The sequence below is a fragment of the Stenotrophomonas maltophilia group sp. Smal13 genome, assembly GCF_030236855.1.
GTDB lineage: Bacteria > Pseudomonadota > Gammaproteobacteria > Xanthomonadales > Xanthomonadaceae > Stenotrophomonas > Stenotrophomonas maltophilia_A.
Window position 1 is genome coordinate 1 of the sequence record NZ_JASJSQ010000040.1, and the last position, 43,244, is coordinate 43,244.

Annotated in this window: 47 protein-coding genes and 3 tRNA genes; 26 read left to right on the plus strand and 24 right to left on the minus strand. The window is 65.0% G+C overall.

Translation table 11 applies throughout. The annotated features are described in order from the left end of the window. Positions 1-38: 38 nt before the first annotated feature. Positions 39-707, minus strand: coding sequence for a response regulator (locus tag QRO95_RS14100; RefSeq protein ID WP_003149815.1), 669 nt, complete (start codon positions 705-707; stop codon positions 39-41). 168 nt (positions 708-875) lie between these two features. Here QRO95_RS14100 and ccmA point away from each other — a divergent pair, with 168 nt between their 5' ends. The 16 genes from ccmA (at position 876) to QRO95_RS14180 (ending at position 14,513) form a co-directional block, all read left to right on the plus strand. After that, positions 876-1,499: a cytochrome c biogenesis heme-transporting ATPase CcmA gene (ccmA, locus tag QRO95_RS14105; protein ID WP_003149817.1), complete on the plus strand. Its 624-nt coding sequence runs from the start codon at positions 876-878 to the stop codon at positions 1,497-1,499. Then, positions 1,496-2,182 carry a heme exporter protein CcmB gene (gene ccmB / locus QRO95_RS14110; RefSeq protein WP_003149819.1) on the plus strand — a complete coding sequence of 229 codons (687 nt, stop codon included), beginning with the start codon at positions 1,496-1,498 and terminating at the stop codon, positions 2,180-2,182. Before ccmA ends, ccmB begins: the two co-directional genes overlap by 4 nt. 12 nt (positions 2,183-2,194) lie before the next feature. Next, on the plus strand, positions 2,195-2,932 hold the full coding sequence (gene ccmC / locus QRO95_RS14115) for a heme ABC transporter permease CcmC (protein ID WP_003149822.1): 738 nt from the start codon (positions 2,195-2,197) through the stop codon (positions 2,930-2,932). A gap of 29 nt (positions 2,933-2,961) precedes the next feature. Further along, the gene (gene ccmD, locus QRO95_RS14120; RefSeq protein ID WP_231138511.1) at positions 2,962-3,120 is read left to right on the plus strand and encodes a heme exporter protein CcmD; all 159 of its coding nucleotides are present in this window, start codon (positions 2,962-2,964) and stop codon (positions 3,118-3,120) included. Further along, positions 3,104-3,550 (plus strand): cytochrome c maturation protein CcmE, encoded by a 447-nt coding sequence (gene ccmE, locus QRO95_RS14125; protein ID WP_003149827.1) that lies wholly within the window; start codon positions 3,104-3,106, stop codon positions 3,548-3,550. Before ccmD ends, ccmE begins: the two co-directional genes overlap by 17 nt. Positions 3,551-3,553: 3 nt before the next feature. After that, positions 3,554-5,515 (plus strand): heme lyase CcmF/NrfE family subunit, encoded by a 1,962-nt coding sequence (locus QRO95_RS14130; protein ID WP_285302833.1) that lies wholly within the window; start codon positions 3,554-3,556, stop codon positions 5,513-5,515. After that, entirely contained in the window at positions 5,512-6,036 is a 525-nt protein-coding gene (locus QRO95_RS14135) for a DsbE family thiol:disulfide interchange protein (protein ID WP_003149830.1), read from the plus strand. The genes QRO95_RS14130 and QRO95_RS14135 overlap by 4 nt, the downstream gene beginning before the upstream one ends. Beyond that, complete coding sequence (locus QRO95_RS14140; protein ID WP_003149833.1) at positions 6,033-6,488, plus strand: cytochrome c-type biogenesis protein; 456 nt, start codon at positions 6,033-6,035, stop codon at positions 6,486-6,488. Before QRO95_RS14135 ends, QRO95_RS14140 begins: the two co-directional genes overlap by 4 nt. After that, a complete protein-coding gene (gene ccmI, locus QRO95_RS14145) occupies positions 6,485-7,366 on the plus strand; it encodes a c-type cytochrome biogenesis protein CcmI (RefSeq protein WP_003149835.1) in 882 nt (293 codons plus the stop codon). The genes QRO95_RS14140 and ccmI overlap by 4 nt, the downstream gene beginning before the upstream one ends. Before the next feature lie 82 nt (positions 7,367-7,448). After that, positions 7,449-9,302 carry a protein-disulfide reductase DsbD gene (gene dsbD, locus QRO95_RS14150; protein ID WP_004350664.1) on the plus strand — a complete coding sequence of 618 codons (1,854 nt, stop codon included), beginning with the start codon at positions 7,449-7,451 and terminating at the stop codon, positions 9,300-9,302. After that, positions 9,302-10,138, plus strand: a complete 837-nt coding sequence (locus QRO95_RS14155) for a TlpA disulfide reductase family protein (RefSeq protein ID WP_004350666.1) — start codon at positions 9,302-9,304, stop codon at positions 10,136-10,138. Before dsbD ends, QRO95_RS14155 begins: the two co-directional genes overlap by 1 nt. 2 nt (positions 10,139-10,140) lie before the next feature. Beyond that, positions 10,141-10,914, plus strand: coding sequence for a thiol:disulfide interchange protein DsbG (gene dsbG, locus QRO95_RS14160; protein ID WP_003149839.1), 774 nt, complete (start codon positions 10,141-10,143; stop codon positions 10,912-10,914). A gap of 90 nt (positions 10,915-11,004) precedes the next feature. Next, positions 11,005-11,811 carry a sulfite exporter TauE/SafE family protein gene (locus tag QRO95_RS14165; RefSeq protein ID WP_004350669.1) on the plus strand — a complete coding sequence of 269 codons (807 nt, stop codon included), beginning with the start codon at positions 11,005-11,007 and terminating at the stop codon, positions 11,809-11,811. Positions 11,812-11,853: 42 nt separating this feature from the next. Beyond that, complete coding sequence (locus QRO95_RS14170; protein WP_004350672.1) at positions 11,854-13,230, plus strand: dihydrolipoyl dehydrogenase; 1,377 nt, start codon at positions 11,854-11,856, stop codon at positions 13,228-13,230. Between the two features lie 31 nt (positions 13,231-13,261). Continuing rightward, positions 13,262-13,585, plus strand: a complete 324-nt coding sequence (locus QRO95_RS14175; protein ID WP_003149844.1) for a hypothetical protein — start codon at positions 13,262-13,264, stop codon at positions 13,583-13,585. A 37-nt stretch (positions 13,586-13,622) separates the two neighbouring features. Continuing rightward, a complete protein-coding gene (locus QRO95_RS14180; RefSeq protein WP_004350675.1) occupies positions 13,623-14,513 on the plus strand; it encodes a LysR family transcriptional regulator in 891 nt (296 codons plus the stop codon). A gap of 21 nt (positions 14,514-14,534) precedes the next feature. Here QRO95_RS14180 and QRO95_RS14185 read toward each other — a convergent pair whose 3' ends face one another. After that, on the minus strand, positions 14,535-14,828 hold the full coding sequence (locus tag QRO95_RS14185; RefSeq protein WP_003149846.1) for a helix-turn-helix domain-containing protein: 294 nt from the start codon (positions 14,826-14,828) through the stop codon (positions 14,535-14,537). A 119-nt stretch (positions 14,829-14,947) separates the two neighbouring features. Here QRO95_RS14185 and QRO95_RS14190 point away from each other — a divergent pair, with 119 nt between their 5' ends. Beyond that, positions 14,948-15,604 (plus strand): substrate-binding domain-containing protein, encoded by a 657-nt coding sequence (locus QRO95_RS14190; protein ID WP_003149848.1) that lies wholly within the window; start codon positions 14,948-14,950, stop codon positions 15,602-15,604. A gap of 199 nt (positions 15,605-15,803) precedes the next feature. Here the strand turns inward: QRO95_RS14190 and QRO95_RS14195 are convergent, their stop codons facing one another. Together QRO95_RS14195 and QRO95_RS14200 are read right to left on the minus strand one after the other, a co-directional pair. Further along, positions 15,804-17,735 carry an integrase arm-type DNA-binding domain-containing protein gene (locus QRO95_RS14195; RefSeq protein ID WP_004350679.1) on the minus strand — a complete coding sequence of 644 codons (1,932 nt, stop codon included), beginning with the start codon at positions 17,733-17,735 and terminating at the stop codon, positions 15,804-15,806. Positions 17,736-17,963: 228 nt separating this feature from the next. Beyond that, positions 17,964-18,039: transfer RNA gene (locus tag QRO95_RS14200), tRNA-Gly, on the minus strand. A gap of 130 nt (positions 18,040-18,169) precedes the next feature. On the opposite strand from QRO95_RS14200, the gene QRO95_RS14205 reads away from it, so the two are divergent. The 3 genes from QRO95_RS14205 to QRO95_RS14215 all read left to right on the plus strand — a co-directional run bounded on the left by QRO95_RS14205 (position 18,170) and on the right by QRO95_RS14215 (position 19,555). Further along, positions 18,170-18,571, plus strand: coding sequence for a hypothetical protein (locus QRO95_RS14205; protein ID WP_285302834.1), 402 nt, complete (start codon positions 18,170-18,172; stop codon positions 18,569-18,571). Then, positions 18,564-19,007: a hypothetical protein gene (locus QRO95_RS14210; RefSeq protein ID WP_071228368.1), complete on the plus strand. Its 444-nt coding sequence runs from the start codon at positions 18,564-18,566 to the stop codon at positions 19,005-19,007. The genes QRO95_RS14205 and QRO95_RS14210 overlap by 8 nt, the downstream gene beginning before the upstream one ends. A gap of 107 nt (positions 19,008-19,114) precedes the next feature. Continuing rightward, entirely contained in the window at positions 19,115-19,555 is a 441-nt protein-coding gene (locus QRO95_RS14215; RefSeq protein ID WP_285302835.1) for a hypothetical protein, read from the plus strand. A gap of 10 nt (positions 19,556-19,565) precedes the next feature. Here QRO95_RS14215 and QRO95_RS14220 read toward each other — a convergent pair whose 3' ends face one another. Genes QRO95_RS14220 through QRO95_RS14235 form a run of 4 tightly spaced genes read right to left on the minus strand, consistent with a single transcriptional unit; the run spans position 19,566 to position 23,815 of the window. Beyond that, positions 19,566-20,480, minus strand: a complete 915-nt coding sequence (locus tag QRO95_RS14220) for an HlyD family secretion protein (protein ID WP_285302836.1) — start codon at positions 20,478-20,480, stop codon at positions 19,566-19,568. Then, positions 20,477-21,205, minus strand: coding sequence for an ABC transporter ATP-binding protein (locus tag QRO95_RS14225; protein WP_285302837.1), 729 nt, complete (start codon positions 21,203-21,205; stop codon positions 20,477-20,479). Before QRO95_RS14225 ends, QRO95_RS14220 begins: the two co-directional genes overlap by 4 nt. Before the next feature lie 10 nt (positions 21,206-21,215). Next, positions 21,216-22,355 carry an ABC transporter permease gene (locus QRO95_RS14230; RefSeq protein WP_285302838.1) on the minus strand — a complete coding sequence of 380 codons (1,140 nt, stop codon included), beginning with the start codon at positions 22,353-22,355 and terminating at the stop codon, positions 21,216-21,218. Beyond that, positions 22,352-23,815 (minus strand): efflux transporter outer membrane subunit, encoded by a 1,464-nt coding sequence (locus QRO95_RS14235; protein WP_285302839.1) that lies wholly within the window; start codon positions 23,813-23,815, stop codon positions 22,352-22,354. The genes QRO95_RS14230 and QRO95_RS14235 overlap by 4 nt, the downstream gene beginning before the upstream one ends. Positions 23,816-24,005: 190 nt before the next feature. Here QRO95_RS14235 and QRO95_RS14240 point away from each other — a divergent pair, with 190 nt between their 5' ends. Further along, positions 24,006-24,353, plus strand: a complete 348-nt coding sequence (locus tag QRO95_RS14240) for a hypothetical protein (RefSeq protein WP_050509834.1) — start codon at positions 24,006-24,008, stop codon at positions 24,351-24,353. Between the two features lie 67 nt (positions 24,354-24,420). Here QRO95_RS14240 and QRO95_RS14245 read toward each other — a convergent pair. Next, positions 24,421-24,496, minus strand: a tRNA-Gly gene (locus tag QRO95_RS14245). 115 nt (positions 24,497-24,611) lie between these two features. Beyond that, positions 24,612-25,718, minus strand: coding sequence for an NAD(P)/FAD-dependent oxidoreductase (locus tag QRO95_RS14250; RefSeq protein WP_285302840.1), 1,107 nt, complete (start codon positions 25,716-25,718; stop codon positions 24,612-24,614). Between the two features lie 515 nt (positions 25,719-26,233). Between QRO95_RS14250 and QRO95_RS14255 the strand changes: the two genes are divergently transcribed. After that, positions 26,234-26,938 carry a hypothetical protein gene (locus QRO95_RS14255; RefSeq protein ID WP_132809762.1) on the plus strand — a complete coding sequence of 235 codons (705 nt, stop codon included), beginning with the start codon at positions 26,234-26,236 and terminating at the stop codon, positions 26,936-26,938. A 137-nt stretch (positions 26,939-27,075) separates the two neighbouring features. On the opposite strand, the gene QRO95_RS14260 is transcribed toward QRO95_RS14255, so the two are convergent. Then, positions 27,076-27,151, minus strand: a tRNA-Gly gene (locus QRO95_RS14260). A gap of 110 nt (positions 27,152-27,261) precedes the next feature. On the opposite strand from QRO95_RS14260, the gene QRO95_RS14265 reads away from it, so the two are divergent. Further along, on the plus strand, positions 27,262-27,549 hold the full coding sequence (locus tag QRO95_RS14265) for a hypothetical protein (RefSeq protein ID WP_285302841.1): 288 nt from the start codon (positions 27,262-27,264) through the stop codon (positions 27,547-27,549). Positions 27,550-27,624: 75 nt separating this feature from the next. Here QRO95_RS14265 and pgsA read toward each other — a convergent pair whose 3' ends face one another. The 12 genes from pgsA to QRO95_RS14325 form a co-directional block, all read right to left on the minus strand. Then, positions 27,625-28,251 carry a CDP-diacylglycerol--glycerol-3-phosphate 3-phosphatidyltransferase gene (pgsA, locus tag QRO95_RS14270; RefSeq protein ID WP_012510614.1) on the minus strand — a complete coding sequence of 209 codons (627 nt, stop codon included), beginning with the start codon at positions 28,249-28,251 and terminating at the stop codon, positions 27,625-27,627. 18 nt (positions 28,252-28,269) lie between these two features. After that, the gene (gene uvrC, locus QRO95_RS14275; protein WP_285302842.1) at positions 28,270-30,114 is read right to left on the minus strand and encodes an excinuclease ABC subunit UvrC; all 1,845 of its coding nucleotides are present in this window, start codon (positions 30,112-30,114) and stop codon (positions 28,270-28,272) included. After that, positions 30,111-31,523 carry a hypothetical protein gene (locus QRO95_RS14280; protein WP_285302843.1) on the minus strand — a complete coding sequence of 471 codons (1,413 nt, stop codon included), beginning with the start codon at positions 31,521-31,523 and terminating at the stop codon, positions 30,111-30,113. The genes uvrC and QRO95_RS14280 overlap by 4 nt, the downstream gene beginning before the upstream one ends. Continuing rightward, positions 31,520-32,008 (minus strand): low molecular weight protein-tyrosine-phosphatase, encoded by a 489-nt coding sequence (locus QRO95_RS14285; RefSeq protein ID WP_285302844.1) that lies wholly within the window; start codon positions 32,006-32,008, stop codon positions 31,520-31,522. Before QRO95_RS14285 ends, QRO95_RS14280 begins: the two co-directional genes overlap by 4 nt. Next, complete coding sequence (gene kdsB / locus QRO95_RS14290) at positions 32,005-32,778, minus strand: 3-deoxy-manno-octulosonate cytidylyltransferase (protein WP_032128906.1); 774 nt, start codon at positions 32,776-32,778, stop codon at positions 32,005-32,007. The genes QRO95_RS14285 and kdsB overlap by 4 nt, the downstream gene beginning before the upstream one ends. A 74-nt stretch (positions 32,779-32,852) precedes the next feature. Then, a complete protein-coding gene (gene lpxK, locus QRO95_RS14295; RefSeq protein WP_285302845.1) occupies positions 32,853-33,872 on the minus strand; it encodes a tetraacyldisaccharide 4'-kinase in 1,020 nt (339 codons plus the stop codon). Continuing rightward, positions 33,872-35,620 carry a lipid A export permease/ATP-binding protein MsbA gene (msbA, locus tag QRO95_RS14300; RefSeq protein WP_032128904.1) on the minus strand — a complete coding sequence of 583 codons (1,749 nt, stop codon included), beginning with the start codon at positions 35,618-35,620 and terminating at the stop codon, positions 33,872-33,874. The genes lpxK and msbA overlap by 1 nt, the downstream gene beginning before the upstream one ends. Beyond that, positions 35,617-36,039 carry a biopolymer transporter ExbD gene (locus tag QRO95_RS14305; RefSeq protein ID WP_032128903.1) on the minus strand — a complete coding sequence of 141 codons (423 nt, stop codon included), beginning with the start codon at positions 36,037-36,039 and terminating at the stop codon, positions 35,617-35,619. Before QRO95_RS14305 ends, msbA begins: the two co-directional genes overlap by 4 nt. A gap of 3 nt (positions 36,040-36,042) precedes the next feature. After that, on the minus strand, positions 36,043-36,705 hold the full coding sequence (locus QRO95_RS14310; protein ID WP_019337175.1) for a MotA/TolQ/ExbB proton channel family protein: 663 nt from the start codon (positions 36,703-36,705) through the stop codon (positions 36,043-36,045). 3 nt (positions 36,706-36,708) lie between these two features. Continuing rightward, positions 36,709-39,108 carry a DNA internalization-related competence protein ComEC/Rec2 gene (locus QRO95_RS14315; RefSeq protein WP_285302846.1) on the minus strand — a complete coding sequence of 800 codons (2,400 nt, stop codon included), beginning with the start codon at positions 39,106-39,108 and terminating at the stop codon, positions 36,709-36,711. Between the two features lie 58 nt (positions 39,109-39,166). Next, complete coding sequence (locus tag QRO95_RS14320) at positions 39,167-40,519, minus strand: HAMP domain-containing sensor histidine kinase (RefSeq protein WP_285302847.1); 1,353 nt, start codon at positions 40,517-40,519, stop codon at positions 39,167-39,169. A gap of 1 nt (position 40,520) precedes the next feature. Then, positions 40,521-41,192, minus strand: coding sequence for a response regulator transcription factor (locus QRO95_RS14325; RefSeq protein ID WP_032128900.1), 672 nt, complete (start codon positions 41,190-41,192; stop codon positions 40,521-40,523). A 145-nt stretch (positions 41,193-41,337) separates the two neighbouring features. Here QRO95_RS14325 and QRO95_RS14330 point away from each other — a divergent pair, with 145 nt between their 5' ends. Then, positions 41,338-42,105, plus strand: a complete 768-nt coding sequence (locus tag QRO95_RS14330) for a MipA/OmpV family protein (protein ID WP_285302848.1) — start codon at positions 41,338-41,340, stop codon at positions 42,103-42,105. Positions 42,106-42,135: 30 nt separating this feature from the next. Beyond that, positions 42,136-42,420, plus strand: a complete 285-nt coding sequence (locus tag QRO95_RS14335) for a hypothetical protein (RefSeq protein ID WP_032128898.1) — start codon at positions 42,136-42,138, stop codon at positions 42,418-42,420. A 32-nt stretch (positions 42,421-42,452) separates the two neighbouring features. Here the strand turns inward: QRO95_RS14335 and QRO95_RS14340 are convergent, their stop codons facing one another. Continuing rightward, positions 42,453-42,593 (minus strand): hypothetical protein, encoded by a 141-nt coding sequence (locus QRO95_RS14340; protein WP_165929929.1) that lies wholly within the window; start codon positions 42,591-42,593, stop codon positions 42,453-42,455. Between the two features lie 182 nt (positions 42,594-42,775). Between QRO95_RS14340 and QRO95_RS14345 the strand changes: the two genes are divergently transcribed. Then, positions 42,776-43,108 carry a hypothetical protein gene (locus QRO95_RS14345; RefSeq protein WP_285302849.1) on the plus strand — a complete coding sequence of 111 codons (333 nt, stop codon included), beginning with the start codon at positions 42,776-42,778 and terminating at the stop codon, positions 43,106-43,108. Positions 43,109-43,244: the final 136 nt, after the last annotated feature.

Here is a 43,244-nt window from a genome sequence, read left to right on the forward strand (position 1 = left end):
CGAAATGCCGGCGATCAGAACGGCGCGCAGCCGCAGGCTCATGATGCAAGCCTCCAGCCCAGCCGATAGCCGAGCCCACGGACCGTCTCGATGGCTTCGGCGCCGAGCTTGCGGCGGATGTTGTGGATATGCACATTCAGCGCGTTGCTGCCGATCTCTTCCCCGAGGCCGTACAAGCGCTCGTTGAGCATGTCGGGCGGGACCCACCGGCCATCGGCGTTGGCGAGATGGGCCAGCAGATCGACCTCGCGGCGCGACAAGGAGACGGGCTCGCCCTGGAACCAGGCCAGCCCGCTCTCCGGCTCCAGCCGCAGGGGACCGGCCGAGATGACCTGGGCCGCACGGCCTTGCGTGCGTCTGACCAGCGCATGCAACCGGGCTGCGAGTTCACGCAGGTCGAACGGTTTGATCATGTAGTCGTCGGCACCTTCATGCAGCCCTTTGAGCCTGTGTTCGATGGCGTCCCGCGCCGTGAGGATCAGGACGGGCAATTGAGGTTCGACGGCCCGCATGCTGGCCAGCAACTCCATGCCGTCCCGGTCAGGCAGCCCGAGATCGAGCACCAGGGCATGGAAGGTGTCTTCCGCATGCGTGGCTTCGGCTTCTTCTGCGGTGCCGACGTGATGCACCGCGATGCCGTGCTTGTGCAGACCGGCCACGATCCCCCGTCCGATCAGTTTGTCGTCTTCCACCAACAGTATTCGCATGGCGCCTACCAACCTGAATTTGCTTGTTTGACACGCTCATGTTAGGCCAGAAATGACAGCAAGGTAGGACGCAAGTTCCCGCTAATTCTCAGTTAATCGGGAGAAGACATGATTTTGAAGATTGCCCCTTGAGGGCGCACCTTCCAGGGATGCCCATGTGCATGAACTATGACCCGGCCCATGCTTGAAGCTCTCGATCTCGCGGGCGTTCGCGGGGAGCGCCGCCTGTTTGACCATTTGACTTTCCGGATCGTGCCGGGCGAGTGCCTGTCGGTGCACGGCGAGAACGGCAGCGGGAAGACCACGCTATTGCGAACGCTTGCAGGGTTCGCTACGCCTGCTGCTGGCAGAGTCTTGTGGAAAGGAAAGCCGCTGCGCAACCAGTGGAGTGAATACCAACGCGAACTGGTTTACAACGGCCATGGCATTGGACTCAAAGAAGACCTGAATGCCTTGGACAACCTGCTTGCCGCGGCCGCCATCGCTGGTGAGCCGGTCACCACGGAATGCGTGGAATCAGCGTTGGACGAAGTTGGCTTGGCCGAGCACAGGCACTTGCCGTTCCGGATGTTGTCACAAGGCCAAAAGCGTCGTGCAAGCCTGGCTCGATTGCTCCTCTACAGGAGGAAGTTGTGGATTCTCGATGAGCCCTCCACAGCGCTGGACCAATTCGGTGCGCGATGGCTTGGTGAACTGATCCATCGGCACCAGTCACGCGGCGGCATGGTCGTTCTGACGAGTCACCAGGAGCTGGCCTTGAAAACTTCTCAGACCGTCCGGATGGGGGCATGAGCCGGCCCCTCGTTGCCAATCCGGTATTTGTCGTGATGCGCCGGGACTTGAAGCTCGCCTTGCTCCGAAGGTCAGACGCGCTGATACCTCTTTGCTTCTTTGTCGTGGTCGTCAGTCTGTTTCCATTGGGTATCGGCCCCGAGCGCGAAATGCTCCGACGGATCGCTCCGGGCGTCCTGTGGGTATCGGCGTTGCTGGCCAGCATGCTTTCGCTCAATCGCCTGTTCGAGCAGGATCACGCCGATGGCACGCTGGAGCAGATGATGCTGTCGCCAGCGCCGTTGGCCATGTTGGTCGTCGGCAAGATCGCGGCGCATTGGCTGTTGTCCGGTTTGCCCTTGGCCTTGCTTGCGCCCGCGCTGGCATTGCAGTTCGACCTGCCTGCCTTGTCCCTCTGGATTTTGACCGCATCGCTCGTTATCGGTACGCCGGTGCTCAGCCTCATCGGCGCCGTCGGCGCGGGGCTGACGCTGGGCGTACGCGCAGGGGGTGTCCTCGTTGCTGTGCTGGTGCTGCCGCTCTACATCCCGGTGCTGATCTTCGGTGCCGGCGCGGTCGATGCGTCGATCATCGGTCAGGGAGCGTCGGCCAACCTCTCTTTGCTCGCCGCCGTGTTCGTCTTGGCGGCGTTCTTCACGCCATTCGCAGCGAGTGCATCGCTGCGCATCGCACTGGAGTACTGAGGAGCGAAGCGTATGGTCAACTGGTTCAAGTTTTCATCTCCCAAGGCGTTCTACCCACTCGCGGGGAAGCTCGTCCCTTGGCTCGGCGTGACCGCCGCGGCGCTGTCGCTCGCGGGCGTCTATGTGGGGTTCTTCTTGGCACCCACCGACGCCCAGCAGGGAGAGGGGTATCGCATCATCTTCCTGCACGTGCCGGTTTCATGGATGTCCATGGTCATCTATCTGGCGATGGCGTTCTGGGCCGGCATTGGCCTGGTGTTCAACAGCCGCCTGTCGGCAATGATGGCCTCGGCGCTGGCCCCCACGGGTGCACTGTTCACCTTCCTTTCTCTGTGGACCGGCGCCTTGTGGGGAAAGCCGATGTGGGGAACCTGGTGGGTCTGGGATGCGCGGCTGACCTCTGAACTAGTCCTGCTGTTTCTGTACATCGGTTTCATCGCACTCCAGTCGGCGATCGAAGATCGTCGCCGTGCCGACCGGGCAGGCGCCGTGCTGGCACTGGTCGGCGTGGTGAACATCCCTGTGATCTATTTCTCCGTGCAGTGGTGGAACACCTTGCACCAGGGCGCCTCGGTATCGCTGACTCGTTCGCCCTCCATGGCGACGGTCATGTTGTTGGGCATGCTGATCATGGTTCTTGCGGCCTGGGCTTACACGGCTGCGGCGGCGCTGGCGCGTGTGCGCTGCATCATCCTGGAACGCGAACATCACGCCGGCTGGCTGCAGGACATCGAGGAGGTGAAGCGATGAACTGGGCCAGTGTGGGTGAGTTCCTGGCGATGGGCGGATATGGCGTGTACGTTTGGGGATCCGTCCTGACGACGGTGGTGTTGCTCTGGACTGAATGCCGAATGCTCCGGCGCCGGCGCCGAGCAGCGCTATGGCGCATCCAGTCGGAATTGCTGGGCAAGGAGGCGCGGCGTGAAGCCACGAAATAGACGCATCGCACTCATCGTCGCCGGGCTATCCGCCCTCGGCATCGCCACCGCGCTGGTGCTCAATGCCTTTCAGAGCAACCTTGTGTTCTTCTTCACGCCCTCGCAGGTCAGTGCCGGGGAGGCACCACTGGAGCGCACCTTTCGAGTCGGCGGCATGGTGGAACGAGGTAGTCTGAAGCGCCAGCGTGGTGAGCTTGCCGTGCAGTTCGTCATCACCGATACGGTCAAAGCAATCCCGGTCACGTATTCGGGCATCTTGCCTGACCTGTTCAGTGAAGGAAAAGGGGTGGTTGTTCAAGGACGGCTGGACAGTGCCGGCCTCTTTCGCGCCGAGGAGGTGCTGGCCAAGCACGACGAGAACTACATGCCGCCCGAGGCCCAGCATGCGCTGGACGAAGTCCAGAAGAAGCCGGCTTCAAGGAAGCCTTGACCCATGATTCCAGAAATCGGCCACCTCGCCCTCATCGCTGCCTTGTTCGTGGCACTCGCTCAAGGTGTTCTTGCCCTGGCCGGCGCGGCGCGAGCCAACCTCACCTGGATCGCGTTCGCCCGCCCCGCTGCACGCGCTCAATTCCTGTTGGTGATGGTCGGTTTTGCCGCGCTCACCTGGGCCTTTGTCGCGAAGGACTACTCGGTCGCCTACGTCGCTCAAAACTCCAATTCTCAGCTCCCGCTGGGCTACAGAATGGCCGCGGTCTGGGGCGGACATGAGGGTTCGCTCCTGCTCTGGCTGCTGATGCAGACCGGCTGGGCCTATGCGGTCAGCCGGTTGTCGAAACAGCTTCCGGATGCCATGGTGGCGCGCGTTCTGGGCGTGCTCGGCCTGGTGACGGCCGGCTTCCTGCTGTTCGTCCTGTTGACCTCCAATCCCTTCGAGCGACTTTTCCCGGTACCGCAAGATGGATGGGATCTGAATCCGCTCCTGCAGGATATCGGCTTGATCTTTCATCCACCGCTGCTTTACATGGGGTACGTCGGATTTTCGGTGGCCTTCGCATTCGCGATTGCTGCATTGCTTGCCGGACAACTGGACTCGACGTGGGCACGCTGGTCTCGTCCCTGGGCCACCGCAGCCTGGGCAAATCTGACGGTCGGAATCGCCTTGGGGAGTTGGTGGGCCTTCTACGAGTTGGGCTGGGGGGGCTGGTGGTTTTGGGACCCGGTCGAGAACTCGTCGTTCATCCCCTGGCTGGTGGGCACCGCCTTGATCCACTCTTTGGCGGTGACGGAAAAGCGGGCCAGTTTCAAGAACTGGACGGTGCTGCTCTCGATCGGCGCATTTTCTTGCTCGCTTTTGGGTGCCTTTCTGGTGCGCTCGGGCGTACTGACTTCTGTGCATGCATTTGCCACCGATCCGCGACGCGGGTTATTCATTCTGATTCTGCTGACGGTCATTGTGGGCACGTCGCTCGCTTTGTTCGCATGGCGAGCCCCTAAGGTCGGCATGGGAGGACGGTTCGACATGGTCTCCAGGGAGTCCTTGCTGCTGGTCAACAATGTGCTGTTGGTCGTCACTGCCGGCGCTGTCGCGCTCGGTACGCTGTACCCACTGCTCGTCGATGCGCTGGGCCTGGGCAAGCTCTCCGTGGGGCCGCCATACTTCAATGCGGTGTTCGTGCCATTGATGATCCCCGCGTTGCTTCTGATTGCGGTAGGACCCGCCGCCAATTGGAAGGCCGCCCAGTTCGGTGCCATCTTCAGGCAGTTGCGCGTGCCGATGATTGCTGCACCCCTGGTGGGCCTGACCGCCCCGTTCGTGCTGGGGCACTGGTCAGCTTCTGCGGCGTTGGGCTTGATGCTCGCCACGTGGATTGCGGTGTCGGTGGTGACGGGCATCTTCGGCCGAATGCGCGCCACCCGCGGCGGGTTGCGTGCCCAGCCACGCAGTTGGCTTGGGATGCATATGGCGCATCTGGGCATCGCGGTATTCGTGACTGGCGTGACCATCGTCAGTGGGTATGAGACCGAGCGAGACGTTCGATTGGCCCAGGGCGAGTCCGTCAGCATCGGCGGCTACGACCTCACTTTGATCGGCGTCAGAAGCACGCGGGGGCCCAACTACGTGGCGCAGATAGGCGATATCGAACTGTCGCGCGACGGCAAGGTCTTGCGTCGGCTGCATCCGGAAAAGCGCAATTACCCGGCCTCGCAGATGCCGATGACCGAGGTGGCGATCGATGCAAACGGACTGCGCCACGTCTACGCGGCGCTCGGCGAACCGCTCGGCGACGGTGTTTGGAGCGTTCGTGTCTACCACAAGCCATTCGTTGACTGGATCTGGATCGGCTGCATCCTGATGGCGCTTGGCGGTGGCTTGGCCATCAGCGATCGTCGATACCGTCTGAAGCCTCGCCGTCAACACGTCGCTCCGCCATTGCCCGAGGCCGCATCATGAACCGTTTCCTATGGCCGCTGCTCGGATTCCTTGTCTTGGTGTCGTTCCTCGCAGTGGGCCTGACGCTCAAGCCCAGCGAGGTGCCATCGCCCTTGATCAACAAGCCCGCGCCGCGCTTCAGCCTTCCGCAACTGCAAGCTCCGGACCTGACCTTCTCATCCGAGAGCATGATCGGGAAAGTTTGGGTACTGAACGTGTGGGCTTCCTGGTGCGCGCCCTGTCTTGAGGAGCATCCTGTCATCACCGAATTGGCCAGCAGGCATGCTGTTTCGGTGGTCGGCATGAACTACAAGGACACGCCCCAGAACGCCATCGCCTGGCTACGGCGCAATGGCAATGCCTTTGAAACGACGGTCTCCGATGCGCATGGGGCGGTCGGCATCGACTTCGGGGTGTACGGCGTGCCGGAAACCTATGTGATCGATAAGGCAGGCATCATTCGCTACAAGCACACCGGGGCGATTGACGCGGGGGAAATGCGCGGCGAGCTGCTGCCGCTGGTGCGGGAGCTTGAGAAATGATTCTCTGGCGGGTGGCATTGTTTTTCTTTCTGTTCACGGCTCCGGTCTGGGCCAGCGACCAAGCGGCCGAGGACCGAATGCTGGGCATTGCATCCGAGTTACGTTGCCTGGTTTGCCAGAATGAATCGATTGCAGCTTCGCAGGCCGATCTTGCCGCTGACTTGCGCCAACAGATCCGCGAGCAGATCCGTGCCGGCAAGAGCGATGACGACATCCGGACTTATATGGTCGAGCGATACGGCGATTTCGTGCTCTATCGCCCGCCCTTGAAGCCGACAACGATGTTGCTTTGGTTTGGCCCGTTCGTGGTGCTTGCCTTGGGCATTGTGGTCTTGGTCATGAATCTGCGCAGCCGAAACCGCAAGCCGAAGCATGCTGCACTCAATGAAGAGGAGCGCAGACACGCGGACGCGCTGCTGGCTCCGCCACACAATGTACTGGACGAAACATGAGCATCGTTTTCCTGACTCTGGCGTCGGTGCTCGTGGGAGGCGTCTCGATATGGCTTTCTTTCGTTCTCTGGCGAGGGGGACATGGTGCGAGCGACCAAGTTGCCCCTGAAAGCGTGAACGTCGCGGTACTGCGCGATCAATGGGCGGAGTTGGAGAGAGACCACATCAATGGCACGTTGTCGGCCAATGAATTGGCCGATGCAAGATCTGATCTTCAGCGGCGAGCGCTGAATGAAACTGCTGCTCCTCCGTTGAAATTGGGGCCGCCTGCTGGAAGCAAGCGGGCAGCGATCACTGTCGCCATTCTGCTGCCGATCGCGACAGCGCTCACCTATTCGTACCTGGGAAATCCGGCCGCCACGGACCCGTCACAGGTTCGCAGCGCGAGCATGACGACGCAAACCGATGTGCAAGCAATGGTGGCCTCTCTTCAGGCACGGCTGGCCCAGCACCCCGATGATCCTGGAGGCTGGCTCATGCTGGCGCGTTCCTACCGTTACTTCGGCGATCATGAGCAAGCCGTCAATGCCTTCACCCACGCCAATGAGCTGGTCCAGAACGATCCACAGGCGTTGGCGGAGTACGCGGAGTCGCTGTCCAGAATCCGTGGCTCCGGTTTTGAGGGAGAGCCCACTCGTCTGCTTGAGCGCGCCTTGTCGCTCGATCCCAATGCAGCCCTGCCTCTGACTCTGGCCGGCGCTGCTGCGGTGCAGCGCCGGGACTATCAAACGGCCATCGCGCACTGGGAGAAGCTGCTCGGGATGATGCCCCCCGATTCCGAGGCGGCGAAAGTCGTCGCGGCCGGGATTGAACGGGCCCGGACGGAGCAGGCGGAACTCGCCCATGGTCGATCACCAGAGCCAAGCGCAAAGCCTTGATGGCATCCCCGTCCCCCACGGGCCATTGGGGGGACCTTTAGTTTCGCTTAATCGGGTCATCGCATGATCCAGGCAGCTTTGCTTGGAGGACTCGGATTTGGCTTTTTATCGGCGCATCGTAGCGATCTTTCTCCTGTGTGGTTGTGCGGTCGGCAGTGCGTGGGCGGACGGCCTTTTTCCCTCCTGGGGCCGCAGCGAGCGGCAATTTCTGGACGTTGCCGAAGTTCTCAAGCTGGACGCTGTGCAGCAGCAGGGCGATTCGTTCTCGGCCGCTGGACACGTTGCCGATGGCTACTACGTTTATCGCCATGCCATCAAGTTGGTCGATGCGCAGGGCCATGAAGTCAGCCTGACGCTTCCGGCAGGAACAGCCAAACACGACGAATTCTTTGGCGATACGGAAATCTATACGGGCGATGCCCTCAATCTGCGCTTTCCCGCCACCGCCCCCGGCCCGCTGACACTGCATTGGCAAGGGTGCGCGGAGGCAGGTATCTGCTATCCGCCGCAGACCATGAATGTGGCATTGCCGGCAGTGGTGGCCGGCACATCCCCGACCGGCAATGACTCCGTACAGCGGAGTTCGGCTTTGACCTCCACCAACACAGTCAGCTTGGGCGGAGCTACCGAGGTGGCAGAGGATCAAGCGGCAGCGCAGCGCCTAGCAGCATTGGGCCCCGTGTGGGGAACACTGCTGTTTTTTGGCTTCGGCTTGCTGCTCGCTTTCACACCATGCTCGCTCCCGATGATCCCCATCGTCTCCACCATGGTCGTCGGCAGCCAGGCCAAGCCGCGGCGGGCTTTCTTCCTCTCTCTGTCCTATGTCCTGGCGATGGCGGGCACCTACGCCGCGGTGGGCGTGGCCGCTGGCTTGGCCGGGGCCAACCTGCAAGCCACACTGCAATCGCCTTGGCTGCTCGGAGCGTTTGCAGCCTTGTTCCTGGTCCTGGCGAGTTCACTGTTCGGCCTGTTCGAGCTGCAGATGCCCTCGGCGCTGATCAATCGGGTCGAATCCGCCGGTAGAGATCGCTCGGGCGGGAGCATCTCCGGCGCGGCGGCGCTGGGCTTCCTCTCGGCGCTTCTGGTCGGGCCTTGCATGACCGCTCCATTGGCAGGCGCATTGCTGTACATCGGGCAGACCGGCAGCGCGGTCTACGGTGGCATGGCCTTGTTCGCGCTGGGTTTGGGCATGGGACTGCCCCTGCTGGCCATCGCCGTGTTCGGTGCCCGGGTCCTGCCACGGCCTGGCGCGTGGATGGACCGCGTGCGCGTGGCATTCGGCTACGTCATGGTGGGCATGGCCGTGATGATGCTGACGCGCTTCCTGCCCGGCACGGTCAGCCTGGTTCTGTGGGGCGCATGGGTCTTGTCGGTGGCGATTGGCCTGATCGCGTGGGGCCAGGCCGTGGCAGCGAAGCATCGGCTGGCATGGTCGCTGCGGTCCGGCGCCGTCTTCGCCGGCTTGTGGTCCATCCTGATGCTGGTCGGCGCGGCCTCTGGCGGCGAATCGGCATTGCAGCCGCTGGCCCACCTGCGCGGTGGTTCGACTTCGCCAGCACCGGCGGCGGGCGGCGTCGCTTACCTGCAGGCGAAATCGGTCGAGGACGTGGATGCGCATTTGGCACAGGCCGCTTCGCGCGGCCAATGGACCCTGATCGACTTCTACGCCGACTGGTGCGTCAGTTGCCATGTGATCGAACGCAACGTATTCGGCGACCCCGCCGTCGCGTCCCGCCTGGCCCGGATGCAGGTCGTGCGACCAGATGTGACGCGCAATGATGCGACCGATCAGGCCTTGCTCAAGCATTGGGGTGTCATGGGGCCGCCCACGCTCATTCTGGTTGGCCCGGACGGTACGGAACGCCGGGACCTGCGCGTCGTCGGTGAGATCGATGCCCGCGCCTTCCTGGTGCGCTTGGACAAGGCAGGTTCCTGATGATCAGCGTAGGTCCGTTCTCCGTCCAAGTCGTTGCCGTCTTCCTGGCCGTCCTGCTGGCCTGGGCGGTGGCGCGCATGGTTGCCAAGCGGTTGCCCGACTCTCCGTACAAGGCGGCCGGCGGAATGTTGCTGGACGCCGCTTTTGTGGGGTTTGTGGCGGCTCGCCTCGGCTACATCGCGCAATGGTGGGAAGAGTACGCGCAGTCGCCGATGTCCATGATTTCCATTGGCGACCAAGGCTTTTCGTGGTGGGTCGGTGTCCTGGCAGCGCTGGCGCTCATCTGGTGGCGCACCCGTGCGGTTCGGGCATTGCGCCGGCCTGTATTGGCGGGAGTTGCGGTCGGACTCGCAGCCTGGTTTGCTACCGGGGGCGTACTGGCTCTGCTGCAGCGCTCGGCACCGCCGTTGCCAGCGTTGACGCTCGCAACGCTCGATGAACAGCCAGTCGTCCTGAATTCCTATGCTGGGCGGCCCGTCGTGCTCAACCTCTGGGCGTCGTGGTGTCCACCATGCCGTCGCGAGATGCCGGTGTTCGAGCAGGCACAAGCGCAGTATCCCGATATCGCTTTTGTCATGGTCAACCAGGGAGAGAGCGCCCAGCAAGCCCGCGCCTTTCTTGAGAGCGAACGCCTGCATCTCAAGGATGTGCTGCTCGACCCCGCTTCCCAGACCATGCAGGCCGTCGCATCGCGAGGCCTGCCCACCACCTTGTTCTTCGATGAGCAAGGACGCCTGGTGGATACCCATCTGGGCGAACTCACGATGGCCAGCCTCAAACACACGGTGTCGCGCCGATTCGCGCCAGCCCAACAGATCAAGACAGACAAGGAGTAACCATGTTTGCACAACGCTCGCACATTTCGTTCCTGCTGGCCGCCAGCTTCATGGTGGTCACCGGCTGCAGCAAGGCAGAGACGGCTGACAAGCCGGCCGTCCTCAAGGCGCTGGAAGGTCAGGGCCTGACCGTCACGCAGGAATTCAAGGTCGGCGGCGGTCTGCGCGCCTTCGCTGCCGTCGCGGGTGACCGGCCCATTGCCGTGTACATCACGAGCGATGGCAATGCCATCGTGGGAACTCGCCTGAACGCCAAGGGCGAGCCAATGGACGAAGCGGACCTGGAAAAGCTGGCCGCCAAGCCGGTCAGCGACAAGGAATGGTCGCAGCTGCAGTCGTCCACCTGGGTGCTGGACGGCAAGGCAGATGCGCCGCGCGTCATCTACACCTTCAGCGATGCCAACTGCCCCTATTGCAACGCCTTCTGGGAAGCTGCACGCCCCTGGGTGGATTCCGGCAAGGTCCAGTTGCGGCACATTCTGGTAGGCATCATCAAGGATGACAGCCCGGCCAAAGCCGCGGCCATTCTTGGCGCGCCTGACCGGAGTGCGGCGTTGTTGACGAACGAGCGGCAGTTTGGCCAGGGCGGGATTACGCCAGCCAAGAGCGTGCCTGCCGATGTGCGCAAGATCCTCGATGACAACCTGGCACTCATGGCGAGCACCGGCTTCCGGGGGACGCCCGGCATCGTTGTACGCGGCCCCAATGGGATCCTCAAGAAGTACAACGGCATGCCGCGAGGGGCGCAATTGGGTGAAGTGCTGGGGCCGCGCTGAACCAGCCGCCCAGGCGCCGAACCTGATGGCCGCTTCTCTCAGCCCGCATCTCAGGCTGCTCAACGGAAATTGCACAAAGGATCATTCACTATGCTCTCGCTGACGGGTGGAGTGCTGGGCCTCATCATCGGAGCCGTGCTGGGATTGACTGGCGCCGGCGGCGGCATCTTCGCGGTGCCGGCGCTGGTGTTCGGCCTGGGCATGGACATCCGTCAGGCCGCGCCCGTGGCGCTGCTCGCCGTGGGAGCAGCGGCGACCCTGGGCGCTTTGCAGGGCTTGCGCCAGGGGGTAGTTCGGTACAAGGCAGCGATGATGTTGGCGGCTGCCGGCGCCGTGACGGCTCCGCTGGGCGTGCAGTTTGCCCACTGGCTTTCGCCTCGATGGCTGAACCTGATCTTCGTCGCCATCATGCTCGTGGTGGCCTACCGGATGTTCATGTCATCTCGCGGCAGCCAGACGCAGGACGATCTGGCTGACGAGCCAGCCCGGGTCTGCAAGATCTCCAAGGACACCGGCCGCTTCGTCTGGAACGTGCGAACAGCGACCACGCTGGGGAGCATCGGCATCGTCTCCGGTTTGGCCACGGGCATGTTGGGGGTGGGCGGCGGATTCATCATCGTCCCGGCTCTGGCGCATTTCAGCGAGCTGCGCATGCACAGCATCGTCGCGACCTCGCTCATGGTGATCGCGCTGCTGTCCGCTGTAACCGTGTTCATCGCGTGGAGTCATGGCATGACGCTCACCGCGCCCGCCTGGACATTCGTTCTCACGGCGCTCGTGGGCATGTCGCTCGGCCGTGTTCTGGCACGCAGGATTCCCTCAAAGATGCTCCAGCGGGTGTTTTCGATCACCTGCGTGGCCGTGGCGGCCCTCATGCTCATGCGCAATGTTGGCTAGAGGTCCGATGTTCGATTAATTGATTGTGGACGGGAAAATTCAATGCAGACAAGGAAAGTAGATGTCGCCATCATTGGCGCGGGAACCGCTGGCAGCACCGCATTCCATGCGCTGAAAGCGACAGGCAAACAGGTGGTTCTGATCGATCGGGGGCCATTGGGGACGACCTGCGCGCGCGTCGGATGCATGCCCTCGAAGGCGGCCCTGCATGCCGGCATGCACTGGAAGGTCGCCAAGGCACTGGCAGCGAGCGCCACGCCATCGACCCAAGGGCCGCAGGCCTTATGGTCCCACGCCCGCCAGACCAGGGATGCGCTGGCCGGCGCCGCCGCGGAGCGCACGCGCAAGGCGGCTGGCGAGAGCCTGATCATGGCCGAAGCGCGCTTCGTCGCGCCGGGCATCTTGCAGGCAGGTGAACAACGGATCGAGGCCAGCGCCTTCATCGTGGCGACGGGCTCTCGCCCGGTGGTCCCCAAAGCGCTCGACGGCGTTGCCTCCCGCATCCTGACCACCGATACCCTGTTCGACCTGGGCGTCCTGCCCGCACGGATGGGAATCCTGGGACTGGGCGCCATCGGGCTGGAACTCGGCCTGGCCCTGTCTCGCTTGGATGTGCAGGTGGTCGCGGCAGACCAGAAAGACGCCATCGGCGGCATCCAGGACCCCGATGTCCTGGAGCGGGCGATCGCCAGGTTCGAGACCGAGTTGCCGATGTGGTTGGGCGCCGCCGTCGAAGTCAGCCTTGAAGGCGACCAGGTGCGCATGCGCGCCGGCGAGCGCGACGCGCTCGTGGATCGGCTTCTCGTCGTGACGGGACGACAACCCAATACCGAGGCGCTCGATCTCGCCGCGGCCGGCATCTCCTTGGATCAGGCTGGCCGACCGAGCATCGACCCCGCGACCATGCAGGCCTGCGGGCCGTCCCAGGTGCCGATTTTCTTCGCAGGCGATGTGCAGCCGGATCGCCCTCTGATGCACGAGGCCGCGGACGAGGGTCAGATGGCAGCGCAAGCCGCACTGGCGAGCTTGCGCGGCGAAAGTTGGCCGGGCGCATCCCGGCGCGTGCCGATCACGATCCTGTTCACCGACCCGGATGCGTGCGCAGTCGGCATGACCTACGAGGCGGCGGTGCAGGAAGGCGCGGTCGTCGGCACCGCGGAAGGCAGCGGCAACGGGCGCTCCAAGATTCTTGGTGCTCCGGAAAACCTGCTGCACATCTATGCCGACCCCGGCTCAGGCGCCTTGCTCGGTGCCAGCATGCTCCTGACGCAAGGCGAGCACCTGGCGCACCTGATCGCTTGGGCGATCCAGGCGAAGCAGACCGTCAACGATCTGCTGGCCATGCCGTACTACCACCCCTCCATCGAGGAGATGCTGCAAAGCGCCTTGAAATCCGCATCCCAGCAGATGCGCCCGTGAACAACCCTTCTGACTGCACCACCGACCGACCATGACCCAAGACACCCAGCGCCCCACATTGAAAGTGATCCTCCACGCACCGACGGCAGAAGCCTTTGAGCGTGCGCGAAGCAATGCAACCAATCTCAAGCGCGCGGCGCCCGATGCCGATGTGCGCATCGTTGCGAACGCGCAAGCCGTCGCCGCCGCCCTGGACACGGCACCTTCCGACCTCGACGCGCTCACCTGGGTATGCCCGAACACACTTTCGCGGATCGGCAGGGACAACAGAGAGCCGCTCGAAGTACTGGACGGGCCTGCTGTTATCGAGATGGCGCGCATGCAGCAAGCGGGATGGATCTACATACGGGCGTAGCACGCGACTGCCGGTTCGGCATGGGGGGGCTGAGACCATGGAATTACGACATCTGCGCTATTTCATGGCCCTGGCTGAAGAGTTGCATTTCACGCGCGCCGCCGAGCGCCTGCACATCGAACAGCCCCCCTTGTCCCGTGCCATCAAAGAACTGGAGGACGAGCTAGGGGTCGTGCTGTTCGACCGGAACCGCCGTGGAACCGTGCTGACGTCGGCGGGTGTTGTCTTTCTTCAAGATATCCGCAGATTGTTCACCGTGCTCGAACAGGCACGCGAAAACGCCCAGGCCGTGGCAGCAGGTTTGCGAGGCAGTCTGCGCATCGCGATTTCCGACGGGGCAATCGATGCTCGCCTGTCGGCATTTCTGGCCCGGTGCCGCGCGGAGGAGCCGGAGATCGAGATACGGCTGTCCGAGGTTCCGCTGGCCGAGCAGTTGCGCGGCCTGCGGTCCGGGGATTTCATGATCGGATTCGCGCATACGGCCGACGTCGGCGACGACATACGGGCTGAGCCCATCTGGCGAGATCCATTGGTCATTGCCGTGCCGGCACGGCACGCACTGCTCGCCCACAAAAAGGTCCCGCTCCAAGAAGTCGGGATCCATCCACTGGTCTTGTGCGATCCCCATGCGTGCGAGGGCTACTGCCGGGAACTGACACGACTGCTGCAGGTGCTTGAGCACAAGTTGAACGTCGTCGAGGAGGTGTCCTCGCTGGACATGATGCTCACCTTGGTCGGTGCTGGTTACGGTATCGGCTTTCTCGCGGCGAGCAAGATTCCGGTTTGCCAACGCCCGGACGTGGTGATCCGTCCCCTGGCCATCGATTCAGCCGTCATCACGACTTACTTGCTGCGGGCCGACAGCAGTGATTTGTCGGCTTCGCTGGAGCGGTTCATCGTTCGCCTACGTGACTCTGCGAGCGGCTGAAGGCCCCGCTGGCAGACACCCTCAAAGATCGGTTTCGGCACGAAGATTGCGCTCGGTGGCCGCCATCAATTCAGCCGCGCTTATCCCAAGTGCTACTGAAATTTTCAGTATGAGGGGCAGCGTGGGCACGTGCTCTCCACGCTCGATCTTGCCCATGTGCGAGCGCGAAATGCCTGCCCGAGATGCGAACTCGTCTTGCGCGACTCCTTGTGCGACGCGCGCAGCGCGCACGGCCTGTCCGAAAGCTGTCGCCGCTGCGGATTCATACGTTGTTGTGCCAGAAGGACGGCCTGGCTGAATGGTTGATTTCTGCATTAGCAGAAGCGTCAAACAATCTGCCAAAATTAACCACGTTAAAGATAACGGCGTTAAACTTCACTCTTGACCACGATGCAAGTTCACCTACTCGGCCAGAACACTTTTTGGGGGCTCGCATGCATGATGCCACCAGCCAGTTTCCCCATCTCAGGCTTGCGATAGCACCTGGGGTGCCATCCTCATGCTTCTCCTCGCTTCTCGCCCTGCAACGCGCGGAAGAGCCGGAAATCACTATCGCGTTCTTTGAGACATCAAGTGACGACCTGGTGACGGGCATTGATGAAGGTCGTTACGACGCAGGAATGTCGCTTCGGGCCGTAAGCGCTCCGTCTCTGAAAAGCCAACCCTTGTGGATCGAGAACATCGCTGTTGCCATGCCATTGTGGTCCCCCTTGCTCGCCCAGACAAAGCTTACGATCGCCGAACTTTTGGACTACCCCGTGTTTCGCTGGCCGGCAGAAAGCTGCTCACTACTGGATCAGCGGCTGTCATCCCTCCCGTCTTTAAGCCGGCAGAGCGTCCAGCATGTGACCTCGTTCGACATGTTGGCGCTATGGGTCGGCGCTGGCTATGGTGTCGGGATCACCGCGCAATCGCGCATCGAGCGCGCTGATGCATGGGGGATCACCGCCCGGCCGCTGGCCGAGGGGCCCTACGAGGTCGTGACTCATCTGCAGCGCCTCAAAGGACGAACTAACGCGGTTTCTGAGCGGTTCGAGCGCAGAGCGATGCAGGTAGCCAAGGATAGTGCAGTCCAATCGAATACCCGATAGCGCGCCCGCGCTGAGCGTTCCCTGATGTGCAGACGCCAGGCGTCCGGCGATCTGCTGGACATGCATGATCGTCTGCTCGATTTCTCGACGGCGCATACCGGCGCCGTGTCCTTCGCTCCCGCACAGCGTGCTGAGCGAACTCATGCAGGCGGTGCAGATGTAGCGCGGGGGCCGTAAGGCCCCCGCGAGGGCTGTAACCCTATGCGCCGTCCAAGGCGACAGCGCTCTCCATCAGCCGGCGAACACTCTGGCGCACCTCTTCGGAGATAGGCCGCGGCGGTACGACCTCGGGAGCATTCGCATGTGGCTCGCTGCCTGCGATGATCTGTACCACCATGCCCAGATTGCTTGGCGTCACGATGTCGATGGCCGCGCGGTCACCCAGGTCGGGATGTGGCTGGGTCAGCATGCGGTAAAGCTCCCATGAATCCGCCTGGGGGTACTGGCGCATGAGCACCTGGGCCAGCTTGTGTTTGAGCGGCACCAGTTGCCAATCGGGAACTCGCTGCCCCCGGTTGCCCAGGCTGATGGAGAGCAGCTTGCCCGCCTTCAACTCGCGGTTGATCTGGTCCTTGGACTTTCCAGCCAACTTGCCGAACAGGGGCACCGGCAGACTGCTCGGCGATTCGTAGATGGCCAGCATTTCCTCGCGCTCGCGCTGGATGGCCGACACCTCGGGTTCTGGCGCATGAGTCGGGGATGGCGGCACCTGCGACAACCGTTGGAAGGTGATGCCCCCTTCGTTCGGCGTCACGACGATGGGGGTGGCCACCACCGGCGGAACGGGAGGCGCAGAGGAAGCTGCAACGATGGCGTCGGGCTTGTCCTCCTCCGCCATGGCCGGTACGCCCTCGATGTGGATAGTGAGGTGCGCGCTGGCCGCTTCGACTTGGCCCTGTTCGAGCAAGTCGAGGCGGTCGGCCCAGTCCTGCATCATCCGGCGGCGCGGTTCCACGTACTTGGCGTGGTTGTAGGCCGAACTCACCTTGTTTGGGTCGGAATGCGAAAGCTGCGCGTCCACCCAAATCTTGGGATAGCCGATCTCGTTGAGTGCCGTCGAGATGGTTCCACGAATACCGTGGCCGGTCAGTTTGTCCTCGTAGCCCATCCGCTTCAAGGCGGCGTTGAGCGTGTTCTCGCTGATGCGCTTCTTGAGTTCGCTGCGGTGCGTCAGCAGGTGGCGCTGGGCGGGCCGCATCACCCCCAGGAGGTAGCGCACGATCTCGATGGCCTGAAGGGACAGCGGCACGATGTAGGGCGGTACGTCCTGCGGCCGCTTCCCCGCTTTGCGCATCTCGTCCTGAAGCTGCTTGACGATCTGCGGGGGGATGATCCAAAGCCCACGGTCGAGGTCGAACTGATCCGGGGTCGCCAGCCGCAGTTCGCCGGTGCGCACGCCGGTCAAGAACAGCAGGCGGATACCGAGCTGGGTTTGCCAGCCGCGCGGGTTGTAGAGCCTGAGCTTCTGGAGGAACTCGGGAAGCTCGGGCAGGTGCAGGTAGGGGTTATGGGTCACCGCGGGCTTGGGCTCGGCCACTACGTCCAGGTCCGTGGCCGGATTGGCCTCCATGCCCTCGACGATGACGAGCGCATAGCGGAATAGCTGCCCCAGCCAGGTCCGGACCTTTTCGGCAGTGGTGAAGGCCTCGCGCTTCTCGATCCGCGCCAGGACGCCCAGGAGTTGCGGCCTGCGAATGTCATAGATCGACATCTGCTTGAGGCTGGGCAGCACGTCTTTCTCGAAGATCCGCTTGATCTGCGACAGTGTGCTGTTCCGGCCTTCCTTGAGTTCCTTGGCGCGGTGCTCGACCCAAGCATCGAAGACTGCCTTGAATGTGTAGTCCGAGGCCAGCTTGACCGCATGCCGTTTCTGCTTGCGGTCGGTGTGGGGGTTGATGCCTTGGGCCAGGAGCGCCCTGGCTTCGTCGCGCAAGGTGCGGGCTTCGCGCAGGCCGATCTCGGGATAGTTGCCCAGGGATATGCGTTTTTGCTTGCCGAGCCAGTAGTAGCGCAGGTGCCACGATTTGCCGCCGGTGGGGGCGACCACCAGGCCGAGGCCATCGGTATCGGGGATGCTGTAGGTTTTCTTGGCGGCCTTGGCTTGCCGCACGGTCAGATCAGAGAGTGCCATCATCAAACTCCTAAGTCGTGAGACTTAGGCTCAATGCTGCTGGTCATCCCGATCCAACCCCAGCAACAACCCGGAACCGGCACCACCCGCATTCTCTGGCCTCAATTTTGGCCTCAAAAACGCTGGCTGTCGGTGGATTTCCGTGGCTTTGGCTGGAATGAAAAAAGGGGCCGAAGCCCCTAATTTCAATGACTTACAGACGTCAGTGGAAGTCTGTAGATCAAAACTTGGAGCGGGAAACGAGACTCGAACTCGCGACCTCAACCTTGGCAAGGTTGCGCTCTACCAACTGAGCTATTCCCGCAGATTCCGTTCGACCTGCGTCGAAGGAGCGCTATTGTGTCCAAATTCCTTCACGCCGTCAACAGTCTTCACACGATGCGGTCATGGGCGTCCGCACTGGGGTACGCTGCCCCGCCCAGCCCCGTGCGCCCATGTTCCTTCGCGGCAAGCCCCTGTTGATCGCCCTGCTGCTGCATCTGCTGGTGGCCCTGCTGTACTGGGCACTGATTCCGCTGGGAATGAACTGGTATCGCGACCATTTCGGCTTCACCTCCCATCGCGACATCAGCCTGGGCATCGCGCAGTTCTACCTGTTCTGGATGTTCCTTGGCGCCCAGCCAATGATCGCGGTGCTGCGGCCGCTGTTCGCCAAACTGTTGGTGCTGGCGGTTCCGCTGACGTTCGCGACCTGGACGCTGATGCACAACCACCCGCTGCGCCTGCTGTACTTCACTGTCGGGCCTGGCCTGCTGGCGCTGGCCGCGATCGCCACATCGGTGTGCTATGCATCACGCAGCCGCCTGCCCGCTACCGTGGACACCGCCGATGCCTAGACGTTACATCCGCCTGTTCTGGTTGCTGGTCGCGCTGACCTGGCTGGCGCTGATCGCCGCACTGGTCAATGCCGGCTTCACCCCGGACTACTGGTTGCTGCACCGCCTGGAAGGCGCCGAGCTGCCCTACCCGACCAGCACTGTCATCGTGTTCGCGTTGCTGGGCACGGTTGAACTGGTCGTGGCCGCCTTGATCGTGCGGCCATGGAAACTGAAGCGACTGTGGCTGCGCCTGTTGATTGCCTTCGTTCTGCTGCTGGCGTGGTCAGTACCGTGGATGCTGTCGGCCATGCACCAGCCACCGGTGCACGGCATGCACCTGCTGTGGTTGCTGCTGCTGGACGTGGGACTGCTGCTGACGCTGTGCGTGGTGTCGCTGGCCAGCGTCCTGGGACGCATTTCCGGCAGGAAGAAGACCCCGACTGCGGTTCCTTAAGGCGCTGGACCCGAGGGCTTCACCGCTTCATTTTCGGATCTCTTGCATGGATTGCGGCAGGCCGATGCAGGAAGGTTGAGGATCCGCCAGCGACGAACGCCTGCATAGTGCCCCTGCCCATCGCATTCCGTGCCGTCTCTGCCTTCTGGCTGTTCGTATCACTCATCTGGCTGCTGCTGGTTGCTGCGCTCATCCATGCCGGATTCCAGCCGGATCATTGGCAGCGGCCTTACACCGAGTCCGGGACGCTGCCCTACCCCATCGGCTCGGTGATCACGTTCGCGCTGATCATCCTCGTGGAAATGACAGTGCTGTGCGTGGCTGTGCAGCCATGGCGGTTCCGCCGCCTGTGGCTGCGGATGCTGCTCGGCATCCTTCCGTGGCTTGCCTGGACGGCCTATTGGGGCGCGATTTCCATGCATCAATCACCCGTGCGTGCCGTGCATATGCTCTGGCTGCTCGGCATGAGCGCCCTCCTGCTGCTTGCACTGCTCGTGGTTGTGCCGGCCTCGCTTTGGCCTAGCCTGCGACGTTGGCTCGAGAACTGAGGCCCGCGCCCTAATTCCGGAACTCCACCCGCACATGCTGGCCGAAGCGCGCCTTGGCCGCGCCGTCGAACTCCAGCACGCACTCCACCACCTTGGCCACGCCCCGCCCGGCATCTTCAGGCAGGCGCGCCTGCGCGAACACCGGACTGATGCGCACCACGCGCGCGGGTGGCAGTGAGCCGGTGTTCTCGGCGCCATCGCTGTCCGGCACGACGGTGGCCTTCATGCCCACCTGCACGGCATCGGCATAGGCGGCGCTCAGTTCTGCACGCACCTGCAGCGGGCGTGCCGGCAGCAGCGAGATCGCCGGCTTGCCAGCCTGCACGAAGGCGCCGAGGCCCGGCACCTGGCCGACCACGGTGCCGGCTTCCGGCGCGCTCAGCGACATCTGCTGCAGTTTCAGTCTGGCGTGCTCCAGCTTGTGCTGGGCCATGTCGACCTGCGCACCGGCCACATCGACATCGGCACGTACGCCGGCCAGCTGCTGCTTGGCCGCATCGGCCTGCTGGTTGGACGACACGCCTTCGCTGGCGCCGGTGGACAGACGGGTGGCGTTGCGCTCCAGTTCGCGCAACTGCGCCTGGCTGCCCTTCAGGCGGTCGTTGGTCAGGGCCAGATCGGCGGTGGCCATCGCCACTTCCTGCTGCAGCAGGGCGCCATCCAGCGACAGCAGCAACTGTCCCCTCTTCACCGTGGCACCCTCCTTCACCGGCGCGGCGGTGATCGAGCCATCCACTGGCGGCGCCAGCGCGATCAGGCCACCCTCGACGTCGATGATGCCGCGCGCCACCGCGACCTTGCCGGCGGTGGCAGTGCCGGCTTTACCTGCAGGTGCTTGGGCAGGCGCGTCCTTGGAACAGGCGCCGAGCAGCAGCGCCGCGGACAGTACCAGGCTGAAGGGAAGCAGGTGCAACGTCTTGGTCATGGGGCGGACTCTACAGTTTCGTTCTGGCGGCGGTCATCACGGACCATGCCGTCTTCCATGGCGATCACCCGATCCGCATGCCGGATCAGGCGTGGATCGTGGCTCACGCACAGCACGGTGGCGCCATGCGCACGTGCGTAGCGATGCAGGATGTCGATCACGCGCTGGCCGTTCTCGGCGTCCAGCGCGCTGGTGGGTTCGTCGGCGAAGATCAGCGTCGGCGACTTGGCGAAGGCGCGCGCAACGGCCACGCGCTGCTTCTCACCACCGGACAGCTGCGCCGGTCGCATGTGGCTGCGGTGGCTGAGGCCCACCTCGTCCAATGCCTTGCGGGCCAGCGGTTCGCTTTCGCGATTGCTCATGCCGCGATAGCCCAGCGGCAGCTGCACCTGTTCCAGTGCGGTCAGTGCGGGGAACAGATTGAAGCCCTGGAACACGAAGCCGACATGGTGCAGGCGGAAGCGCTCCACTTCACTGCGCGTCATGTGGCCCACGTCCTGCCCGAGCGCGCGCACGCGGCCGCCATCGGGCGCAGACAACCCAGACAGCAACGACAGCAGCGTGCTCTTGCCGCAACCGGATGGGCCCGATACCAGGGTCAGTTCACCGGGGTAGATGTCCAGCGACAGGCCGCGCAGCACCTGAACCTGCACATCGCCGGACATGAAACCCTTTTCCAGTGCGTCGGCCTGCAGGGTCGGGGCGACGGCGCGTATGGAAGTCATCGGTCGGTCCTCAACGCAGCAGCAACGATGGATCGGAGCGAACGACACTGCGTACCGCCATGATGCTCGACAGCATGGCCATCACCGCGACCAGCGCCACGCAGCCGAGGATCACCATCGGTGTCAGCTGCACCGGAACGCGCTGGGTCTGCGCGATCAGCAGCACCACGGTGCTGAAGGCCGCCGCCAGCAACATGCCCACGCCGCCGATCAGCAACGCCTGCTCGAACACCACCCGTGCCAGCGCATAGCGACCTGCACCGAGTGCATTGAGCGTGGCGTACTCGCGCACTGAGCCAGCCACCACCGACGCGAACGACTGGTTGGTGATCACCGCGCCGACGAAGCAGACGATGACGGCCATGAACAACACCGCGATGCCGGCACCGGTGTCGAACAGCCAGTACTGCTGCGAGCGGCTGGCAAATTCCGGCGCGGTCCAGAACTCGACCGGCGTGGCCTGGCCCATTGACGCGGCCAGGCGATCACGTACGCGATCGGCCAGGTCTGGCGAGCGCAGGCCAGCCACGAAGTAGGTACTGCCCTCGTGTGGGTCGGTACCGGCGATGGCACGCGCAGTATCCAGCGAGGCCAGCACGTTGACGCCACCAAGGCCACGCAGGCCCGGTTGCGCGGCAACCACGCGCACGGCCTTGCCATTGATCCAGGCACGGTTGTTCTGCAGGTCCACGCCGAGCGTATCCAGATCGGCGCTGTCGACGATCACCGCACCCGGCTCGCGCAACTGCGCGCGCAGGTCGGCGGGCAGGATGCGCGCGAACATCATCGCGTCGTCCTGGGTGGAGATGCCGGACAGATACACAGACACGTTACCGGTACCCTGCGCGCTGGAACGCCATTCGCCATCGACCCATTCGTAGGGTTCGACGCGGGTGACCTCGGGGTCCATGCGCAGGTGGCTTTCCACATCCGCGCTGATTGCATGGCCGTAGTTCACGCTCTGGGTGCCGGGAAAGCCGGCCCAGATATCGGCGGATGACGCCTTCACGTAGATCGCGGCGGTACCGAAGATACCCAGCACCAGCGCCGCCTGCACGATCAGCAGCACGCCAGCGAAACACATCGCCAGTACCACCGGCAGGAACCGGCGCCACTCATAGGCCAGAGTCTTGCGGGCCAGCGCGATCATTGCTGTTCGCCCTCACCCTCAGCCGGCAGCGGTGCACCGCCAAGCGCGCGGTACAGCGAAGCAAACGCGAGCACGCGTGCGCCCTGCGCACCGATCAGATCAGCCTGCGAGGCGAGCGCGGCACGCTGCGTATCCAGTCCATCGAACTCGCTGGACAGGCCCAGCTGCACCTGCCGTGCCTGGCGCTTGACCTGCTGGCCGGCGGCATCATTGGCCGCACGCAGCGACTGGATGCTGCTGTCCTGGCGCGCCAGGCTGCCCAGCGCGCCCTCCACTTCGCTCACGCCTTCCAGTACCGCCTTGCGGTAGCCGAGCAGCGCGGCATCCAGCTGCTTTTCATCGGCATTGAAGCGCGCACGACGCTGGCCCCAATCCCACAGCGGGATATCGATGTACGGGCCGATCGAGGGACTGGAGTCGGAGTTGGAGCGGGCGTTCTGGGTGAGGTTGTACGCGTACAGGATCGAGCCGCCGAGGCTGACCCGCGGATACATCGCGGCACGTGCGGAGCCCTTGCTGGCCGCCGCCTGCATCACCTCCGTTTCGGCCAACAGGATCTGCGGGCGATGACGCAGCAGATCCGCCGGCACCTGCTGCAGCGAGAACGTACCCAGCTTTGGCGGCGTGCGATAGGCGCGCCAGACTGGATCCGGGCCATCGCGGCCCAGCAGCAATGCCAGCGCGCGAGCCGCGTTGTCAGCGTTTTCCCGGGCCTGTGCGATGGCGGCGCGGGTCGCGGCCTGGCGTGCACGCAGGCGATCCAGTTCGCCAGGCTCATCCAGGCGCAGGCGCTGGCGGACCAGGGCCAGGTGCTCGCCGCGGTCATCCACGGTCTGCTGCCGGGCCAGCAGGTCCTGCTGGGCCTGTGCCACGGTCAGGTCCAGATAGCTGCGCACCACGTCGGCAATCACCGCGACCTGTGCGGCATCGCGCAGCGCCTCGGCATTGCCGGCCGAAGCCTGCGCGCTCAGCTGCGCGCTCTCGGCGGCACCGAACAGGCCCAGGTCCCAGATCGCTTCGATGCCGGCATGGAAGTAGGTATCGACGGCGGCGGCGTCCTGCACCTGCTTGGCGCTGGCCGAGATTTCCGGCAGGAAACGCGAGTCGGAAGTGCCGGCGACGATCCGAACGGCCTGCAGGCGCAGCGTAGCCTGCTGCAGGTCCAGATTGCCGGCGATGGCCTGGTCGACCAGGCCATCCAGTGCCGGGTCGGACAGCACTTTCCACCACTGTCTGGCATCCACTGCCACGCCCTGGCCCTGCGGCACCTGGGTCCAGGTGCTGGGCGTGCGGTCAGGCAGGTCCGGAACAGGCACCGACATGCAACCGGCCAGGGCCAGGCTTGCCAACAACGCACCAGGGCGCAGCACTGCATGCAGGGAGAGTCCGTGCCCGGCCTTGGGCACTGCCACTGAAGTGATACGCCTGACCACCAGCCCGCCAACGTGTAGAAGGAGCATGAAGGCTACCGTGCGATTGTGGAGCGAACATGGAGAAATCGTCCGAAAAAGGTCACAGCACGCGTGCGGTTCAGGCAACGCCGACCCAGTCTTTCACTACGCTTTCAATGCGTTCCCGGCACGGAACACTGGACGACTTTCACAGCGTATTGCACATTGCGGCATTGTCTTGCTTCGATGCTGCCCGACCGTGAAACGCCCTCGCCGCTGGCTGCTGATTGGCTCGATCACGACAGCGACTGTCGGTGTGATCGTGCTCGTCCTGACCACCCCACTGGTCTCGAACGCCACGCTGCTACTGATGGAGCGCAGCAACTTCATTCCCGCCGAATCCTCGATCTTCACGTTCGAGCCGTATGCCATCAACCAGGGCTCGTCGAACTACTGGTTGTACGGGAAGGACCGGACCTACTACTACCACTTCACCTACGAAGATGACGCTCCCTACGTCTACATCCCGCAGGACAACCGCTGCCCCGGTTTCCACCGGCAGGATGCCCGGACCTGGTGCAGCGCCCTGCCCGGCAAGGCACGCTAGCGCGGCGGTGGTGCAACCGGTGTGACAAACGAAAAACGCCCCCTTGCGGGAGCGTTCTTCTTGAATCTGGAGCGGGAAACGAGACTCGAACTCGCGACCTCAACCTTGGCAAGGTTGCGCTCTACCAACTGAGCTATTCCCGCAGATTCCGTTCGACCTGCGTCGAAGGAGCGCTATTGTGTCGATATTGCTGCACGGCGTCAACAGGAATTTTCGCGTGCATTGTGGGGCGGCGTTCAGGCCCCCAGGACCGATACCTCAGATTCGCAGGCCACGGCGATGGAAGTAGACCTGCTCGGCGATGCGCCGCGTGGTCGCCGTGTGCAGCAGTGCGTTGAGCGGCCAGTCGGCCTGCAGATGATCCATCGCCCAGCGCAGCAGGCGCTTGCCATGGAATGCCGGCGCCACCTGCCGCGCCACCCGTTCCGCTTCCGGCCCTTGCCCACGCAGATGGCGGGCAATCGCCTCGCCGACCGCCCAGCCATGCCGCCACGAGGAGTGGATGCCCCCGGCGGACAATGGCGAGACGATGCCCGCCGCGTCGCCGGTCAGGATCACGCGTTGGCCGGTGAACGGCCCATCCGGCCGGCCGCAAGGCACCAGGCCGGCACGGGTAGCCGAGGGACGCGCCGAAGGCGGAATGCCGACCACATCGCGTACGTGCTCAAGGAAGCCATCAATATCAGGCGGGCGTACCTGATTCGGGTCATGGCGAAGCGCCAATCCCACCTGCAGGCCGGTTGGATTCTGCGCGACCCAGCCGATGTAGCCCGGTGCAAAGCGCTTGCTGACGAAGCAATGGAGTGCGTCACCCTGCGGCAACTGCAGACCGGCGAACTCACGTTCCACGCCGTAGAGGTTGTCACGCACCTGGCCGAGGCCGGTGCGCTGGGCAACGCGTGAGCGCGCGCCATCGGCGCCGACCAGGTAGGCGCACCGCCCTCCCCCTTCCACCAGCCAGCCGTCACCACTGCGATGGGCGTCGGTGAAGGACTGCTGCAGGCGAAGGTCGACACCATTCGCGCGCAGCTCGCTGGCCAGCCAGCGCATCAGGTTCGGCGTATCGGTGGTGAGGAAGTAATAGCCCGGTGCTGCCAGCAGCACGCTCCTCAGGTTCGGCGCATACAGACGCACATTGGCAACGCGTTGCACCAGGTGTTCGGGCGTGCGCCCCAGCCAGGTCTGCTCCATCGCTTCCTTCACCACGATGCCGGTGGTGTGGAGGCGCTCGCCGGGGTCGGCCTTGCGTTCGAGTACGCACACGCGCAGTCCATATTGGACAGCGGCCAACGCGCAGGCGGCACCGGCGAAACTGGCGCCGACGATGACCACGTCGTGATCGTAGGCCGAGGATTGATGAGGCATCGCGACACCACCGGATTGGAACGAAGATGCAGCTTCGCCAATGCGCGTGTTGAGGCGATGGGGTGGCGGTGAAGTGGGGATGAAGCGCGTTGGACGCAAACGAAAAACGCCCCCTTTCGGGAGCGCTTTTCTTGAATCTGCAGCAGGAAACGAGACTCGAACTCGCGACCTCAACCTTGCAAGGTTGCGCTCTACCAACTGGTCTATTCCCTCCGGCATCGACCGATCTGCGTCGGAGGACTGGCACTGTTCCAAAGGCTGACAGGCCCCTCCTCGTCGCCCGGAAATGTCCTGGTCACATTAGATTCGAACATGGGCATTTGCTGCGTCTTTTCGGACTATTTGTATGGCCCCTTTCCGCCCAGCATAGCAACGTACGACAAGCCATTCGGAATGAGCGCACTGCCAAGAGGCCGAGCAGATGCTTATTCAAAACTTCGAGACAGCCGGATTTATCGATCAGCAGGACGATTGGTTTACAGGAAATTATTTCGGGTCGCAGCAGGAAGAATTACATGACTACGCTTGATGACATTGCCAAGGACCTTGGCAATACATTCCCCCATCACAAGGTATGTCTTTCACTCGATGATGTACCTCAAGATGTCGCATTGCCCAGAAGCTGGGAGAACTTCGGACTCAGGCCCGACGTCGCCCCGGTCTTTCCTGCTGGCTGGAGCTCATTCTCCAATGAATTCCCATCGACAATTGCACTGTTCAACGACTGCCTGCTGGGCACAGTACTGCTACTAGGTGGTGAAGTTGAATTGGCGTACATCTTTCACGACGGAGATGGTCTCTACTACTACGTAGGGGGAAAGCCCGTCGAAGGTGAAGCCAAAGAGACCTTCGAGTTCAAGCATCTGCCCAGAAGACTGCAGGACTTCTATCGCGAAGTGCACGACGGATATACCTTCTTTCCTGCGCGCTCTATGGGCCCGCAACGCCTTGGTGACCAGTCACGGGTCTCCGAACTGATCGATGAGGCAGACGACTCTTTTGCGGCAAGTTGGATCACCGTACTTTCGAATGGTGGCGGAGACTATGTCGCAGTGAACGCCGACAGCCATGGCGATTCAGATGGCCTGATCTGGTGGCACGAGAATCCTGCAACTCCAGAATTCGACATCGACGTCTTCAGAGTCATGGATGCATGGATGAAAATTTTTCTGGAGGACACCAAGCCTCGCGAACCAAGGGCCAAGTCTCGTGCGCGATGATGATCGACCGGCCTGACAGGCCGGATGTTGGGGCCCACCACATCGAGCAACTCTCAGACCCAGGTCGAAATCACCTCAGGGCACTTTGATGGCCCATAACGAAAAACGCCCCCTTGCGGGAGCGTTTCTCTTGAATCTGGAGCGGGAAACGAGACTCGAACTCGCGACCTCAACCTTGGCAAGGTTGCGCTCTACCAACTGAGCTATTCCCGCTTGGGAGGCGAAATTCTACCTGTTCTGGAAATGGCGTCAAGTGCTTTTTCCGGGACCTCACGAAGTCACCGAAATGTTGATTCCGCGCATGGCGTGGATCTACCAAGGAGATGAACATCAACACCGAAATCCCTGGCATCTGGGTCTTCCACGGCTCAGGCGCGCGCTTCGCCGGAGGTGTCTTCGTCAGCCGGGAGTCGGGACTGACATGGGCGGCCAAGCACTCCCTGACAGGCGTACTGACTTGCTATCCATTGAACGAAGGCGCGTACGACTGGGCGCTACGCTTGGGCACCTTCACGCCCAAGTGCCCAGAGCAACGCGAAGCCCTCTTCATCGGAGGGTTCACATGTGCATCAATGGAGCATGTACATGTCGAAGACGGCATACCCCAGTAGATCCACGCCATGCGTGGATAGGCGCATCGATGGGGTCAGAGCCCTTTCCTGCGGAAAGGGATCCGACCCCGGGGCTCAGTTGCCCAGCTTCTTCTGACGCGCACGCTCGCGCGCAGCGCGCTCGTCATCGCGCAGGCTCGGCCAGGCGGCGTGCAGGTACTGCAGGCCCGACCACAGGGTCAGCACCGCGGCGATCGCCAGGGTCCAGTCGCCGATGTGGAACACCGGCCAGCCCATCCAGATGTCTTCCACCGGCACGTTCGGTGCCACCGAATACAGCAGGCAGAGCAGCGCGACCATCTGCGCGGTGGTCTTGACCTTGCCGATCATCGCCACGCGCACCTTGGCGCGCTGGCCCAGCTCGGCCATCCATTCGCGCAGCGCCGATACCGCAATTTCACGGCCGACGATGACTGCCGCCCAGAACGCCATCCACGGCGTCGGGTGACCCTGCACGATCAGGAACAGCGCCACCGCCACCATCAGCTTGTCCGCGACCGGGTCGAGGAAGGCGCCGAAGGCCGATTCCAGCTGGTAGCGGCGTGCGATCCAGCCATCGAGCCAGTCGGTGATCGCGGCCAGGCCGAAGATCGCCGCCGAAGCGAAGTTGGTCCAGGTGTAGGGCAGGTAGAACACCAGCACCAGCACCGGGATCATCACGATCCGCAACAACGTCAGCCAGGTGGGCAGGGTCAACTTCATGCTTGCGTGCTTCTCTCTCTACTCGGCCGCATCAGGCGTGGCCAACCCGTGCAGGTTAGCGTAGATACGTGCCGCGAGGGCGTCATTGATGCCTTCCACCTTGGCGATTTCCGCTTCGCCAGCGGCTTTCAGGCCCACCAGGCCGCCGAAATGCTTGAGCAGGCTGGCGCGGCGGCGCGGCCCGATACCAGGGATGTCCTCCAGCTTGCTGGTCATCCGCGCCTTCTGGCGGCGGCCGCGGTGGCCGGTGATGGCGAAGCGGTGCGCCTCATCGCGCACCTGCTGGATGAACTGCAGCGCCGGATTGGCCGCGCCCGGGCGCAGCTCGCGGCCATCGGGCATCACCAGCGCTTCGTGGCCGGCGCGGCGTTCCACGCCCTTGGCCACGCCCACCAGCAACACGCCTTCCACGCCCAGGTCGGCCAGCGCGGCCTGGGCCTGGGCCAACTGGCCGGCGCCGCCGTCGATCAGCAGCACGTCCGGCAGCACGCCCTGCTCTTCCACCGCACGGCGGAAACGGCGGTCGATGGCCTGGCGCATGGCGGCGTAGTCGTCGCCCGGCTCGATGCCGCTGATGTTGAAGCGGCGGTACTGTGCGCGCACCGGACCGGCGGCGTCGAACACCACGCATGAGGCCACGGTGGCCTCACCCATGGTGTGGCTGATATCGAAACATTCAACACGCTTGACCGGCTCGGCCAGGCCCAGCATGTCGCGCAGTGCATCGCTGCGCGCGTGCTGCGCGTTGCGGCTGTTGAGTTCGGTCGCCAGGGTCAGCTGCGCGTTGCGGCTGGCCAGTTCCACATAGCCGGCGCGTTCGCCACGCACGTTCCACTTCAGCTGCACCTTGCGCTCGGCCGAGGCTGACAGCGCGGCGACCAGCAGGTCGGCATCGGGAATCTCGCGGTCCAGCAGGATCTCGCGCGGCGGCTCGAATTCGATGTAGTACTGCGAGACGAACGCGGCCAGCACTTCCTCCGGGCTTTCTTCACCGTTGGTGCGTGGGAAGAACGGGCGGGTACCGAGGTTGCGGCCATCGCGGAAAGCCAGCAGCAGCACGCAGGCCTGCGAACCCTGCATGGCCACCGCCAGCACATCCAGATCGGCGGCACGGCCATCCACGTACTGGCGGGTCTGCATGCTGCGCAGCGAGGAGATCAGGTCGCGCAGGCGCGCGGCCTGCTCGAACTCCAGTGCCTCGCTGGCGGCCTGCATCTGCTCGCCCAGTTCGCGAGTCAGCTCGTCGCTCTTGCCTTCCAGGAACAGTGCGGCGCGGCGCACCGATTCGGCGTAGTCCGGCGCCGGCACCAGCTCCACGCAGGGCGCGCTGCAGCGACCGATCTGGTACTGCAGGCACGGCCGCGAGCGGTTGCGGAACACGCTGTCCTCGCAGCTGCGCAGCTTGAACAGCTTGTGCATCAGGTTCAGCGTTTCGCGCACTGCGGTGACGCCTGGATACGGCCCGAAGTAGCGGCCGGGAATGGCGCGCGGACCGCGATGCAGCGCGATGCGCGGCCAGTCCTCTCGGGTCAGCAGCACGTGCGGATAGGTCTTGTCGTCGCGCAACGAGACGTTGTAACGCGGCGACAGTGATTTGATCAGCTGGTTTTCCAGCAGCAACGCCTCGGCTTCCGAGCGCGTCACGGTCACGTCCATGCGCGTGATCTGCGAGATCATCGACATGATCCGCGCGTTCTTCGGGCTGCCGTTGAAATAGCTGCCGACACGGTTGCGCAGCGCGCGCGCCTTGCCCACGTACAGCAACGTGTCGTCGGCGGCGTACATGCGGTACACGCCAGGGGCGGTACTGAGCTGGGCCGCGAAGGCCTTGCCGTCGAAGGCCGGGGCGGAAACGTCTGTCATTCGCTGATCGGGACTTCGCTGAGCACGCCGCTGTCTGGGTCGAATCGCAGCACGGCATGGGCGTCGGTCTCGGCGATCCACACCGCACCGGCGCCTACCGCCAACCCCGCCGGGCCATGCAGGCGTCGTGGCAACGGCTGGGTGGTCAGTTCGCCACCGCCCAGGCGCAGCGTGCGCAGGCGGCCGTTGCCAGTATCGGCAATCCACAACAGCGGCGCATCCGGGCTGAGCGCGATCGCCTGTGGGAACTGCAGGCTGGCGTCCGAACGCGGACCGTCTTCGCTGCCGAAGCGCCACGGCCCCTGCCCGACCAGGGTCTGCACCAGGTCGCCGCGCAGCTGCAGTGCACGCACTGAAGATCCCAACGCATCAGCCACGTACAGCACCTGCTGCACCACGGCCAACGCGGTGGGTTGGGCGAAGGCGGCCAGATGCCCGCTGCCATCACGCTCGTCGATGGAACCACTGCCCGCGCGCCATTGCAGGCTGCGCTGGCCCAGGTGGTAGCTCCAGATGCGGTTGTCGCCGGCCATGGCGATGTGCAGCTGATTGTCGGCGATGGCCAGGCCGACCGGATGGTCCAGCGCAACCTGCCGCGCCTGCGCGACCGGCCCTTCCATCGGTGCACCGGGACGACCGTTGCCGCACAGGGTATCGACGATCCCGGTCAGCAGGTTGATACGACGCACCGCGTGGTTGCCGGTGTCGGCGACGTACAGCGAATCGCGCTCCAGCACCAGCGCCTGCGGGCGGTGGAACGCGGCTTCGGCGAGGTTGCCGTCCATGAAATCGGCGGTGCCCAGCCCGAACTGGCGAAGGATGCGGCCACCATGGCTGCATTCGAGGATGCGGTGATGGCCGCTGTCGGCGATGTACAGGCGTTCGGTACTGACTGCCAGGCCCAGCGGGAAGCGCAGCGCCTGGCGGGGTTCCGGGTGCAGTTCGCTGCCGCCACGCGGCGGCGCCGACGGTGCGCCTTCGCACAGCGCGCTCAAGGCACGCTCCAGCTCACCGGGGGCGCCCTGCCCGACCAGCCGTTGCTGTTCGCGGCCCTGCGCATCCAGCAGCACCAGGGTCGGCCAGGCGGTGATGCCGAAGCGGCGCCAGCCATCCCAGTCGGCATCAAGCAGCACCGGCATCGTCAGGCCCTGGCGACGCAGCAGCTTCAATGCGGCGCCGGCCTCGCGTTCGAAATCGAAGCGCGGCACCTGCAGCACCAGCGGCTGCAGCTTGCCGGGGTGGCGCGACAGCCATTGGCCGAACTCGGCCAGGCGTTGCGCGCTCCAGGCGGAGGCGGCGTTGACAAACAACAGCGCCACCGGCCGACCGCGCAGTTCGGTCAGGGTGCAGGGGGTGGCGTTGAGCCAGGTGGCGAACTCGGGCAGGTCCGGGACGGGCTGGACGTTCATGGCCCGATTATGCCGGAGTCGGCGTCATGCAACAGTCGTGCCACGGCACGTTTTGCAGCATCGTCGACCAATGTCCAGACCTGTTCGAAATGCTCACTGCCGCCGGTGTACGGGTCCGGGATCGCACCCCTGCCCCGCCCGCCGGACCACGGCAGGTACAGCGCCAGGCGTTCGCGCTGGGCGGGTGTGGCCAGGCGACCCGCATCGCGCAGGTTGGCCTCATCGGCGCACAGGATCCAGTCGAAGCGGTCGAAATCCGCGACCTGCAGCTGGCGCGCGCGCAGGCCGCCGATGTCCACGCCATGCCCGGCCGCGCAGGCGATCGCACGGCGGTCCGGTGGCTCGCCCACATGCCAGTCGCCGGTGCCGGCCGAATCCACCTGCACCCGACCAGCCAGCGGCGAAGCGTCCAAGCGGGCACGCAGCGCACCTTCGGCCATCGGCGAACGGCAGATGTTGCCGAGGCAGACGACCAGCAGCTTCATCGGGCAGCCAGCGTCTGCAGCAATGCTTCGGCGCGTTCCAGGTCCTCGGGCGTGTCGATGCCCGGCGGGAACGGTTCGGGCGAGATCGCCACGCTGATCGGGAAACCCGCTTCCAGGACGCGCAGCTGTTCCAGCGATTCGATCTGCTCCAGCTGGCCCGGCGGCATCGCCGCGAACTGCTGCAGGAAACCGGCGCGATAGCCGTAGATGCCGATGTGGCGCAGCCAGTTGTGACCGGCCGGCAGCGTGTCACGGCTGCGTGCAAAGCCATCGCGGTGCCAGGCGATCGGGGCGCGGCTGAAGTACATCGCCTCGTTGCGCACGTTGCGCACCAGCTTCACCACGTTCGGGTCGAACAGGGTATGCGCGTCTTCGACGGTCGTGGCGAGGGTCGACATCGGCGCATTGCCTTCAACCAGTGCCTGGGCCACCGCGCGGATACCCGCCGCCGGCGCGAACGGCTCGTCGCCCTGCAGGTTGACCACGACGGTGTCATCGGCCCAGCCGGCGATGCGCGCGCACTCGGCCAGGCGGTCGGTACCGGAGGCATGCGAGGTGGCGGTCATCGCCACCTTCACTTCGGCCAGGCCGGACAGTGCGTCGGCAATGCGTTGATCGTCGGTAGCGACCCAGACCTCGCCGGCACCGGCCTGCAGCGCGCGACGCGCCACGTGCAGCACCAGCGGCTCACCGCCCAGTGGGCGCAGCGGCTTGCCCGGCAGCCGCGAGGCGGCATAGCGGGCCGGGATGGCGACGACGAATTCGGTCATGGGGCGGTACTCGGCAGGCTCGTTACAACGGGAATGCGGCCGGCGGCGCATGAATGCAAGCGCCGCCGCGCCACTCAGTTCGGTCGCAGCTTGTCCAGGCGGTCGGTCAGCGCCACCCAGAATGCGGCAGGCAGCTCGGCGCGCAGCGGGACCGCGTAGTGCCAGTCATTGCCGAACGCGCGGCATTTCACCGCGTCCTTTTCAGTCATCAGCACCGGCAGCTGGCTGCCAAAGGACAGGTCCTGCGGCTGATAGGCCTGATGGTCAGCGAAGGCGTGCGGCACGACGCCGATGCCACGCGCGCGCAGCATGTCGAAGAAGCGCTGCGGGTGGGCGATGCCGGCCACGGCGTGCACGCGCTGACCCTTGAAATACGACAGCGGACGGGCACGGCCACCGGCCAGCGGTTGTGCGCTGTCGATGTGCAGGGCCATCGGCCACTGGCCGAAGCCACAGGCCTGCGTCGCGGTCTCTTCGTCGGCCTGACCCAGATTCACTACACGGAAGTCGCATTCGCTGGCACGGCTGACCGGTTCGCGCAGCGGCCCGGCCGGGATCATCCGGCCATTGCCGTAGCGGCGCTGCGCATCGACCACCTCGATCTCGATGTCGCGTGCCAGCCGGTAGTGCTGCAGGCCGTCGTCGCAGACGATCACATCGCAGCCGGCCTCGATCAGCGCCTTGCCGGCTGCAACACGATCACTGTCCACGCGCACCGGCACGCCGGTCTTCCAGGCAATCAGCACCGGCTCGTCACCGCCCTTGGCGGTCGGCGTATCGGCCTTGACCCACAGCGGCTTGTCGGCATCTTCGCGGCCGTAGCCACGACTGGCCACGCCCGGCTTCCAACCGGCGGCACGCAGGCGCTCCACCAGCGCGATGGTCAGCGGCGTCTTGCCAGTTCCACCGGCGGTGATGTTGCCAACCACGATGACCGGCACCGGCAGCGTGTAGCGCTTGCGCCAGCCACGCCGATAGGCGCGCCGGCGCAGCGCGGTGACGCCGGCATACAGCGGCGCCAGCAGGCGCATCGCCCACGGAACCGGGGTGCCGTCGTACCAGTACGGCGGGGTCTGGGTACCCTTGCCGGCCATCAGTCCTGCCTTTCGCGGAACTGCATGCTGTGCAGATGCTGGTACAGGCCACCCATGGTGAGCAGCTCCTTGTGGGTACCGCGCTCGACGATGCGACCGTGGTCCATCACCAGCACCTGGTCTGCATGCTCGATGGTCGACAGGCGATGCGCGATGACCAGCGTGGTGCGCTCGGGCATCAATCGTTGCAGCGCGTCCTGCACCAGGCGCTCCGATTCGTTGTCCAGCGCTGCGGTGGCTTCATCGAGGATCAGGATCGGCGCGTCGCGCAGGATCGCACGGGCGATCGCCAGGCGCTGGCGCTGGCCACCGGACAGCAGCGCGCCGTTCTCGCCCACCGGGGTCTGCAGCTGCTGCGGCATGCGTGCGATGAACTCCCAGGCATTCGCGGCTTCAGCTGCCGCTCGGATCTGTTCATCCGTCGCGTCCATGCCATAGGCGATGTTGGCGCCGATGGTGTCGTCGAACAACATGACCTTCTGCCCGACCATCGCCACCTGGCGACGCAGGTCGGCCAGCGGATAGTCGTCCAGTGCCACCCCGTCGAGGGTGATGCGCCCGCCGCTGGGTTCGTAGAAGCGCGGCACCAGCCGGATCAGGCTGGTCTTGCCGCTGCCGGATCGACCAACGATGGCGGTGACCGTACCCGGCTTGGCCACGAAGCTGATGTCGTCCAGGGCGATGCCACTGTCTTCGCGGTAACGCAGCATGACGTGCTCGAAGGCCAGTTCGCCACGCACGCGCTGCACCGTGTTGCGGCCTTCGTCGCGCTCGACCGGCATGTCGAGGATGTCGAACAGGCGCTCGGCGGCGGACACACCGCGGGAGATCGAGGACTGCACGCTGGTCAGGCGGCGCAGTGACGGGATGATCGCCGTCATCGAGATCATCAGGCCCATGAACTGGCCGGCATTGAGGCGCCCTGCCAGTGCTTCGCGGGTCGACACCCAGACGATCACCGCCAGCGCCAGCGCGGCCAGGAACTGGACCACGCTGGAGGCACCGGCACGGGTGATTTCCACCTTCATGTTCAGCGCCAGCATGCGGTTGGCCAGGCGCGAGTAGCGCGACATCTCATGCTGCTGGGTGCCGTGCACCTTCACTTCCTGCTGGGCCGCCAGTGACTGCTCGGCGGTCTGCGCCATCGTGCCCATGCCGTCCTGGATACCGCGGCTGATGCGCCGGTAGCGCTTGCCCACGTAAGACACGATCACGCCGATCATCGGCACCACCACCAGCATGGCCACGGTCACCTTGACGCTCATCTGCAGCATCACCGCCAGCATGGCGATGATGGTCAGGGTGTCGGCAACCACGGTCTTGAGCGCATCGGCGCTGGCCTGGGTAACCTGCTCGGTATCGAAGTTGAGGCGGCTGACCATCACCGGTGTCGATTCGGTATCGAAATGCGAGGACGGCAGGTGCAGGTACTTGGCCAGCACCTGTTCACGCAGGTCGCGCACCACGCTGCGACCGGTCTTGGCCAGCGCGTAGTCGCTCACCCAGGTGGCGGCGCTGCGCATCAGGAACAGGCCAAGGATGGTCAGCGGCAGGATCACCGCCATTTTCGGTTCGGGATTGACGAAGCCACGGTTGACCAGCGGCTCCATCAGCTTGGTGAAGTGGTAGCCGGCTACCGACTCCACCGCCATGGCGATGACGGCGGCGACCATCATGCCCCAGTAGGCACGGGTGTATCCCAGCAGACGTTTGTAGATCGGCCACACCGGCGCGTGTTTGGAACTCATGGACGCACCTCGGGTGCTGTTGCAATGGCAATACGGCGGAAGCCGAGCTGACCCAGCGCATCCTGCGCGGTCACCACGGCCTGATAGGGCGTGCGGGCATCGGCACGCAACAGCACCGGCTGGGTACGGTCGCTGCCGGCAACGGCCGCGATGGTCTGCTTGACCGACTCGACGTCGCTGCGCAGCACTTCCTGGTCATTGATGAAGTAGCGGCCTTCGGCGTTGATCAGCACGCTCAACGAGCGCGGCGGCTCATTGCTGGGCTGCTGGCTGGCCGTAGGCAGCTCCACCTGGAGTGTCGAGCGCGCATCGAAGGTGGTGGTGACCACGAAGAAGATGATCAGCACCAGGATGACGTCGATCAGTGGCACCAGGTCGATATGCGGCTCATCCTGGGATCGGTCGTTGCCGATACGCATCGATCAGGCCTTCGCCGTGGCCGCGCCGGCCGGGCGCGTGGCAGCGGCAGGGTTCATCACGCCGGGGCGGCCATCCAGCGTATCCAGCAGCGCGCTGGCTTCCTGCTCCATCTCTACCACATAACCATGGATGCGGCCCTTGAAGTAGCGGTGGAACATCAGTGCTGGAATGGCAACGATCATGCCGGTGGCGGTGCACACCAGCGCCTTGCCGATACCACCGGCCAGCTGGTTCACATCACCCACGCCATGGTCGAGGATGCCCAGGAACATCTGGATCATGCCGATCACAGTACCCAGCAGGCCCAGCAGCGGCCCGGCCGATGCGATGGTGCCCAGCGCATTGAGGAAACGCTCCATGCGGTGCACCAGGTGGCGGCCGGTGTCTTCGATGCGCTCGCGGATCTGGTCACGCGGACGGTTGCGCGCTTCCAGCGCGGCGGCCAGCAGCGCGCCCAGCGGCGAGTTCGCCCGCAGGGTCTGCAGGTGGGCCGGGTCGAGCTTGCCGCGTGCCGCCCAGTTGCGCACTTCCTGGCCGAGGCCGGGCGGCAGCACTTCAGTACGTCGCAGGGACCAGAAACGCTCCAGGATGATCGCCAAAGCCAGTACGCCCAACAGCAGCAGCGGCACCATCGGCCAGCCACCGGCCTTGACCAGTTCCCACACGTTTCAACCCTCCGGCCCAACGGCCGCTTGTTCGATCGGCGATAGGATAGCAGCCGACCGCGCCCGCCCAGCGGCATCCCACCACCGGGATGCGTGGATGCGCTGTTCACGCAGCTGCAGCCCTTGTGCGCCAAGCCATATGCGGATCGCCCCGGAATCGGCCGTGGCCAGCACCTCGGCCCCTTGCGCCTGCCAGCGCTGGACCACGTCCTGGCGGGGGTGCCCGAAGCGGTTGCGGTGCCCGGCCGAGACCACCGCCAGCCGTGGCGCCACGGCGGCCACCCACGGCGCGCTGGAGCTGCCGCCACTGCCATGGTGCGGCACCAGCACCACATCCGCCTTCAGTGCTGCCGGAGACGCCTGCAGCAGCACCTGCTCGGCCGGGCGGCCGATATCGCCAGGCAGCAGGACCACGCCGTGACGGCTGGCGACGCGCAGCACGCAGCTGTCCTCGTTCTCGGCCTGGCGGCTGTCCGGTGCCGGGTGCAGGACCTGGAAATCAACTCCGTCCCACTGCCACTGCATCCCTTGCTGGCAGGGCGCAGCGCCGGCGATGGTGCTGCCCGGTGGCGCCAGCAGCTGCAGCCCGGGCAGCTGCCTTCGCAGGCTCGGCAGGCTGCCGGTGTGATCAAGATGGTCATGGCTGAGCATCGCCTGCTGCGGCGGCCCCTGTCCGAGCGCGCGCAGGGCCGGGACCAGAATGCGTTCGTTGCCGTCGCCGCCGGTCGGCGGCCCCACGTCGTACCAGAGTGCGTGCCTCGCCGTACGCACCAGCACCGCGGTGCCCTGCCCTACGTCGTGCACCAGCAGCTCCAGTTCGCCTTCAGCCGGTGCATGCCGGGCGGGCCACAGCAGCGGCAGGCACAGCAGCAGGCCTGCCAGGCCACCGCCAGCGCCACGTGGCAGCAGCCACCAGAACACCCCCGCCAATGCCGCCGGCACCGCCCAGCGCGGTGCCTCGGCCAGCCACCACATCGCCTGCGGGTGCAGCGCCAGTGGCTGCAGGGCCTGCCAGCTGAGCTCGAACAGCCAGGCGGCGGCGCGCCATGCCCAGCGCCCGGCGCCATCATGCAACGCGTGCAGGCCGGTACCCAGCAGCGACAACGGCACCACCAGCAGGGTCCACCACGGAATGATCGGCAGATTGACCAGCGGCCCCAAGCGCGCGGTGCCGCCGAACAGGGCCACGCACAGCGGCAACAGGCCGAGGCTGGCCACGCCCTGGGCGGCCAGAAAGCCGCGCAGGCCCCCACCGACGCCGTCCGGCCCGGTTCGTGGAAGGCACCACAGCAGCCACAGCACGCCCCCAAAGCTGAGCCAGAAGCCGGCCGACAGCACCGACAGCGGCGCCGGCAGCAGCATCACCATCGCGGCCAGGGCCAGTCCCTGCCCCGCACCCACCGGGCGACGCCCGGCACGGGCCAGTGCCACCAGCCCGATCATCAGCGCCGCACGCACTGTTGGAAGCGCGCCGCCGGCGGCCACTGCATAGACGGTTGCGGCCAGCGCCGCGCCCCATGCCGCCGCCTGCGGCCGAGGCAAGAACCGTCCCAGCACCGGGCATAGCCACCACAACACGCGACACAGCAGTACACCGAAGCCAGCCACCACGCCCACGTGGAAACCGGAAATGGCGACCAGATGGGTCAGGCCCAGCGCGCGCAGGTGCTCCCAATCGGCATCGGACAGGCCGCGCGTGTCGCCCAGTGCCAGGGCCTGCACGAACCGCGCGGCAGGATGTGCCACCTGCGTTGCGATGGCGTCACTGCTGCGCTCGCGCCAGGCCGGCAGGCCCTGCGCAGGCGCGCGCTCACGCGCAGCGCCGGGGTCGCGCACCGTGCCATTGCCGGAAATACCGCGCAGCAATGCATGGCGTTCGCCGTCGAAGCCGCCAGGATTGATCCGCGAGCGTGGCGCGCGCACGCGCAACGACAACTGCCAATGTGATCCCGCACGAACCGCGTGGCGCCCGCCCTCCGCCTGGTGCGCTGGCGATCCGCGCCACGGGTCGTTCCAGGTGACCTGCAGGCGCTTTCCACGCAACGAGGGCAGCGCATCGGCCTCGTCGACCTTCAACACGAAACGGGTATAGCCGGGGCCACTGTGTGGAAGATCAACCACTCGGCCAAGGACCTGCACGTCCTGCGCGGGCCCTCCGGGTGGAAGCTGGCCCTGCAGGACCCAGTGTCCGTGCAATGCCGCCCACGACAGGCCGAACAGCGCAGCCGTCCAGGCGCGGCCGCGCCAAGGCACGATCCAGCCTGTGGCGCTGGCAAGGGCCAACGGCATGCACAGCCACAGCGGCGGCAGCACCGGCAGCTGCACGCAGGCCAGCGCACCCAGCACCAGACCGGCGGCACAACCACTGCCAAACAGCGGTGGAGCGGATCGTTCGGCGACCATCACCCCAGCCTGCCGCCCGGGCAGCAGCGTGCCTATCGGGCTTTAGCCCGTATTGGCGTCAGCGGCGGACGCTACCGCGATGGAAGTTGACCCGGAAGCTGGCACCGCCGCCGGACGCCTCGCCGACACTGACCGAACCGCCGTGATGCTGCACGATTTCCTTCACCAGATGCAGGCCCAGGCCACTGCCGCTACCCGCTGCGCGCAGACGATGGAACGGCTCGAAGATCGCTTCACGGTCGCCCACCGGAATACCGGCGCCCTGGTCGCTGACCTCCAGCAGGCCACGTGCATCCAGGCGCACGCAGATGGTGCCGCGTCCGCCACCGTGGACGATGGCGTTGTGCACCAGGTTGGCGATCACCCGCCCCAGCGCCAGGCTGTCGCCATGGATCCACACTGGCATCTCGGGTGCATCCACTTCGAAGCCGTAACCGGCACCCACCACCAGCGGCGCCAGATCGGCGGCCGCTTCGCGCACCAGCAACGCAAGATCCAGCCGCTGCAGTGCGCCGACATTACGATCAAGTCGCTGCAGGTCAAGCAGGTGCTCGGCAACGTTACCGAGCCGCGCCACGTCGGTCAGCAGTTGCGACTTCAGCTCGCCCTGCGGCAACTGCGACAGGCGCGCCTGCACCACTGCAATCGGCACCCGCAGTTCGTGCGCGGCATCGGCGAGGAGCTTGTCACGCGCGGCATACCCCTGCTGCACCTTGTCGATCGCGTCGTTGAAGGCTTCCACCAGCGGTGCGACCTCGGTCGACACCAGCTGCGCATCCAGACGCGCCCCCGGCTGGCCGATATCCAGCTCCTTGGCCTGTTGTGCGGAGCGGCGCACGCCGCGCATCGCGCGGTGGATCACGGTCGGCATGACCAGCAGCGTGATCACGATCAGCGGCAGGAAAAACCACAGCCCGATCAGGCGCAGCACCATCAGCGCACCGTCCAGCAACCCGCCCTTCGGCGCCCCACCCACCATCACCGTGATGCGCCGCCCGTCCTCCTTGCGGATCATGACCCGCGCCACGTCCAGGTACGGCGGCACCAGCGAGCCGAGTTCGGTGGCACCCAACGTCGGCAGGCGCGCGAGCAGCGGGGCGTGGATCGCCGGAATCGTGCCGCGTTCCAGCCAGACACCCTTGTCGTCGACCGCCGCGAACCAGAGGTTGCCCCCGGCCTCGGCGTCGAGCTTGTTCCAGCGCGCCTGGTCCAGCACCAACCGCCCGCCTTCACTATGCACGGCCTTGGCCACGGCTTCAGCCATGAACATGTCCATGCCCCAGGTGTCCTTGTCGCCCCAGGTCAGGATCAGCGCAACAACGGCGAACAGCACGGTGAAGGCCTGCGCCAGGAACAACCGCCAGGCCAACCCCAGCGTAATGGAACGGATCGGACGTGTCGGACGCGCCATCTCAGGCCTCCGCCAGCAGGTAGCCGACGCCCCGGATCACATGGATTTCAACGCCCGCCCCGGCCTGCTGCAGCGCCTTGCGCAGCTTGGAAATGTGCGCATCGAGCGCATTGGACTGGATCTCATCGTCGAAGCCGTACACCGCGGCCTCCAGTGCCGTGCGGGTGACCGTGCGCCCCTGGCGCATCGCCAGTGCCTGCAGTACCAGCACCTGGCGCCGCGGCAGCGCCAGCGGTTGGCCCTCCACCTGTGCCTGCAGCGATTCGAAGTCGAATTCCAGCCGGCCCAGATGCAGGCTCGGTGTCACCATGGCAGAGGGCCGCCGCGAGACAGCACGGATCCGCGCCATCAGCTCCTCGATCGCCACCGGCTTCACCAGGTAGTCGTCGGCACCGACATCCAGGCCCTCGACCTTGTCCGACAACCTGCCCTTGGCCGTCAGCATGATCACCGCCAGGTTCGGGCGCAGCGCGCGTGCGGTGGCGACGAAAGCCACGCCATCGCCATCGGGCAGCTGACGGTCCAGCAGCATCAGCTGATGCACCGGCTCGCGCAGCGCAACCGCGGCTTCGGCCAGGCTGCCGACCACGTCGGCGACCACGCCCTGCCGCTCCAGGCCCGACTGCAGGGCTCGGGACAGATCGGGATCGTCTTCGACCAGGAGAATGCGCATCAGGGGCTCGGCTACCGGAAACGGTGCCGATCATAGTGCCTGGCGCCAGGTTTGGGCGTCTTCGTGTGCCAGTTGCGAAGGCGCAATGTTCTGACAATGTTGTACCCGCACCATGCACAGCCATCCCCCGCAAAGTGGTTGATCGATGCCGTCGCTGTCCCCGACCCTGCTGCGCCCGTTGCTGTTCTCCGCTGCCATCGGCCTGCCGTTGATCACCCACGCCGCCGACCGGAACCCGGGCGTGCAGGCCGGTATCAGTGCCGGCGCGACCTCGGGGGCGTACGCCCACTACGACGTCAAGCCGCTGGTCGTACCGTCCATTGCCTGGCAGGGCGAGCGCTTCTTCGCCAGCCCGGGCTCGCTGGGCATGTACCTGTACAAGCGCGGGGGCCTGCGCCTGTCGGCGGCTGTCACGCCCTACACGCTGCGCTTCAAGACCGACGACGTGAACGATCCTCAGCTGCGTCGCCTGCACAGCCGGCAGATGTCGGCCATGGCCGGCATCAACGGTGAGTACAGCGCCGACTGGGGCATCGTCGAGGCCAGCGTGATGCGCGAGGTCACCGGGCACGGAGGTGGCATGGAGTCGCGCCTGCACTACAGCTATCCGATCCAGGCCGGTCGCTTCACCTGGGTGCCCAAGGTCGGCGTGGTGCACTCCAGTGCGCGCCTGCTCGACTACTACTACGGCATCACCGACGAAGAAGCGCTGCGCTCGGGACTTGCCGCCTACAACCCGGGCAGCGCGACATCACCGAGCCTGCAGATCGCAGTCAGCACGCCCTTGGGCACGAAGTGGCGCGCGACCGGCGTCGTCGCCAACCAGTGGTTCGGCGATGCAGTAAAGGACAGCCCGATGGCCCGTCGCGGTACACAGACGTCGGCCTTCGTTTCCCTGATGCGCTCGTTCTGATCGAGCGCCCGCAACGGACAAGGACCCCCCATGGCCTCCGTCTCCCCTGCTGCTGAAGCGCACGCGATCCTGCGTGCCCCCGACCTGGACAGCGCCGAGCGCGTCTACCTGGGGCTGCTGCCCGACCTGGAACACGTGAACGCGCTGACGCGCCGCGCACTGGGCCTTTCGCGTGCTGCCGATGCGGCACGCGGCTACGCGTTGTCGATGACGCTGGTGGGATTGCGCCTGCAGGAACTGGAGATGGGCGAAGCGACCGCAAAGGAACATCGCCAGGCCACGCTGCGCAGCCTGCGCCAGGCCTTCAGCGCCTGAGCGCAGGCCTGCGACGCAGGCAGCGGGAAGACTCAGCGGAACGTGGTCCACGCCAGCACTGCCGCCAGCAGGGCCACCCAGATCACCGCCTTGAAGGTACCCTCCAGCATGTTGCCGCCGAACAGCAGTTCGATGATGGGATTGGGCCGGGAAACCGGAACGTGATCACTCATGCGGCAGCTCCTTGCAGTGACGGCGCGATTGCGCGGTAGACCGGAGTCTACGCCTGCTCGGCCCGGATTCATCGCCCCCCGGCCGCCTTTGGCGGTTCAATTCCGGCCTTCGTCGCAGGCCGGCTGCAGCACCCCACATGTCATGCCAGCCTGCGTGCACTTTCCCGCTGGAGCACCGTGCCATGCCGATGCTTGCCCTGATGCTGCTGCTCTCCAGCCTGTTCGGCGCTGGCAACGGGCCCACTGAAGAGGCCCTTCGCAGCCAGATCCTGCTTGCCGAAACCCAGCAGCCGGACGTCGTACGCAAGGATTGCGGTTCGCCCTCCCTGCTGCTTTACCGGCTGCGCCAGGACCGGGTCCTGAGGCTGGCCAACCAGCCCCTGCAACACGAACCCGGCGTTGCCCAGCCCACGCGTGGTGCGACGGTTCGCGTCGCCCAGCTCTGGGAGCGCGTGGACGGTCACTGGAAGCTGCAGCGGATGATCAGCATCGAAGACCTGGTCGTGCAACGCTGACCATATGGAACCGTGATCGATGCCTGAAACGAGAAAAGCCGGCACAAGGCCGGCTTCCGTCGTGATCCACCGCTGCACCGGCAATGCCGGGAGCCAGGTGGTGGGCGGTACAGGGTTCGAACCTGTGACCCCTACC

What these genes read in the sequence shown, in the direction of transcription:
- QRO95_RS14100 (WP_003149815.1), bottom strand. Translation starts at nt 707, where the DNA reads ATGCGAATACTGTTGGTGGAAGACGACAAACTGATCGGACGGGGGATC.
- ccmA (WP_003149817.1), top strand. Translation starts at nt 876, where the DNA reads ATGACCCGGCCCATGCTTGAAGCTCTCGATCTCGCGGGCGTTCGCGGG.
- ccmB (WP_003149819.1), top strand. Translation starts at nt 1,496, where the DNA reads ATGAGCCGGCCCCTCGTTGCCAATCCGGTATTTGTCGTGATGCGCCGG.
- ccmC (WP_003149822.1), top strand. Translation starts at nt 2,195, where the DNA reads ATGGTCAACTGGTTCAAGTTTTCATCTCCCAAGGCGTTCTACCCACTC.
- ccmD (WP_231138511.1), top strand. Translation starts at nt 2,962, where the DNA reads ATGGGCGGATATGGCGTGTACGTTTGGGGATCCGTCCTGACGACGGTG.
- QRO95_RS14130 (WP_285302833.1), top strand. Translation starts at nt 3,554, where the DNA reads ATGATTCCAGAAATCGGCCACCTCGCCCTCATCGCTGCCTTGTTCGTG.
- QRO95_RS14135 (WP_003149830.1), top strand. Translation starts at nt 5,512, where the DNA reads ATGAACCGTTTCCTATGGCCGCTGCTCGGATTCCTTGTCTTGGTGTCG.
- QRO95_RS14140 (WP_003149833.1), top strand. Translation starts at nt 6,033, where the DNA reads ATGATTCTCTGGCGGGTGGCATTGTTTTTCTTTCTGTTCACGGCTCCG.
- ccmI (WP_003149835.1), top strand. Translation starts at nt 6,485, where the DNA reads ATGAGCATCGTTTTCCTGACTCTGGCGTCGGTGCTCGTGGGAGGCGTC.
- QRO95_RS14155 (WP_004350666.1), top strand. Translation starts at nt 9,302, where the DNA reads ATGATCAGCGTAGGTCCGTTCTCCGTCCAAGTCGTTGCCGTCTTCCTG.
- dsbG (WP_003149839.1), top strand. Translation starts at nt 10,141, where the DNA reads ATGTTTGCACAACGCTCGCACATTTCGTTCCTGCTGGCCGCCAGCTTC.
- QRO95_RS14165 (WP_004350669.1), top strand. Translation starts at nt 11,005, where the DNA reads ATGCTCTCGCTGACGGGTGGAGTGCTGGGCCTCATCATCGGAGCCGTG.
- QRO95_RS14170 (WP_004350672.1), top strand. Translation starts at nt 11,854, where the DNA reads ATGCAGACAAGGAAAGTAGATGTCGCCATCATTGGCGCGGGAACCGCT.
- QRO95_RS14175 (WP_003149844.1), top strand. Translation starts at nt 13,262, where the DNA reads ATGACCCAAGACACCCAGCGCCCCACATTGAAAGTGATCCTCCACGCA.
- QRO95_RS14180 (WP_004350675.1), top strand. Translation starts at nt 13,623, where the DNA reads ATGGAATTACGACATCTGCGCTATTTCATGGCCCTGGCTGAAGAGTTG.
- QRO95_RS14185 (WP_003149846.1), bottom strand. Translation starts at nt 14,828, where the DNA reads ATGCAGAAATCAACCATTCAGCCAGGCCGTCCTTCTGGCACAACAACG.
- QRO95_RS14190 (WP_003149848.1), top strand. Translation starts at nt 14,948, where the DNA reads ATGCATGATGCCACCAGCCAGTTTCCCCATCTCAGGCTTGCGATAGCA.
- QRO95_RS14195 (WP_004350679.1), bottom strand. Translation starts at nt 17,735, where the DNA reads ATGGCACTCTCTGATCTGACCGTGCGGCAAGCCAAGGCCGCCAAGAAA.
- QRO95_RS14205 (WP_285302834.1), top strand. Translation starts at nt 18,170, where the DNA reads ATGTTCCTTCGCGGCAAGCCCCTGTTGATCGCCCTGCTGCTGCATCTG.
- QRO95_RS14210 (WP_071228368.1), top strand. Translation starts at nt 18,564, where the DNA reads ATGCCTAGACGTTACATCCGCCTGTTCTGGTTGCTGGTCGCGCTGACC.
- QRO95_RS14220 (WP_285302836.1), bottom strand. Translation starts at nt 20,480, where the DNA reads ATGACCAAGACGTTGCACCTGCTTCCCTTCAGCCTGGTACTGTCCGCG.
- QRO95_RS14225 (WP_285302837.1), bottom strand. Translation starts at nt 21,205, where the DNA reads ATGACTTCCATACGCGCCGTCGCCCCGACCCTGCAGGCCGACGCACTG.
- QRO95_RS14230 (WP_285302838.1), bottom strand. Translation starts at nt 22,355, where the DNA reads ATGATCGCGCTGGCCCGCAAGACTCTGGCCTATGAGTGGCGCCGGTTC.
- QRO95_RS14235 (WP_285302839.1), bottom strand. Translation starts at nt 23,815, where the DNA reads ATGCTCCTTCTACACGTTGGCGGGCTGGTGGTCAGGCGTATCACTTCA.
- QRO95_RS14250 (WP_285302840.1), bottom strand. Translation starts at nt 25,718, where the DNA reads ATGCCTCATCAATCCTCGGCCTACGATCACGACGTGGTCATCGTCGGC.
- QRO95_RS14255 (WP_132809762.1), top strand. Translation starts at nt 26,234, where the DNA reads ATGACTACGCTTGATGACATTGCCAAGGACCTTGGCAATACATTCCCC.
- QRO95_RS14265 (WP_285302841.1), top strand. Translation starts at nt 27,262, where the DNA reads ATGAACATCAACACCGAAATCCCTGGCATCTGGGTCTTCCACGGCTCA.
- pgsA (WP_012510614.1), bottom strand. Translation starts at nt 28,251, where the DNA reads ATGAAGTTGACCCTGCCCACCTGGCTGACGTTGTTGCGGATCGTGATG.
- uvrC (WP_285302842.1), bottom strand. Translation starts at nt 30,114, where the DNA reads ATGACAGACGTTTCCGCCCCGGCCTTCGACGGCAAGGCCTTCGCGGCC.
- QRO95_RS14280 (WP_285302843.1), bottom strand. Translation starts at nt 31,523, where the DNA reads ATGAACGTCCAGCCCGTCCCGGACCTGCCCGAGTTCGCCACCTGGCTC.
- QRO95_RS14285 (WP_285302844.1), bottom strand. Translation starts at nt 32,008, where the DNA reads ATGAAGCTGCTGGTCGTCTGCCTCGGCAACATCTGCCGTTCGCCGATG.
- kdsB (WP_032128906.1), bottom strand. Translation starts at nt 32,778, where the DNA reads ATGACCGAATTCGTCGTCGCCATCCCGGCCCGCTATGCCGCCTCGCGG.
- lpxK (WP_285302845.1), bottom strand. Translation starts at nt 33,872, where the DNA reads ATGGCCGGCAAGGGTACCCAGACCCCGCCGTACTGGTACGACGGCACC.
- msbA (WP_032128904.1), bottom strand. Translation starts at nt 35,620, where the DNA reads ATGAGTTCCAAACACGCGCCGGTGTGGCCGATCTACAAACGTCTGCTG.
- QRO95_RS14305 (WP_032128903.1), bottom strand. Translation starts at nt 36,039, where the DNA reads ATGCGTATCGGCAACGACCGATCCCAGGATGAGCCGCATATCGACCTG.
- QRO95_RS14315 (WP_285302846.1), bottom strand. Translation starts at nt 39,108, where the DNA reads ATGGTCGCCGAACGATCCGCTCCACCGCTGTTTGGCAGTGGTTGTGCC.
- QRO95_RS14320 (WP_285302847.1), bottom strand. Translation starts at nt 40,519, where the DNA reads ATGGCGCGTCCGACACGTCCGATCCGTTCCATTACGCTGGGGTTGGCC.
- QRO95_RS14325 (WP_032128900.1), bottom strand. Translation starts at nt 41,192, where the DNA reads ATGCGCATTCTCCTGGTCGAAGACGATCCCGATCTGTCCCGAGCCCTG.
- QRO95_RS14330 (WP_285302848.1), top strand. Translation starts at nt 41,338, where the DNA reads ATGCCGTCGCTGTCCCCGACCCTGCTGCGCCCGTTGCTGTTCTCCGCT.
- QRO95_RS14335 (WP_032128898.1), top strand. Translation starts at nt 42,136, where the DNA reads ATGGCCTCCGTCTCCCCTGCTGCTGAAGCGCACGCGATCCTGCGTGCC.
- QRO95_RS14340 (WP_165929929.1), bottom strand. Translation starts at nt 42,593, where the DNA reads ATGAGTGATCACGTTCCGGTTTCCCGGCCCAATCCCATCATCGAACTG.
- QRO95_RS14345 (WP_285302849.1), top strand. Translation starts at nt 42,776, where the DNA reads ATGCCGATGCTTGCCCTGATGCTGCTGCTCTCCAGCCTGTTCGGCGCT.